The organism is Mycolicibacterium llatzerense (assembly GCF_000878195.1).
In the GTDB taxonomy this organism is placed as follows: Bacteria; Actinomycetota; Actinomycetes; order Mycobacteriales; family Mycobacteriaceae; genus Mycobacterium; species Mycobacterium llatzerense.
On sequence record NZ_JXST01000024.1, the window covers coordinates 57,095 to 104,332 of the forward strand.

The 47,238-nt window shown below is 66.6% G+C and carries 43 protein-coding genes and 1 pseudogene; 22 read left to right on the forward strand and 22 right to left on the reverse strand.

Annotated features, from left to right (window positions below; genetic code table 11):
* Positions 1 to 18 precede the first annotated feature (18 nt).
* Complete coding sequence (gene pafA, locus TL10_RS17565) at positions 19 to 1,377, reverse strand: Pup--protein ligase (RefSeq protein WP_110789119.1); 1,359 nt, start codon at positions 1,375 to 1,377, stop codon at positions 19 to 21.
* A gap of 134 nt (positions 1,378 to 1,511) precedes the next feature.
* A complete protein-coding gene (locus tag TL10_RS17570; RefSeq protein ID WP_043393199.1) occupies positions 1,512 to 1,718 on the reverse strand; it encodes a hypothetical protein in 207 nt (68 codons plus the stop codon).
* 172 nt (positions 1,719 to 1,890) lie between these two features.
* Here TL10_RS17570 and TL10_RS17575 point away from each other — a divergent pair, with 172 nt between their 5' ends.
* Positions 1,891 to 2,583, forward strand: coding sequence for a cupin domain-containing protein (locus tag TL10_RS17575; protein WP_110789120.1), 693 nt, complete (start codon positions 1,891 to 1,893; stop codon positions 2,581 to 2,583).
* Positions 2,584 to 2,601: 18 nt separating this feature from the next.
* On the opposite strand, the gene TL10_RS17580 is transcribed toward TL10_RS17575, so the two are convergent.
* Positions 2,602 to 2,871 carry a metal-sensitive transcriptional regulator gene (locus TL10_RS17580; RefSeq protein ID WP_043393193.1) on the reverse strand — a complete coding sequence of 90 codons (270 nt, stop codon included), beginning with the start codon at positions 2,869 to 2,871 and terminating at the stop codon, positions 2,602 to 2,604.
* A gap of 55 nt (positions 2,872 to 2,926) precedes the next feature.
* Positions 2,927 to 4,108 (reverse strand): NAD(P)/FAD-dependent oxidoreductase, encoded by a 1,182-nt coding sequence (locus tag TL10_RS17585; RefSeq protein ID WP_043986611.1) that lies wholly within the window; start codon positions 4,106 to 4,108, stop codon positions 2,927 to 2,929.
* 445 nt (positions 4,109 to 4,553) lie between these two features.
* Between TL10_RS17585 and TL10_RS17590 the strand changes: the two genes are divergently transcribed.
* A complete protein-coding gene (locus TL10_RS17590; RefSeq protein ID WP_043986612.1) occupies positions 4,554 to 4,985 on the forward strand; it encodes an MmpS family transport accessory protein in 432 nt (143 codons plus the stop codon).
* Positions 4,982 to 7,825: an MMPL/RND family transporter gene (locus tag TL10_RS17595; protein ID WP_043986613.1), complete on the forward strand. Its 2,844-nt coding sequence runs from the start codon at positions 4,982 to 4,984 to the stop codon at positions 7,823 to 7,825. The genes TL10_RS17590 and TL10_RS17595 overlap by 4 nt, the downstream gene beginning before the upstream one ends.
* Here TL10_RS17595 and TL10_RS17600 read toward each other — a convergent pair whose 3' ends face one another.
* Positions 7,826 to 9,361 carry a PucR family transcriptional regulator gene (locus TL10_RS17600; protein ID WP_081936623.1) on the reverse strand — a complete coding sequence of 512 codons (1,536 nt, stop codon included), beginning with the start codon at positions 9,359 to 9,361 and terminating at the stop codon, positions 7,826 to 7,828. It abuts the gene before it with no gap.
* 139 nt (positions 9,362 to 9,500) lie between these two features.
* Here TL10_RS17600 and TL10_RS17605 point away from each other — a divergent pair, with 139 nt between their 5' ends.
* From TL10_RS17605 to TL10_RS17620, 4 genes are all read left to right on the forward strand, one after another.
* A complete protein-coding gene (locus TL10_RS17605; RefSeq protein WP_043393183.1) occupies positions 9,501 to 10,931 on the forward strand; it encodes a gamma-aminobutyraldehyde dehydrogenase in 1,431 nt (476 codons plus the stop codon).
* Between the two features lie 64 nt (positions 10,932 to 10,995).
* Complete coding sequence (locus TL10_RS17610; RefSeq protein WP_043986614.1) at positions 10,996 to 12,939, forward strand: primary-amine oxidase; 1,944 nt, start codon at positions 10,996 to 10,998, stop codon at positions 12,937 to 12,939.
* A gap of 3 nt (positions 12,940 to 12,942) precedes the next feature.
* Positions 12,943 to 13,794 carry a universal stress protein gene (locus tag TL10_RS17615; RefSeq protein WP_043986615.1) on the forward strand — a complete coding sequence of 284 codons (852 nt, stop codon included), beginning with the start codon at positions 12,943 to 12,945 and terminating at the stop codon, positions 13,792 to 13,794.
* Positions 13,787 to 15,328, forward strand: a complete 1,542-nt coding sequence (locus TL10_RS17620; RefSeq protein ID WP_043986616.1) for an APC family permease — start codon at positions 13,787 to 13,789, stop codon at positions 15,326 to 15,328. The genes TL10_RS17615 and TL10_RS17620 overlap by 8 nt, the downstream gene beginning before the upstream one ends.
* 238 nt (positions 15,329 to 15,566) lie before the next feature.
* On the opposite strand, the gene TL10_RS17625 is transcribed toward TL10_RS17620, so the two are convergent.
* Positions 15,567 to 17,588, reverse strand: coding sequence for a fatty acid desaturase (locus TL10_RS17625; RefSeq protein ID WP_043986617.1), 2,022 nt, complete (start codon positions 17,586 to 17,588; stop codon positions 15,567 to 15,569).
* Between the two features lie 120 nt (positions 17,589 to 17,708).
* Between TL10_RS17625 and TL10_RS17630 the strand changes: the two genes are divergently transcribed.
* Complete coding sequence (locus TL10_RS17630) at positions 17,709 to 18,725, forward strand: AraC family transcriptional regulator (protein ID WP_043986618.1); 1,017 nt, start codon at positions 17,709 to 17,711, stop codon at positions 18,723 to 18,725.
* An 18-nt stretch (positions 18,726 to 18,743) separates the two neighbouring features.
* Here TL10_RS17630 and TL10_RS17635 read toward each other — a convergent pair whose 3' ends face one another.
* Together TL10_RS17635 and TL10_RS17640 are read right to left on the reverse strand one after the other, a co-directional pair.
* Positions 18,744 to 19,928, reverse strand: a complete 1,185-nt coding sequence (locus TL10_RS17635; RefSeq protein WP_043986619.1) for a serine hydrolase domain-containing protein — start codon at positions 19,926 to 19,928, stop codon at positions 18,744 to 18,746.
* A gap of 47 nt (positions 19,929 to 19,975) precedes the next feature.
* Positions 19,976 to 21,706, reverse strand: coding sequence for a biotin carboxylase (locus TL10_RS17640; RefSeq protein WP_234711473.1), 1,731 nt, complete (start codon positions 21,704 to 21,706; stop codon positions 19,976 to 19,978).
* A gap of 180 nt (positions 21,707 to 21,886) precedes the next feature.
* Between TL10_RS17640 and gabT the strand changes: the two genes are divergently transcribed.
* The 3 genes from gabT to TL10_RS17655 are packed head-to-tail and all read left to right on the forward strand — an operon-like array spanning position 21,887 to position 27,309.
* Positions 21,887 to 23,227: a 4-aminobutyrate--2-oxoglutarate transaminase gene (gene gabT, locus TL10_RS17645; protein WP_043986620.1), complete on the forward strand. Its 1,341-nt coding sequence runs from the start codon at positions 21,887 to 21,889 to the stop codon at positions 23,225 to 23,227.
* Complete coding sequence (locus tag TL10_RS17650; RefSeq protein ID WP_043986621.1) at positions 23,224 to 24,678, forward strand: NAD-dependent succinate-semialdehyde dehydrogenase; 1,455 nt, start codon at positions 23,224 to 23,226, stop codon at positions 24,676 to 24,678. The genes gabT and TL10_RS17650 overlap by 4 nt, the downstream gene beginning before the upstream one ends.
* Positions 24,679 to 24,726: 48 nt before the next feature.
* Entirely contained in the window at positions 24,727 to 27,309 is a 2,583-nt protein-coding gene (locus tag TL10_RS17655; RefSeq protein ID WP_052506450.1) for an NAD-glutamate dehydrogenase domain-containing protein, read from the forward strand.
* Here TL10_RS17655 and TL10_RS17660 read toward each other — a convergent pair.
* The 3 genes from TL10_RS17660 to TL10_RS17670 form a co-directional block, all read right to left on the reverse strand.
* Positions 27,296 to 27,733 carry a VOC family protein gene (locus TL10_RS17660; protein WP_043986622.1) on the reverse strand — a complete coding sequence of 146 codons (438 nt, stop codon included), beginning with the start codon at positions 27,731 to 27,733 and terminating at the stop codon, positions 27,296 to 27,298. The two genes, TL10_RS17655 and TL10_RS17660, sit on opposite strands and share 14 nt — an antisense overlap.
* Positions 27,734 to 27,825: 92 nt before the next feature.
* Complete coding sequence (locus TL10_RS17665; protein WP_043986624.1) at positions 27,826 to 28,851, reverse strand: agmatine deiminase family protein; 1,026 nt, start codon at positions 28,849 to 28,851, stop codon at positions 27,826 to 27,828.
* Positions 28,848 to 29,831 (reverse strand): nitrilase-related carbon-nitrogen hydrolase, encoded by a 984-nt coding sequence (locus tag TL10_RS17670; RefSeq protein ID WP_043986625.1) that lies wholly within the window; start codon positions 29,829 to 29,831, stop codon positions 28,848 to 28,850. Before TL10_RS17670 ends, TL10_RS17665 begins: the two co-directional genes overlap by 4 nt.
* Positions 29,832 to 29,914: 83 nt before the next feature.
* On the opposite strand from TL10_RS17670, the gene TL10_RS17675 reads away from it, so the two are divergent.
* The gene (locus TL10_RS17675; RefSeq protein WP_043393153.1) at positions 29,915 to 30,523 is read left to right on the forward strand and encodes a TetR/AcrR family transcriptional regulator C-terminal domain-containing protein; all 609 of its coding nucleotides are present in this window, start codon (positions 29,915 to 29,917) and stop codon (positions 30,521 to 30,523) included.
* On the opposite strand, the gene prcA is transcribed toward TL10_RS17675, so the two are convergent.
* From prcA to dop, 4 genes are all read right to left on the reverse strand, one after another.
* Entirely contained in the window at positions 30,524 to 31,279 is a 756-nt protein-coding gene (prcA, locus tag TL10_RS17680) for a proteasome subunit alpha (protein ID WP_043986627.1), read from the reverse strand.
* Complete coding sequence (prcB, locus tag TL10_RS17685) at positions 31,279 to 32,151, reverse strand: proteasome subunit beta (RefSeq protein ID WP_043986629.1); 873 nt, start codon at positions 32,149 to 32,151, stop codon at positions 31,279 to 31,281. Before prcB ends, prcA begins: the two co-directional genes overlap by 1 nt.
* Complete coding sequence (locus TL10_RS17690) at positions 32,148 to 32,342, reverse strand: ubiquitin-like protein Pup (protein WP_043393146.1); 195 nt, start codon at positions 32,340 to 32,342, stop codon at positions 32,148 to 32,150. Before TL10_RS17690 ends, prcB begins: the two co-directional genes overlap by 4 nt.
* 74 nt (positions 32,343 to 32,416) lie before the next feature.
* The gene (gene dop, locus TL10_RS17695) at positions 32,417 to 33,925 is read right to left on the reverse strand and encodes a depupylase/deamidase Dop (protein WP_043393143.1); all 1,509 of its coding nucleotides are present in this window, start codon (positions 33,923 to 33,925) and stop codon (positions 32,417 to 32,419) included.
* A gap of 42 nt (positions 33,926 to 33,967) precedes the next feature.
* Between dop and TL10_RS17700 the strand changes: the two genes are divergently transcribed.
* On the forward strand, positions 33,968 to 35,152 hold the full coding sequence (locus TL10_RS17700; protein ID WP_043393141.1) for a hypothetical protein: 1,185 nt from the start codon (positions 33,968 to 33,970) through the stop codon (positions 35,150 to 35,152).
* Between the two features lie 55 nt (positions 35,153 to 35,207).
* On the opposite strand, the gene arc is transcribed toward TL10_RS17700, so the two are convergent.
* Positions 35,208 to 37,046, reverse strand: coding sequence for a proteasome ATPase (gene arc / locus TL10_RS17705; protein WP_390892783.1), 1,839 nt, complete (start codon positions 37,044 to 37,046; stop codon positions 35,208 to 35,210).
* A 167-nt stretch (positions 37,047 to 37,213) separates the two neighbouring features.
* Between arc and TL10_RS17710 the strand changes: the two genes are divergently transcribed.
* From TL10_RS17710 to TL10_RS17720, 3 genes are read left to right on the forward strand one after another with little or no spacing between them, the layout of a single operon-like run.
* On the forward strand, positions 37,214 to 37,720 hold the full coding sequence (locus tag TL10_RS17710; protein WP_043393137.1) for an MTB12 family secreted protein: 507 nt from the start codon (positions 37,214 to 37,216) through the stop codon (positions 37,718 to 37,720).
* Positions 37,721 to 37,736: 16 nt separating this feature from the next.
* The gene (gene lppK / locus TL10_RS17715; protein WP_043393135.1) at positions 37,737 to 38,264 is read left to right on the forward strand and encodes a lipoprotein LppK; all 528 of its coding nucleotides are present in this window, start codon (positions 37,737 to 37,739) and stop codon (positions 38,262 to 38,264) included.
* 7 nt (positions 38,265 to 38,271) lie between these two features.
* On the forward strand, positions 38,272 to 38,562 hold the full coding sequence (locus tag TL10_RS17720; protein WP_043393887.1) for a DUF503 domain-containing protein: 291 nt from the start codon (positions 38,272 to 38,274) through the stop codon (positions 38,560 to 38,562).
* On the opposite strand, the gene TL10_RS17725 is transcribed toward TL10_RS17720, so the two are convergent.
* Positions 38,559 to 39,386, reverse strand: coding sequence for a tRNA (adenine-N1)-methyltransferase (locus TL10_RS17725; RefSeq protein WP_043986630.1), 828 nt, complete (start codon positions 39,384 to 39,386; stop codon positions 38,559 to 38,561). The genes TL10_RS17720 and TL10_RS17725 overlap by 4 nt on opposite strands.
* Before the next feature lie 120 nt (positions 39,387 to 39,506).
* On the opposite strand from TL10_RS17725, the gene TL10_RS17730 reads away from it, so the two are divergent.
* Both TL10_RS17730 and TL10_RS17735 read left to right on the forward strand, forming a co-directional pair.
* Positions 39,507 to 40,340, forward strand: coding sequence for a RecB family exonuclease (locus TL10_RS17730; RefSeq protein WP_043986631.1), 834 nt, complete (start codon positions 39,507 to 39,509; stop codon positions 40,338 to 40,340).
* Positions 40,337 to 41,128, forward strand: a complete 792-nt coding sequence (locus TL10_RS17735; protein ID WP_043400984.1) for a thioesterase family protein — start codon at positions 40,337 to 40,339, stop codon at positions 41,126 to 41,128. Before TL10_RS17730 ends, TL10_RS17735 begins: the two co-directional genes overlap by 4 nt.
* A gap of 50 nt (positions 41,129 to 41,178) precedes the next feature.
* Here the strand turns inward: TL10_RS17735 and TL10_RS17740 are convergent, their stop codons facing one another.
* Positions 41,179 to 41,973, reverse strand: a complete 795-nt coding sequence (locus TL10_RS17740; protein ID WP_234711474.1) for an LLM class flavin-dependent oxidoreductase — start codon at positions 41,971 to 41,973, stop codon at positions 41,179 to 41,181.
* Between the two features lie 226 nt (positions 41,974 to 42,199).
* Between TL10_RS17740 and TL10_RS17745 the strand changes: the two genes are divergently transcribed.
* The 3 genes from TL10_RS17745 to TL10_RS17755 are packed head-to-tail and all read left to right on the forward strand — an operon-like array spanning position 42,200 to position 43,685.
* Positions 42,200 to 42,526 (forward strand): ArsR/SmtB family transcription factor, encoded by a 327-nt coding sequence (locus TL10_RS17745; RefSeq protein ID WP_043400991.1) that lies wholly within the window; start codon positions 42,200 to 42,202, stop codon positions 42,524 to 42,526.
* Positions 42,513 to 43,040 carry an SRPBCC family protein gene (locus TL10_RS17750; protein WP_043986634.1) on the forward strand — a complete coding sequence of 176 codons (528 nt, stop codon included), beginning with the start codon at positions 42,513 to 42,515 and terminating at the stop codon, positions 43,038 to 43,040. The genes TL10_RS17745 and TL10_RS17750 overlap by 14 nt, the downstream gene beginning before the upstream one ends.
* Before the next feature lie 9 nt (positions 43,041 to 43,049).
* A complete protein-coding gene (locus TL10_RS17755) occupies positions 43,050 to 43,685 on the forward strand; it encodes a flavodoxin family protein (protein ID WP_043986635.1) in 636 nt (211 codons plus the stop codon).
* Here TL10_RS17755 and TL10_RS17760 read toward each other — a convergent pair.
* The 4 genes from TL10_RS17760 to TL10_RS17775 form a co-directional block, all read right to left on the reverse strand.
* A complete protein-coding gene (locus tag TL10_RS17760) occupies positions 43,669 to 45,042 on the reverse strand; it encodes an FAD-containing oxidoreductase (RefSeq protein ID WP_043986636.1) in 1,374 nt (457 codons plus the stop codon). The genes TL10_RS17755 and TL10_RS17760 overlap by 17 nt on opposite strands.
* Positions 45,032 to 45,532 (reverse strand): DUF4126 family protein, encoded by a 501-nt coding sequence (locus TL10_RS17765; protein ID WP_043401051.1) that lies wholly within the window; start codon positions 45,530 to 45,532, stop codon positions 45,032 to 45,034. Before TL10_RS17765 ends, TL10_RS17760 begins: the two co-directional genes overlap by 11 nt.
* A 61-nt stretch (positions 45,533 to 45,593) precedes the next feature.
* Positions 45,594 to 46,439, reverse strand: a complete 846-nt coding sequence (gene hisG, locus TL10_RS17770; RefSeq protein WP_043401054.1) for an ATP phosphoribosyltransferase — start codon at positions 46,437 to 46,439, stop codon at positions 45,594 to 45,596.
* A 26-nt stretch (positions 46,440 to 46,465) separates the two neighbouring features.
* On the reverse strand, positions 46,466 to 46,747 hold the full coding sequence (locus TL10_RS17775) for a phosphoribosyl-ATP diphosphatase (RefSeq protein WP_043401046.1): 282 nt from the start codon (positions 46,745 to 46,747) through the stop codon (positions 46,466 to 46,468).
* 161 nt (positions 46,748 to 46,908) lie between these two features.
* On the opposite strand from TL10_RS17775, the pseudogene TL10_RS17780 reads away from it, so the two are divergent.
* Positions 46,909 to 47,238, forward strand: a pseudogene (locus tag TL10_RS17780) (HNH endonuclease signature motif containing protein); the annotation flags it as partial.

Sequence of the window (47,238 nt, forward strand, 5' to 3'; positions counted from 1 at the left end):
CCGCGACGGACGCGACCGTCACATGCTGGCGATCAGCCGGTTCACCCGCTCGTCGACCGACCGGAATGGGTCCTTGCACAGCACGGTGCGCTGCGCCTGGTCGTTGAGCTTGAGGTGCACCCAGTCGACGGTGAAGTCGCGCCCGGCTTCCTGTGCGGCCGTGATGAATTCGCCGCGCAGCTTGGCCCTGGTGGTCTGCGGCGGCGTGTTGACTGCCGCGTCGATCTCCTCGTCGGTGGTGATCCGGGCGGCCAATCCCTTGCGCTGCAACAGGTCGAACACGCCGCGACCACGCTTGATGTCGTGGTACGCCAGATCCAGCTGGGCGATCTTGGGGTCGGACAGCTCCATGCTGTAGCGATCCTGGTAGCGCTGGAACAGCTTCCGCTTGATCACCCAGTCGATCTCGGTGTCGACCTTGGCGAAGTCCTGGCTCTCGACGGCGTCGAGCTGCCGGCCCCACAGGTCGACGACCTGCTCGAGCTGCACGTTGGGCTCGCGGGTCTGCAGGTAATCGATGGCGCGCGAGTGGTATTCGCGCTGAATGTCCAGCGCCGAGGCCTGCCGTCCGCCAGCCAGCCGCACGGCGCGGCGCCCGGTCAGGTCGTGGCTGACCTCGCGGATGGCCCGAATCGGGTTGTCCAGCGAGAAGTCCCGGAACGGGACGCCTGCTTCGATCATCTCCAGCACCAGCGAGGCGCTGCCCACCTTCAGCATGGTGGTGGCCTCGCACATGTTGGAGTCGCCGACGATGACGTGCAGCCGGCGGTACTTTTCGGCGTCGGCGTGCGGCTCGTCGCGGGTGTTGATGATCGGGCGCGAGCGCGTCGTGGCGCTGGAGACGCCCTCCCAGATGTGCTCGGCCCGCTGGCTCAGACAGAAGGTCGCGGCCTTCGGGGTCTGCAGGACCTTGCCGGCGCCGCAGATCAGCTGGCGCGTGACCAGGAACGGCAGCAGCACGTCGGAGATCCGGGAGAACTCGCCGGCCCGCACGATCAGGTAGTTCTCGTGGCAACCGTAGGAGTTGCCGGCCGAATCGGTGTTGTTCTTGAACAGGTAGATGTCGCCGCCGATGCCTTCGTCGGCCAGCCGCTGCTCGGCGTCGACCAGCAGGTCTTCCAGCACGCGCTCACCGGCGCGGTCGTGGGTGACCAGCTGCGCCAGGTTGTCGCATTCGGCCGTCGCGTACTCGGGGTGGCTACCCACATCGAGGTACAGGCGTGCGCCGTTCCGGAGAAAGACGTTGGAACTGCGGCCCCAGGACACCACTCGCCGGAACAGATACCGCGCTACCTCGTCCGGGCTGAGCCGGCGGTGACCATGAAACGTGCAGGTCACGCCAAACTCGGTCTCGATTCCCATGATCCGTCGCTGCACATAATCGAGCTTACGGGTTGGCGTTGGGTATGGGTGGGCAACAGGCCGGGTAGCCATCCACGTCGGACAGCCAGAAATGGCTCCGGCCGCCACCCACGGTGGGTGGCGGCCGGAGCCGGGCCAACTCGGCACGATCAGAACGGGACGTCCAAGCTGCCCGCGGTCTGATTGGCCTCGTCGTGGTTGGAGAAGTGCTCGCCCAGCACGTACGACGAATGCGGATCGGTCCCGTTGGGCACCAGCGGGTCGGTGTTCGCACTGGCGATCGGTGCCAGCAGGAGCGCGCCGGCGATGCCGGCCGCGGCCAGTCCGGGAGCGATGAACTTGATCGGGTTCTTCATGATCGGCGCCTTCTGTCAGAGTGCTCGTCCGTTTTCGGACTGACTCAATCGTCGACTCTGAGCAGGCAAAAGTCGCTACCGCAGGCACCCATTCCGGATTGCAGCTAGCCGGTAGACACACCTGGGGGTCAGCGCTGACGACAGCGAGACCGCCGCGGACCACGCTGACCACATGATGATCAATCGACGCACGATGCTCGGCGGAGCCGGCGCAGTCGGCGTGGCGGCGATCGCCGGCGCAGGTGCCGACCACGCGTTCTCATCCCCCTTGCCCCGCAACAACACCCAGGAGACAGCCGTGAACCCAGAAGCCGGCCGTTTCGGCAATCCCCGCATCCCTGCCGAACTGAACACCGCGCAGCCACACATGTTCCACCTCGGCGCACTACAGAAGACGCAGTTCGACGGCGGAACGCTACGCCAAGCGTACGAAGGCAATTGGCCGATACTGATGGGGCAGGAAGCCAGCGTCGTGATGGTGACGCTCGAACCCGGTGGGATCCGCGAGCCACACTGGCATCCCAGCGCCTGGGAGATAAACGTCATCACGCGCGGCGTCGCGACCTGGACACAGCTCGACCCGCTCGGGCATTCCGAACACTTCGAGGCCAACGTGGGCGATGTGGTGTTCGCCCCGCAAGGCTCGTTGCACTACTTCGAGAACAAGGGCACCCAAGAACTCGATCTGCTCATCGTCTTCAACGCGAGCACCGAAGAGGGCAAGGACGACATCGGGATCGGTGCGTCCATCAGCAAGCTGCCGCCCGATGTGCTCAGCGTGGTGTTCGGTGTGCCCGCGGACACTTTCACCAAGTTCAAGCAGATCGATCAGTCGCTCACCATCATCAAGCGGCCGACCGCCTGACCCCGCTGGACAGTGCAGCTAGGCCAACGAAAGGAACAGCTTCTCCAGCTCGGCCTCGGTCATCGGCGCACGACCATCCTCGGCGTTCCCGGCCAGGCATTCGCGCAGGCCGGTGGCGACGATCTTGAACCCGGCGCGGTCCAGCGCCTTCGATACCGCCGCCAGTTGCGTGACGATGTCCTTGCACTCGCGGCCCTGCTCGATCATCGAGATGACTCCGGCCAACTGCCCCTGTGCCCGACGCAACCGGGCCAGGACGGCGGCCATGGCCTCTTCATCACCGACCATGTCGCACCTACCTTTCGTTAGTTTTCCGGCCCGCTCCGCTATACCCCACAGGGTATCAGCGGCCGGACGGCACGGCGGCGCGCTCCCACAGCGCCCGCCAGTCGTCTTCCTCGGCCTGCTTGTCGCGGTGCAGCAGTTCGGACGGCTCGGTCAGATGGATCGCCGGATGCGGCGTCGCAAAGAAGTTGCCCTTACCCTGAGCCGAGACGTGCCCACCGACGTCGATGTAGCAGTAACCCTCACCCGACAGCGCGGCACCGTCGTCGACCCGGCCGAGGTAGTGCAGGGCATTGCGGGCAGCGGCCTTTGCCCCGTTCTTGGCGAAGATCGCCGCCTTGGGCACCGTCCGACCGGACTCCGCGTTCACCGCGGCGGTGTCACCGATGGCGAAGATGCCCGGGAACCCGGTGGCCATATCGGTGTCGACGGCGATCCAGCCCGCGCCGTCGAGCGTCACGGCCGGCTCGTGCGGCGGGACGAACACCAGCAGGTCGAACTCGGCACTGGCGCCGTCGGCAAAGTGGATCACCTTCTCCTCGGCATCGATGCGCTCGACCGTATGCTCGCCGTGGAAAGCAATGTTGTTGGCGCCCAACATCTCCACCAGTTCCAGCCCGGCGTACGGCCCCGCCGACGGCATGGGCTGCTTTTCCGGGGTGTACACCGTGATGTCGGTCGACTCACGATGGCCGTTGTCACGCAACAGGTCTGCGGCCAGCAGCGCACCCTCGTAGGGTGCGACGGGACAGCGGTACGGCAACGACGTGACCAGGAAGACGAGCCTGCCACCGGAGAATTGCTCCAGCGCGGTGTGCGCGGCAGCCGCGGCGTCAGCGCTGTAGTAGTGCACGGCCGATCCGGCGTCGACGGCGTCCCGCAGACCCGGAACCTTGTCGATGACATTGCGGGCACCGGTGGCGATGATCAATGCATCGAAGGCGATGTCGGTGCCGTCGGTCAACTTGACCATGCGCGCCGAATGATCCACGTCGGCAACGGTTCCGGTGACGGTGTTGACGCCGCGCAGGGCGGAAACCGTGGGCTCGATGGGCACGGTGCCTTCCGCGCGCCAACCGCGCAGCACCCACGGCAGGGTGAAGCCGAGGAAGTGCGAGAAGTCCTCGTCGACGATGGTGACGTCGAGATCATCGAGGGCGACACCGGATTCAGCGAGTTCCTTGACCACGGACAGGCCACCGATACCGGCGCCGAGGATGACCAACTTGCTGTTCTTCATGCTGCTACCTCCAGAACTTCATCCGGGACGGTCGATCGGATTTGGGGTGCCCTTCACACCACTGATCGGCGGGCACCGCGGCCTTGACCGCATCCACGTGCATCCCGCAGCCCGACCAGGTGGTCTTGCCGCACACCGAACAACGCTTGGGTTGACACATCTTCGAACCTTTCAGTAGACGCGCGGATGCTCGACCTGGGTGAACACGTTGCACTCCTTGGTCATTCGATTCGACCGGGCTGATCTCTATCGTTTATAGCATACCCCTAGGGGTATTTGCCAACGCCCTTGTGTGTCATATCACCACGTCTTGAATACCCTAGGGGGTATGGTACGCTGGCGACGTTGGGCATACCCCATGGGGTATCCATGGAGCTGATCGCGATGCGGTCGACACGCTGCCCCGTTCACGCGATAACCAGCACACCGGTGAAGGGAAACAACGATGCCAACCGTCCTGGCCAGAATCTGGGTGCCCACCGTGGCCGTGGTGGCCGTCGCGCTCGGCGCGGTCGCGGTCACCCAACTGCGTGGCGCTTTCGGCTCCGAGCCGGTCTTCACCGCAACCGGCAGTGGCGCCGAACCACTCGAGGCCACGCACGTCAAGCACGTGGTCTATGAGGTTTTCGGCCCCAGCGACACCGCGGGCAGCGTCAACTTCCTCGATCAGAACGCCCAGCCGGTGCAGGCGAGCTTCACGAGCCTGCCGTGGACCGTCACGATCAGCACGACCGCGCCGGCCACGATCGCGAGCGTGGTGGCGCAGGGTGACGGCGACCGACTCGGCTGCCGCATCACCGTCGACGGCGAGACCCACCAGGAGCAGTCCTCGACCGGACGCCACGCCCAAACCTCATGTCTGGTGAAGAACGCATGAGCGGCCACAACACCAGCACCCCGCCGGCATACATGCGGTTCATTCGCAGGTTCGCCTGGCCGATCATCATCGGCTGGCTGCTGCTCACGGTCGGCCTGAATGTGCTTGTGCCGCAGATCGAATCGGTGGCCCGAGACCACGCGGTGACGATGTCGCCGCAGGATGCGCCGGCGTTGATCGCCGCCAAGAAGATCGGCGCGACGTACCGCGAATCGGATTCTGACAGCATCGCGATGATCGTCCTGGAGGGCGACGAGAAACTCGGCGCCGAGGCCCACCGCTATTACGACGGCCTGGTGCAGGCGCTGCAGGCGGACCCCGCGCACGTCCAGCACGTCCAGGACGTGTGGGGCGACCCGCTCACCGCGGCGGGTGTGCAGAGCCGCGACGGCAAGGCCGCCTATGTCCAGCTGAATCTCGCCGGCGACCAGGGCAGCACGCTGGGCAACGAGTCGGTCGATCGCGTGCGGGAAATCGTTGATCGCCAGGCGCCTCCCCCGGGCCTGAAGGTCTACGTCACCGGGCCCGCGCCGCTGACCACCGACATGAACGAAGCCGCCGACAAGAGCATGCTCGTGATGATGGGGGTGACGGGCGTCGTCATCATCATCATGCTGGCTCTGGCCTACCGTTCCGCCGCCACCGTGGTGCTCGTGCTGGTCATGGTCGGCTTCGAGATGGGCACCGCCAGGGGCCTGATCGCGCTGCTCGGAAACCACAACCTGCTGGACTTCTCGACGTTCGTGGTGGCCATGCTGTCCTCGCTGGCCATCGCCGCGGGAACCGACTACGCCATATTCCTGGTGGGTCGCTACCACGAGGCACGCCAGGCCGGGCAGGACCCGGAAGCGGCCTACTACACCATGTTTCGCGGCACGGCCCACATCATCCTGGGCTCGGGGCTGACCATCGCCGGAGCCACGCTGTGCCTGCACCTGGCCCGGCTGTCGTACTTCAAGGCATTGGGCATTCCGTCCGCGCTCGGGCTGCTCGTGGTCGTCGCGGGCGCGATGACCGCCGCGCCGGCCGTGGTGGCGGTCGCCACCCGCCGCGGCCTGCTCGAACCGAAGCGGAAGGCCAAGACGAAGGGCTGGCGGCGCATCGGAACCGCCACGGTCCGGTGGCCGGCGCCGATCTTCGTGGCGTCTCTCCTGGTCGCCCTCGTCGGACTCATGTTCATGCCAACCATGAAACTGAGCTTCAACGATCGCTTCTACATCCCCGATGACTTACCGTCGAATGTGGGATACCAAGCCGCCGAACGCCATTTCAGCGCTGCCACAATGAATCCCGACATCCTGATGGTCGAGACCGATCACGACATGCGTAACAGCGCAGACATGATCATCCTGGACAAGCTGGCCAAGGACATCTTCAAGCTGCCGGGAATTGCCATGGTGCAGAGCATCACCCGGCCGTTCGGCGGCCCGACCGAGCACACGTCCATCCCCTTCCAGGTCAGTGCCCAATCGATTCCGATCCAGCAGAACCTGCAGATCATGAAGGACCGCATGGGCGACATCCTGAAGATGAGTGACGATCTCGGTGGTCTGATCGGACCGATGAAGCGGCTGCAGGCGCTGGTGGAGCAGATGAGTGGCACCACTGCGCACCTGGCGACGGACGTGCACCAGATGCACACGACGCTGAACGAACTCCGTGACCATCTGGCGGATTTCGACGATTTCGCCAGGCCGCTGCGCAACTACTTCTACTGGGAGCAGCACTGCACCGACATCCCGGTCTGCGCGGCAACCAGATCGGTCTTCGACGCGATCGACAACGTGGACACGTTCAGTTCGGACATGACCGCACTCGGCACCGACATGAACAGCACCGTGGCGCTGCTGCCCAAAATGAAGGCGCAGTTCGCGCCGATGATCACGACGGTGGAGTCCATGCGCGGCACCCTGCTCACGCTGCACAGCAGCTTCTCCGGACTGATCACCCAGATGTCCGCCATGACCGACACCGCCAGTGCCATGGGCCAGGCCTTCGACGCGTCGCGCAGCGGCGACTACTTCTACCTGCCACCAGAAGCGTTCGCCAATCCGGACTTCCAGCGAGGCCTGAAGCTCTTCCTCTCGCCGGACGGCAAGGCCGCACGCTTCATCATCACCCATGCCGCCGACCCGGCCACCCCGGACGGGATCGACGCGGTCCTGCCGACGCTCGACGCGGCACATCAATCGGTGAAGGGGTCGTCGCTCACCGACGCCAAGTTCTACCTCGCCGGTACCGCCGCGATCTATCGCGACATCCAGTCGGGGTCGCAGTACGACCTGTTGATCGTCGGGACCGCCGCGCTGACCCTGATCTTCGTCGTCATGCTGCTCATCACCCGGGCACTGGTCGCGTCGCTGGTGATCGTCGGCACCGTGCTGCTGTCACTGGGCGCCGCGTTCGGACTCTCGGTGCTGGTTTGGCAGGACCTGTTGGGTCTCGAATTGAACTGGATCGCACCCGTTTTCGGGCTGATCATCCTGCTGGCGGTGGGCTCCGACTACAACCTGCTGCTGGTGTCCCGGTTCCAGGAGGAAATCGGCGCGGGACTGAAAACCGGCATCATCCGCTCGATGGGTGAGACCGGAAGTGTCGTGACGACCGCCGGCTTGGTGTTCGCCTTCACCATGATGTCCATGGCAGCCAGCGATCTGAGCTCGATCGGTCAGGCCGGCACCACCATCGGACTCGGATTGCTGTTCGACACGTTGATCGTCCGGTCGTTGATGACGCCGTCGATCGCAGCGCTGCTGGGCCGGTGGTTCTGGTGGCCGCTGCGGCCCCAACGCAGGGCGGTGGCGCCAACCGAGCAGCACTCCCCCGCACCGGTGGGCTGATCAGTCGCCCGGCGTCCGCGCCAAGATCGCGAGCAGCAGCTCGGCGCGGACCCGGGCGATCGCCAGATCGCAACCGAGCAACGCCTCGGCGGTTTCGATGCGCTTGCGCATCGTGTGCCGGTGCACCCCGACCGCCGCGGCCGCGGATTCCCAGTGGCCGTTGGCTTCCAGGTATGCGCGCAGTGACGTGAGCAACCCCGTGCCGAACTCGGCGTCGTGGTCGAGGACGGGGGTCAGCACGGCCGCTCCGAGCGCAACCAGCACCTCCCGGCTCTCCCCGAACGCCAGCAGTGCACTGCCGGCCAGCGCGGAGAATTCGAGCGGAGGCCGACCACATTCCGCGACGGAGGCCGCCAGCCGGGCGTTGTCGACGGCCTCGGCCAGCTTGGCCAGCGGCTGGATCCCGCTGAGCCCCATCCGGATCGTCCGGCGCAGCGCTGGATTGATGCCGGCCACCAGTGCCGCGGCAATCTCGTCGGCTTCCGCTCCCGGCAACAGCACCGCCAGCCACTTGTCGGCGCAATGCACGAATGCCGACTGACCTGCCTGGTCCAGCCGATCCAGGATCGCCGCACTCACCTTCTTCAGCAGGTGCGCGGTGTCGGCTTCGGCGCTGGAGTCGGCGTCGGCCTGGACGGCCAGCACCCTGATCCGGCCCCGGTGGTCGGCGGCCTGAGCCAGTTGCGCCCAGGCCGGCTCCAGGTTGAATTCACCGGTGAGGATCAGGCCCAGCGCCTGCTCATTGAGTCGCTGCTGCGCCTCCTTCAATCGCACCGGTTTCTCGAAATCCAATGCGAGCAGGGAGTTTGCGTGGCCCAACAGCACCTGGTCGACCGGGCTCAACGCCGTTTCGCTGACCACGCCGAGCACGCCGTGTGAGCGGCCACCGACCCGGATGGACTGCTGGGCGACGGTGACGCCTTCAGCGAGCACCGAGACGGCCGACGCGACACCGGGCTCGATGGCATCGCGCACCAGGTTGACGGTGGTGACGTTGAGATTGCGCGGGTGGGACGCGATCACCGTGCCGGCCGGATCCAGCACCACGACACTGGCCCGCAGCGCCCGGCCCAGTTCGGCGGCGACCTCTTGCGGGCCGCCGCTCACGACCGCTCGCGTGATCCGCGGCTGTGCCCGCGACGCCCGCAGCACCGCGTCGTACTGCAGCGCCGCGATCCGCGAACTGACCCGCTGTACGACCGCCGCGAAAGGTGTCCGCAACGGAATCTCCAGCAGCGGCAGACCCAGCTCCTCGGCGGCGGACACCAGCTCGTCGGGCACCTCGTTGAAGGTCAGCCCGATACCGAATCCGACGCCGGCAACGCCACTTTCGTGCAGGAGTTGCAGATAGCGCCGCCGGTCGGCAGAACCCGGCGGCAAACCGATGCCGGTGGTCAGCACCAGCTCGCCACCGGACAGCCACTTCGCCGGGTCAGCCAATTCGGTGGTCAGCACCAAGCTGATCTCGCGGCCGACACCGCCGGCGCCCCCGCGCAGCCGGATCCGCAGATCAGCTTGGTCCAGCACCCATCGCACCGGAACCGTCACCGGCATGAATGTACAGAATGTCGAAAAACTCCGCCGAAAATCCCCTGATTGTCCGATGCTGAGGGGTGTGTCCTGGCGCACACTTGGGCAGCCAGTTGTCTGACCAACTTCACACGAGGACGGCGCGATGTCGATCGAAACACTGCAGAACTACATTGACGGGCAATTTGTGGCGTCGTCATCGCCGGAAACAATCGACCTGATCAGCCCGGTCGACGAATCCGTGGTGGGACGTTCGCCGGTCTCCAACCGTGCCGACGTAGATGCAGCGGTCACAGCCGCCGAACGTGCCTTCCAGACCTGGGGACGCAGCACTCCCGGTGACCGCCAGGCCGCGCTGCTCAAGCTCGCCGACGCCATCGAGGCGCACGCCGACGAGATCGTCGAGGCCCAGTGCCGCAACACCGGCCAGCCCAAGGCCGTCGTGCGCGCCGAAGAAGCCATCGCCGGCGCGAACCAGCTCCGCTTCTTCGCGGGCGCCGCCCGCATGGTGCACGGCCTGTCCGCCGGCGAGTACCTGGAGGGCTACACGTCGTACGTCCGCCGCGAACCGATCGGCGTCGTCGGCCAGGTGGCGCCCTGGAACTACCCGTTCCTGATGGCCATCTGGAAGATCGGCCCCGCGCTGGCGACGGGCAACACCGTCGTCCTCAAGCCCAGCGACACCACCCCGGAGAGCACCCTGGTGCTGGCGCGGCTGAGCCAGGGCATCCTGCCCGACGGCGTATTGAACGTCATCCTGGGCACCGGTGAGACCGGCGCGGCACTGGTGGAACACCCTGTGCCCGGCCTGGTTTCGATCACCGGCTCGGTGCGGGCGGGCATCGCCGTCGCGGAGTCGGCAGCCAAGCAGCTCAAGCGCAGCCACCTGGAACTGGGCGGCAAGGCACCGGTGGTGGTCTTCCCCGACGTCGACATCGCCAAGGCTGCGGCCGGCATCGCCGAGGGCGGCTGTTTCAACGCCGGCCAGGACTGCACCGCGGCGACCCGCGTGATCGTGCACGAGTCCATCCACGACGAGTTCGTCGCCGCGCTCGCGGCGGCCGCACAGAACCTGCGTCCCGGCCTGCCTGACGACCCCGACGCGTTCTACGGGCCGATGAACAACATCAACCACTTCAACACCGTGATCAAGAAGCTCGAGAGCCTGCCGCCGCACGCCACCGTCGTCACCGGCGGAAAGCAATGGGGCGACAAGGGTTTCTACATCGAGCCAACGATCATCAGCGGCGTCCACCAGGACGACGCGATCATCCAGGAAGAAACCTTCGCGCCCGTCATCACCGTCCAGCCGTTCTCGACCGACGAAGAGGCCATCGAACTCGCCAACGGCGTGCGTTTCGCGCTGGCGTCCAGCGTGTGGACCAAGGATCACGCGACCGCCGAGAAGTTCACCCGCGCACTCGATTTCGGGTGTGTGTGGATCAACTGCCACATCATGCTGGCCGCCGAGATGCCGCACGGTGGTTTCAAGCAGTCCGGCTACGGCAAGGACCTGTCGATCTACGGCGTCGAGGATTACACCCGGATCAAGCACGTCATGAGTGCCCACGACTGATCCGTCCGCCTCTTTCGTTCCCCCCGCCGACTCGAACCCCACCCTGCCGACAGGAGCCGCACCGATGCCCGACACCTTCCATCCCCTCGACCCGCTGACCGCAGCCGAATTCGCCAAGGTCGCCGAAATTCTCGCGGCCGCGCACGGCGTCGGGGACGGCTGGCGGTACACCTCCATCGAGATGATCGAACCGGCCAAGGCTGAGGTGGCCGCATTCGACGCCACCGGGGCAGCCCCGGACCGGCGCGCGCTGGCGACGGTGCTCGATACCTCGAACAACCACACCTACAAGAGCGTGGTGTCGTTGACCGCCGGGTCGGTGCTGTCGTGGGACCACATCCCCGGCGTGCAGCCGAACTTCACCGTCGACGAGTGGGAAGAGGCCGACGAGGTGCTGCGCAAGCACCCGGAAGTCATTGCGGCTCTGGCCAAGCGCGGCATCACGGACATGGAACTGGTGTTCATGGACACCTGGACCTACGGCGAGGTGGTGATGCCGGACAAGTACAAGGACCGCCGCCTGGGCTGGACCGACACCTGGGTGCGGGCCGCCGACGGCGCCAACCCCTACGCAGGCCCGGTCAACGGATTCCACTGTGTTATCGACATGAACACCATGGAACTGCTGGAGATCGAGGACACCTTCACCGTCGACCGGCCGGAAATGATGGGTGAGTATGTGCCGCAGCACATTCCCGAGCGCATCCGCAAGGCGAGCACCCGGGAACCGTTGCAACCCCTGAACATCACTCAGCCCGAGGGCGTTTCGTTCACGCTCGAAGGCAATCTGCTGAAGTGGCAGAACTGGTCGCTGCGCGTCGGATTCAACTACCGCGAGGGCATGACGCTGCACGCGGTGAGCTACAACGACAACGGCAACGTGCGGTCGGTGGCCAACCGGATGTCGTTCGCCGAGATGATGGTCCCCTACCGCGATCACTGCGTCGACCATTACCGCCGAACGGCTTTCGACATCGGCGAGTGGGGCATCGGCTTCATGACCACCTCGCTGGAGCTGGGCTGTGACTGTCTCGGCGAGATCCGGTACCTGGACGCCGTGCTGCACAACAGCAAGGGCGAGCCGTACACGATCAAGAACGCCATCTGTATCCACGAAGAAGACAACGCCGTGCTGTGGAAGCACGTCGACCACCACGCCGGCGCCGAAGTGCGCCGCATGCGCCGGCTCACGGTGTCGTTCCACGTCACCGTCGCCAACTACGAGTACCTCACCTACTGGCGCTTCTACCAGGACGGCAACATCGAATGTGAGGTCCGCGCAACGGGAATCATGGTGGTGAGCAACTTCCCGGAAGGGCAGGCCCACCCGCACGGCACGCTGGTCGACAACCGCACCTACGCGCCCTACCACCAGCACTTCCTGGTCGCCCGACTCGACCTCGACGTCGACGGCACCGAGAACACGGTGTACGCCAGCGAGACCGAGATCGAACCCATGGGGCCGGACAATCCGTACGGACTGTCGCTGCGGCAGCGCAACACCCCGCTGCGCACCGAGGCCGAGGGCAAGCAGGACATGAACTTCCAGACCCAGCGGGCTTGGAAGGTCGTCAACGACAACGTCCGCAACGGCATCGGCACCGCACCGGCCTACAAGCTCGTGCCCGGCGGCGCGTTCCCGGCCATGTTCGATCCGAACTCGCCGATCCTGGCGCGTTGCCGGGCCATCGAGCACACCGTGTGGGTGACTCCCAACTCTCCCGATGAGCGTTGGCCCGCAGGCGAATTCGTCACACAGAGCAAGGTAGACACCGGCCTGCCGATGTGGACCGAGGCGAACCGCTCGATCGAGAACACCGACGTCGTGCTGTGGTACGTGTTCGGCATCCACCACATCACGCGGCCGGAGGACTGGCCGATCATGCCGGCGGACATCGTCAGCTTCTGGCTCAAGCCGGTCGGCTTCTTCGACCGCAACCCCTCGATCGGTGTGGCACCGACGCCGCCCAAGGCCTGCCACATGTCCTCCGACTGCGAAGAAGGTTAGGCCGTGAGCAATCCACGAATCGCGGTCGCGTATCTCGCCACACCGGGCGGTGACGACGCCGTCGCCGTCGGCGAGCAGATCGCCCGCACCCTCGGCGCACAGCTCGACCTGTGCATGGTGCTGCCCAGCGACCGTTCGCCACTGGCCACCACACCCGGCGGCATCCTGCAGCGCGAAGCCGAAAGCTGGCTCGCCGCAGCCGCGGCCGGAGTCCAGAACGACCTCACGGTGACCACGCATCTGAGCTTCGACGAATCCAGCACCGCGGGCCTGATCGCGGCGGCGGAAGCCGTGGGCGCCGAGGCCCTGGTGGTCGGCGGCGCCGGCGGCGGAATCGCCGGCTCCCTGTCCCTGGGCTCGGTGGTCAACGATCTGGTTCACGCGTCGCCGATTCCGGTGGTCATCGCACCCCGCGGCGCGCGGCTGAAGCGCAACGATCGGATTCGCGAAGTCACCTGTGCCGTCGGCACCCGCCCGGGAGCCAAGCTGCTCTTGGACGCCGCGCTGCGACTCTGCCGGGACACCGAGACACCGCTGCGCCTGGTCTCGCTGGTCGCCGTCGACGACGCCGACGATCTGGAGCTGGCACAGCAGCACGCACAGAAAGCCCTCGACCAAGCGAAAGCCTTCCTGCCGGAAGGTATTCCGGTGAGCTCACGCGTGGCCACCGGCGCCGGCGTCGAGGACGCCGTCAACAAACTCGGCTGGCACGACGGCGACGTCATCATGGTCGGGTCCAGTCGGCTCGCGCAGCCCCGCCGACTCTTCCTGGGATCCACGGCCGCAAAAATGCTGCGCGTCCTGCAGGTCCCCATGATCGTGGTACCGAAAGATGAAGGGGCTGATAATGACTGAAAGACTGGCCGACACCGACCTGGCCCGCGTCGAGCGGGAAGAAGGTCTGGTCGCCAAGGGCCTCGCTGAAGGCAGGATCGGCACCATCACCGGAGCGATTCTCGGTATTTCCACCGTGGCGCCCGGCTACACCCTCACGGCCAGCATCGGGCTGATCGTCGCGGCGGTCGGCCTGAAGATGCCGGCCATCCTGATCGCCGGTTTCATCCCGATGTTCCTGACCGCCTACGCGTACCGCGAGCTGAACTCTCGGGCACCCGACTGCGGCGCCTCGTTCACCTGGTCCACCAAGGCTTTTGGCCCCTATGTCGGCTGGATGTGCGGCTGGGGCATGGTGATCGCAACCATCATCGTGCTGTCCAACCTCGCCTCGATCGGCGTCCAGTTCGGCTACGAGTTCCTGGGCAAGGTGCTCCACAACGAAAAGCTCGCCACACTCTCGGCCGACAACGTCTGGATCAACATCGGGTCCACCGTCGCGCTGCTGGCCATCGCCACCTACATCTCCTGCCGCGGCATCACCACCAGCGAGAAGGTGCAGTATGTGCTGGTCGGCTTCCAGATGATCGTGCTGGTCACGTTCTCGATCGTCGCGATCGTGCGGTCGAGTGGGACCGAAGGACACCTGAGCTTCGACATCGATTGGTTCGACCCGTTCACCGGACTGACGATGAGCGCCTTCGTGATCGGCCTGATCGGCTCCATCTTCGCGTTCTGGGGCTGGGATACCTGCCTGACCCTGGGCGAGGAATGCAAGGACCCCACCAAGGTGCCCGGTCGCGCCGGATTGCTCTGTGTCCTGTCGATTCTGCTGACGTACCTGCTGGTGGCGGTCGCCGTGATGATGTACGCCGGTATCGGCGACACGGGCCTGGGTCTGGGCAACAAGGACAACGCGGCGAACGTCTTCGGCGCACTGGCCTACCCGGTGCTGGGCGATTGGGGCGGGCCACTGCTCCTGCTGGCGGTATTCGCCTCATCGATCGCCAGCCTGCAGACCACCGTGCTGCCCGCCGCCCGCACCATGCTGGCGATGGGCACCTACGGCGCCTTCCCCAAGCGGTTCGCCAGCGTCAGCCCGCGGACGCTGTCGCCGGTGTACAGCACCGTCGTCGCCGGCGTGGTCACCGCCGCCTTCTACACCGTCGTGACGCTGCTGTCCGAGCGCACGTTGCTGGATACCATTGCCGCCCTTGGCATCATGATCTGCTGGTACTACGGCATCACGGCATTCGCGTGCGTCTGGTTCTTCCGCAAGGAGCTTTTCCTCAACGCGCACAACGTCATCTACAAGCTGGTGTTCCCGCTGCTCGGCGGCATCATGCTGCTCTCGGTGTTCGTCAAATCTGTGTTGGTCAGCATGGATCCGACGGCCAGTGGCAGCGGCGCGGAGATCGGCGGCATCGGCCTGGTGTTCTATCTGGGCTTCGGCATCCTGATCTTCGGCGCCGTCCTGATGCTCGCCATGCGCGCCACCCAGCCGGCGTTCTTCCGCGGCGAGACCCTGACGATGGACACTCCCCCGCTGCCCTGAGCGGGGGTCGACTCGCCCCGTCATGCTTCGGCATGGCGGGGCGTGTTTCGTTGTGAGCGGCAATTGCCTTGTGCCCGTTGACTCGGAAACCTGGGCGCGAAAGACCGAGTAGCCATCTGCCTGGTTACCGAGTCAACGCGACAGCCGGCGCCCCACCAATCGATGGCAGCCACACATTGCTGATGGCAAGTCCCGTTGTGGAACTTGCCATCAGCAGGATGCGCTCGTTCTTGCGCCGTCAGGCGTCGTAGTCGACCGACACCGTCGGACTGGTGGGGTGCGACTGGCAGGTGAGGATGTAGCCGGCGTCGAGGTCACTGCGCCCGAGGGCGAAGTTCTGGTCCATTTCGACTGTGCCAGTGAGCAATTTGGCCCGGCAGGTACCGCACGCGCCGCCCATGCATGAGTAGGGCGCGCTACTGCCGGTTTGCAGTGCGCCTTCCAGGATCGTGTCGCCGCCGTCGACGTCGACGGTCTGTTGCTTGCCGGACAGCCGGAAGGTGACGGTGGCCGCCTGGTAGTCGCGCGCCGGCGCGTCGGCACGATCGAAGCCGGTGAACAACTCCAGATGGATCTGCTCGGGGTCCACGCCACGCTCGATGAGTGTCTCGCGCACACCGGTGGACATCGCGGCGGGACCACACAGGAACCACTCGTCCACGGTCTCGGGGTGCAGGTCCGTCGTGAGCCAGCGGGTCAGGCGTTCCGCATCGATGCGACCCGACAGTTCCGGGATGTGCATCGGCTCACTCGACAGCACGTGGCGGATTTCGAGGCGGTCGGCGTAGCGGGATTCGAGGCGGTCGAGTTCGGCGCGGAACATCGTCGACTCGGTGGTGCGGTTGCCGTAGATGAGGGTGAAGCGGCTCTCGGTTTCGAGCTCCATGACGGTCGCCAGGATCGACAGCACCGGCGTGATGCCGCTACCGGCTACCAGGCCCACATAGTGCTTGCGGTGCAACGGATGCAGCGCCGAACTGAAGCTGCCGGCCGGGGTCATCACTTCGAGGACGTCGCCGGCCTTGAGCTGATCGGCGACAAAGCCCGAGAACGTGCCTCCGGGAATGTGTTTCACCGCGATCCGCAGCTGTGCCCGGGTGGCCGGCGCGCAGATCGAGTAGCTGCGACGCACCCCTTCACCACCCAGGTCGGTGCGTACCGAGACGTGCTGCCCCGGCTCGAAGCGGAACTGATCCTGCAGCGCCTCGGGAACGGCGAAGGTCACCAGCGTGCTGTCGGCGGTGATCGGGTCGACCGCGGCCACCGGAATCCGGTGGAACACCGCGTGCGGAGCGCTGGAGCGATCCGGCATCCGCACCGGCAACGCTCGTCCGAGATTGCCGTTCAGTTGCTTCCACTGCCGGAACTCGTCGGAGTTGAGCTCCTGCCCGAACACCGTGGAAATCGCGGCGCCCCGGTCCAGGTACGCCTCCTCGTTGCGACGCCAGGTCTTGGTGTACCGGTAGAACGGCACCGACGGATGCAGGTGGTGCACCAGGTGGTAGTTCTGCGACAACATCAGCGGGGTGTAGAGCCACTCCATGCCGACGCGGGTTCGGGTCGCCCGGTAGCGGTCACTGCGCTGGGTGTCCTCCAGACCGTGGTGCGGCATCCAGTCGAACCACCACGCCAAGACCACCACCGCGATCCGCTGCGGGATGATGAAGACGACGGCCAGCGTCCAGAAGTGGCCCGACATGATCGCGACGAGCAGCCCGGTCACCGAAATGGTCACGCACGCCAGGGTTTCGGCGATCTCGGCCTTGGGGCGGCTACGGATCTTGCCGATCAGGTAGTTGCCGTACCAAATGTCGAGCACTGCCCACCGGAACGGCAGCTGCCACGCCGGCCCATGGGAGGCGAAGGTATCGGGATCGTTCTCGTCATCGTTCGAATGCCGGTGGTGCTCAATGTGAATGAAGCCGAACGACGGAAACGAGATCAACGGCTGGACGAACGGCACCGCCAACCGTCCGATCAACCCGTTGACCCAGCGCGCAGAACTGATGGCGTAGTGGACCGCGTCGTGGACGACGGTGAACATCGTGAACGTCACCACCGCGTTGACCACGATCGGAACCCATGTCGGGACCGCGCCGGAAATGTAGCCGACGGTCGACGCCGCGAAGGCGACTGCTCCCGCGAGAAACAGCGCCACCGTCGGCCACGCCAGCTTGGGCACCTGCTCGCCCGGATCCGGCAGCGCCTGACGCGCACCGGCTTGGCTGTCCGCCCGATCAACCACTTCGACTGGCGACATTCGACACTCCGTCTGTTCCGGCAACCAACGTCGGTTGCGTCTGGAGAAAACGCTACGGAGGCGGCCTTCGCGATTGAATGTTCCAACGGGACGACGATTTGGTATTTTCGGACAGTGGGAATGACCCCGGTCTGGGCGGTGCCGCGGGGCACCGAAGGCGTCCGCATCATGGTGCAGGGCGCTATTGCTCATGGCATGACCGCGGCCGAATGCCTGACGGGCAGCGGGTTGTCCGAGACCGATCTGGACGACGAGAACGCCGAAATCTGGGCCCACCAGGAATTCGACGTCATCCGCAATCTCATTGCGGGACTCGGCGATAGGCCAGGTGTCGGCATCGAGGTGGGACTGCACTCCACGCTGGGCCGGGCCGGCTTGCTCGGCTTCCTGATCCTGGCCAGCCCCACCCTGAGGAAGGGCGTTGAGCTGATCTTGCCCTACCTGGCGCTGTCCCCCACCCACCTGCGATTCTCGGTCGAGACCGACGACGAGTACGGGTACCTCGTGGGCGATGACAGCGAATTGCCCACAGATGTGCGGTCATTCATCGTCGAACGGGACCTGGCCGGATTCGTCGCGGCGACACAGGGCGCCCATCTGGCACTGACCCCCACGCGGGCGGAGACGACCCTCGACGCCGATCGCGCCGCGAAGCTCGCCGAGCTATGGCAGCTTCCCACGTCCGACGTACGTTCCGGTCAGTCCACGAACCGACTCGCCGTCCGCCATGAGGTGCTCGACATGCCGTCGCCACTCGCCGATGCGAACACGGCACGCAAGATCGAGCAGCAATGTCGGGAACTGCTCGAACGCAGGCTGTCTCGCGTCGGGATCGCAGGGCAGGTCCGCAGCCGGCTGCTGCACAACCCCGGCGAACTACCGGCGATGCAGACCGTCGCCGACGAATTGCACGTCGACCCACGCACCCTGCGCCGTCGGCTCGCCGCCGAGGGCACGTCGTATCGCGCGTTGCTCGACGAGGTCCGCTGGCACCTGGCCGTCGAGCTGCTCCAGCAGGATCTGTCGGTGGAGGAGATTTCCCGACGCCTGGGATACGCCGAAACAGCCAACTTCACCCACGCTTTCAAGCGCTGGGAAGGCACCGCGCCGAGCTACTTCCGCAGACCGCGGTCGTAGCTCGGCGTCATACCCGCGTCACAGCAGCTCGGCGGACACCGCATCGAACGCACGTAGCGTGGAGAACAGCATGTGCGCGTGCTGCGGCAGCGGCCAGCTCGACAGCTTGGCGGCCACCACTCCGGCCGGGCGATTGACGTAGATCATCTGACCGTGGATACCCAGGCACAGCAGCACGTCGTTGCCGGGATACGGGAACCAGACCTGGTTGCGGTACATGCCGCCGGGCATCCGGTTGTCGCCCGGACTGTAGGCGAACGCTTCGCGCGAATCCGGCCCTCCCACAAGGGTATCGGCGATCCAGGCGGCGGGTAGCACCTGCTCGCCCAGCAGCGAGACACCGTCGCTCAGGTACAGCGTGCCGAAGCGGACCAGATCGGTCAGGCTGGCGCTGATGCCGCCGTCGAACATGCCACTGCCCATCGAGTCGATGCCGATGTTCGCGTCGTGAGCGGCGCCGAGGCGGCTCCACACCAACTGCGACATGAGCTCCGACATCCGGGTGCCGGCCGCGGCCTCGCACACCCAGCCCAGCACATCGGTTTCGCAGGAACGGTATTCGAACGGTCCACCGTGCGGCACCTTCTGCCGCAGCGTGAGCAGGAAGTCGTACATGGTGGCCGGGACGTCCGGATACGTCCGCGGTGACCAGCCGATCGCCTGTTCCAGCACCCGCACCTCAGCGGCCGGGTCCAGGTAGTCCTCGGAGAACGCGATGCCCGAGCGCATGTCCAGCAGGTGCCGGACCGTCGCCCCGTAGTAGCCGGAGTTGGCCAGCGCCGGAACGTAATCGGACGCGAGTGCGTCGACGTTGAGCGCTCCGGAACCGACCAGCGCACCGGCCACCGCGGCGATCAGCGTCTTGCTCACCGACATCAGCAGGTGCGCCGTGTCGGGCTGCATGCCGCCGTAGTACTGCTCGGCCAGCACCCGGCCGCGATGGGTGACGATCCAGCCGTCGGTGGCGGTCGACGCCATGACCTGCCCGACCGTCGATGGCGTGCCGTCGGGCAGCGTCATCGCAACAGCAGCCACATCGGAGTGAGCCGGCGGCAGCGTTGCGACCGGTCCCGCACCACGGGAAATGGTTGCGGTGGGCAGTAATTCAGCGACATGCTGGAACGACCAGTGCAGGTGCGGGGCGGACTGCCAGTTCGCCAGTGAAATCGCCGACGGCGTGCGGCCCGGGTCTGCACCAAGCACGGCCGCTCCTGTCGCACGACGCCGAGTGAGCCGGCGCGATGGCTTCATCATAGTGACTTCACGCTCCCGCCCACGACAGCCGGCGACGCGGACTGCGCCAACGGAACCCCGCGGTACAGCGCCCGGATCGAGTCGATCAGGTGGCGAGCACGGATGGTCAGCGCGGTGCCGCCCTGCGCGGCATCCCACTGCAGCCGACCCTTCGTGACCAGCACGCCCAGATCGGCACCCTTCCACCGGTAGTCACCGGCCGGGTAGATCCGCAGGAAGAAGGCCTCGGACTCGTCCTGCAACTGATGCCAGTCCAGGGCGGCGCGGCGGAACACCAACGCGCCGTTGGCATCAAGTGCGTAGTGCCCGGTCGCCGGCGTGCCGACCAGCTGCTCGACCGTATCGCTGGTCTCCTTGATCACCATCTGGCTCCACACGTCGGCCGACGCCAATTGCTCCCAGCGCTCGTTGATCTCGTCGACGTCGAGGTCGAATTCGACGTCCAGGTACTCCAACAGGTGGAACAGGAACAGCGGCACGTCGGCGTAGGCACCGGCCGTCACGTTGGTGATCGACGTCGCCCCGCTGATCCGGGGATTGAGCTCACCCAGATACACCTCGCCGTCATCGGTGTCGACCAGGACGTCGACCTCGAAGTAGCCGCGGTAGCCCTCGGCGGCCAGCCGGTCACCGAGCCGGCGCACCAATTGGGTTGCCGCGGCGCGACGTTCGGGCGTCAGCACGTCGGAGTACATCTCGTTGCCGCACCAACCGCCGCGATACGGGGTCAGCTCGGCGTAGCCGGTGAGCTCGCTCATGAACGGGCCGACGACGGTGCCGCACCGGGTCAGCACCGCCTCGACGGCGACAGGCCGGTTGTTGATCCGGCGCATCACCTTGATGTCCTCGCCCACGATGTGCTGGGCGTGCTTGCGCCAGTCGGCTTCCGACGAGATGAAGAACGTGGTCTTGCCGGAGTCACCGTAGGGCGTCTGGACGACGAGTTCATTGCCCAGTGCGGCCTTTTCGGCCGCCGCGGTGAGCTGCTCGTAGTCGTCGACGTTGGTCAGCACGTTGGGGACACTCGGCGCGCCGGCCTCGTTGCCCAGCCGGGTGGTGACGAGCTTGGAGTCCAGGTGCTCGCGCAGCGCGGCCGGCGGCAGGATCAGGTCGTAGCCGAGTTCGGCACAGATGGCCTCGGTCTCGGCGTCGAAGAACACCATGGCCACCTTGGGCCGCACCCCCGGCGCCAGGCCACGCTGCATGTGCGCCCGCACCTCGGGATTGCGCAGCAGCCAGTTGTTGATGGCCTCGCCGCTCTCGAACTCGCGGTACGGCTTGTGCTGGGGGGTGAACACATGCGGGTGGGAACCGTCCCAGCCGTCGTAGTAGGTGACGAACGAGAACCGGCGCACCCACCGGTCCAGGCCGAGCAGGTTAAACGGGGTGGCGCCGACGAAGTAGATGGGCACGTCATTGGTGCGGAAGAAGTGGCGGACCTCCGACATGTTCCGCAGGTGCCGCGAGTGGTGCGGCTGTGCGGTGGTCGACGGCGACGACGCGAATGCGGCGTCCATCCCGACGCTGACCTCGGGCGCCGGCGTCGGCACGACGGGAGCCGGCTTGGCAACGCGAGTGGCCGCCCGCTTCACCGGCGCCTTGGCCGGGGTCTTGACGGGCGCCTTGGCCGGAGCCTTGATCGGGGTCTTGACCGGCGCCTTCGCCGATGTCGTGGCCTTCGCGGCGCGGCCGCCGCGGGCTGTGGTGCGGCGAGTTGGTTCGGTCACGGTTCACCCCTGGTCGAGTCGGTTTGGCGGTGTTCACAGTGTGGTTTCGGAGGCGTCGCCGCACACACGACAAAATGGCGCGTGAGGCGTCCTTCAAATCGACATCATGGACATAGTCATTCGCACTCGAACGGAACAGAATCGGCAGTACACAAGCCGTTCGATCACCAGGAGCAACCGATGACCGACATCACCTATCGCCTGGCGCAGAAGCGCAATATCGTGACCGCTCTGCCCGGTCCGCGGTCGGCCGAGATGTCGACGCGGCGACAGGCCGCCGTCGCGGCCGGCGTCAGCTCGTCGGCACCGGTCTACGCCGCGGACGCCGACGGTGGCGTCATCGTCGACATCGACGGAAACTCGCTCATCGACCTGGGCTCGGGCATCGCCGTCACCAGCGTCGGCGCATCGCATCCCGGTGTCGCGGCAGCGGTGGCCCAGCAGGCCGCCCGCTTCACCCACACCTGTTTCATGATCACCCCCTACGAGGGCTACGTGGAACTCGCCGAGCGGCTCAACGCCATGACCCCCGGCGATCACGAGAAGCGCACCGCATTCTTCAACTCGGGCTCCGAAGCCGTGGAGAACGCCGTCAAGGTGGCACGGCTCGCCACCGGCCGGCAGGCCGTCGTCGCCTTCGACCACGCCTACCACGGCCGCACCAACATGACGATGGCGCTGACCGCCAAGGCCATGCCCTACAAGACGCAGTTCGGCCCGTTCGCACCCGAGATCTACCGGATGCCTGCGTCCTACCCGTACCGCGACGGACTGACCGGTGAAGCCGCCGCCAAGGCCGCCATCAGCCGCATCGAGACCCAGATCGGCGCCGCCTCGCTGGCCGCCGTGATCATCGAGCCCGTGCAGGGCGAGGGTGGCTTCATCGTGCCCGCACCGGGATTTCTTGCCACGCTTGTTGATTGGTGCAAGACCAACGGCGTGGTGTTCATCGCCGACGAGGTGCAGACGGGCTTCGCCCGCACCGGAGCATGGTTCGCCTCCGAGCACGACGGCATCGTCCCCGACATCATCACCATGGCCAAGGGCATCGCCGGCGGCATGCCGCTGGCCGCCATCACCGGCCGCGCCGACCTGCTCGACGCCGTCCACCCCGGCGGCCTGGGCGGCACCTACGGCGGCAACCCCGTCGCCTGCGCCGCGGCACTCGCCACGCTCGACGCCATGGCCGAGATGGACCTGCCCGCCCGGGCCCGCGCCATCGAAGCATCCGTACTGCCGAAGCTGGAGGCCCTCAAGGACACCGGAGTCATCGGCGACGTCCGTGGCCGCGGCGCCATGCTGGCCATCGAGATCGTCAAACCGGGAACCAACGATCCGGATCCGGTGCTCACGAAAGCCATTGCGGCAGAGGCGTTCAAGCGCGGCGTCATCATCCTGACCTGCGGCTCGTACGGCAACATCATCCGTTTGCTCCCACCCCTGGTGATCAGCGACGAACTGCTCGACGAGGGCATCGCCGAACTGGGCGCCATCGTGCGCGAAATGGCGGCAGCCCGATGATCGACCGCACCACGCTTCTCGAGTCCATGCCCACCGAGCTGTGGCTCGGCGGCCTGCAGGTGCCCGCGTCGACCGGCGTACGCTTCGCCGTGCACGACCCGGCCACGGACGCCGTCCTCATCGAGGTCGCCGACGCCTCACCCGCCGACGGGGCTCGCGCCCTCGACGAAGCGGTTGCCGCACAAGCATCGTGGGCCGCCACCCCGGCCCGCGAACGTGCCGAAATCCTTCGGCGCGCTTGGGAACTGGTCATGGAGCGCCGCGACGACTTCGCCCTGACCATGACGCTGGAAATGGGCAAGCCCTTGGCGGAGAGCCAGGGTGAGGTGAACTACGGCGGCGAGTTCCTGCGCTGGTTCGCCGAAGAAGCGGTCCGGATCAACGGCCGCTACACCCAGTCCCCCACCGGCAACGGCCGCATCCTGGTGACCAAGCAGCCTGTCGGCCCCACCCTGGCGATCACGCCGTGGAACTTCCCGCTGGCCATGGGCACCCGCAAGATCGGGCCGGCGCTGGCAGCCGGTTGCACCATGATCGTCAAGCCCGCGGCCGAGACCCCGCTGACCATGCTGCTGCTGGGCCAGGTGTTCGCCGACGCCGGCCTGCCCGAAGGTGTGCTGTCCATCCTGCCGACCACCGATGCCGCCGGGCTGACGGGCCCGCTGCTGTCGGACCCGCGCCTGCGCAAGCTGACCTTCACCGGCTCCACCGGTGTCGGACGAAAGCTGTTGGCGCAGTCCGCCGATCGGGTGCTGCGCACCTCGATGGAACTCGGCGGCAATGCCCCGTTCGTGGTGTTCGACGACGCCGACCTGGATGCCGCGGTCGACGGCGCCATGGCCGCCAAGATGCGCAACATGGGTGAGGCGTGCACTGCCGCCAACCGCATCCACGTCGACAACGCGGTGCGCGCCGAGTTCACCGAAAAGCTCGCCGCCCGCATGGCGGCTCTCGCCACCGGCCCGGGCGACCAGGCCGGCAGCCAGGTCGGTCCGCTGATCACCGCCAAGCAGCGGGCGACGGTCGACGAACTGGTGCAGGACGCCGTCAGCAAGGGCGCCACGGTGGCCACCGGCGGCAAACCTGTTGAAGGCGAAGGCTTCTTCTACCCGCCGACCGTGCTCGCCGACGTGTCCGCCGACGCCCGCCTGCTGCGCGAGGAGATCTTCGGACCGGTCGCCGCGATCATCGGATTCGACGGCGAGCAGGCCGGCATCGACGCCGCCAACGACACCGAATACGGCCTCGCGGCCTACGTCTACACACAGGGCCTGGATCGGGCACTGCGGGTCGCCGACGCGGTCGAGGCCGGCATGGTGGGCGTCAACCGCGGCGTCATCTCCGATGTCGCCGCGCCGTTCGGCGGCATCAAGGAATCTGGCATCGGCCGCGAGGCCGGCAGTGAGGGCATCGAGGAATACCTCGAGACCAAGTACATCGCGCTGCAATAACTTTCCGTCTCTCCCTCCTCCAAGTAAATAGACCGGAGTAGTCCTCCCATGCAGAATTCCTCTGCCCGGGTGTCTTTCGACGCCGACGGGCTCATCAACCACGCCCAAATCCAGTGGCCCGGGCAGCCGCCGCTGCTGGCCGACGTCTGCGCGACGTTCGAGCGGTTCGGCCTGCGCGTCGCCTCCTACCACCACGCCGATGATGCCGCGCACTACTACGAGTTCGGCGATCTGTCGCTGCCCGATTCGACCCTCGCCCTCATCGCGGACGCCTTCGAGGCAGCCATCGCGGGGCGCTGGAACGTCGACCGGTACGCGATGCTCATCGCGGCGGCCGGCATCGACTGGCGCCGGGCCGTACTGATTCGCGCCGCGTGCCGGTTCGTCCGGCAGACGGGGCTGGGATTCTCCGAGGACTACATCATCGAATCCCTCGTCGCGGCACCGGATTTCGTCAACGCGCTGCTGGCACTGTTCGACGCCCGGTTCAACCCGGACACCACCGCCGATATCGACCAGGCTGATCGCGAGGTGGCGCGCCTGGTGGATGCCGCGACGTCACTGGACGACGACCGGATCCAGCGGGCGCTGCACGCGTTCGTCGCGGCGACGTTGCGCACCAACTGGTTCCAGGTGGGCCCCGACGGCGCCCCCAAGGACTACGTGTCGTTCAAGATCGACTCGTCGCGGCTGTCCATCACCGGACCCGTTGTCCCCTATCGGGAAATCTTCGTGCACTCCGACACCGTCGAGGGCGTGCACCTGCGCAGTGGCGCGATCGCCCGCGGCGGGCTGCGCTGGTCGAACCGCGCCGAGGACTTCCGCACCGAGGTGCTCGGCTTGATGAAGACGCAGGCCGTGAAGAACGCCCCGATCGTGCCGACCGGCGCCAAGGGTGCCTTCGTCTTGCGGTCGACTACGGCCGATCCCACTTCCGTTGATCCTGCAGCGGGCTACCGCACCTTCATCCGCGGCCTGCTCGATGTCACCGACAACATCGTCGACGGCACGGTACGCCACCCGGACCGCACCGTGTGCCCCGACGGCGACGACGCCTACCTCGTCGTGGCCGCCGACAAGGGCACCGCCACATTCTCCGATCTGGCCAATTCCGTTGCCGCTGAATACGGCTTCTGGCTGGGCGACGCCTTCGCCTCGGGCGGATCGGCCGGATACGACCACAAGGCCATGGGCATCACCGCCCGCGGCGCGTGGTTGTCGGTGCGCCGGCACTTCGCCGAAGCCGGCCACGACATCGACGTCGACCCGTTCACCGTCGCCGGCATCGGCGACATGTCGGGTGACGTGTTCGGCAACGGAATGCTGTTGTCCCGCAACATCAAGCTGGTGGCCGCGTTCGATCACCGGGATATCTTCCTCGACCCGAACCCCGACCCGGAGACCTCGTTCGTCGAGCGCGAACGCCTCTTCGCCCTCCCCCGGTCGAGCTGGCAGGATTACGACCCGGCGCTGATCTCGGCCGGCGGTGGGGTGTGGCCCCGTACCGCCAAGTCGATTCCACTGTCGGAGCAGGCCAGGACGAGCCTCGGCATCAAGGCCGCCGAATGCACACCCGACGAACTGATCAACGCGGTCCTGCGCGCGCCGGTCGACCTGCTGTGGAACGGTGGCGTCGGCACCTACGTCCGCGCGGACGACGAGACCGATGCCGACGCCCAGGACAAGGCCAACGACCGGGTGCGCGTCACCGCATCGCAGTTGCGCTGCAAGGTGATCGGCGAGGGCGGCAACCTCGGCCTGACCCAGCAGGCGCGTATCGCGTTCGCGCTGAACGGCGGCCGGGTCAATGCCGACTTCATCGACAACGCCGCCGGCGTCGCCACCTCGGACCTCGAGGTCAACCTCAAGATCGCGCTGGACTCCGGCAACATCGCCACCGCACAACGCAATACGCTGCTCGCCGGTGCCACCGACGACGTGGCCGCGCGGGTGCTGGCCGACAACGCCGACCAGATCCTGGCGATCAGCATGGCCGCCGCCGAGGCCGGCTCACTGCTGGACCGGCACGTCAGGCTCATCAGCAACCTGAAAGCCGAGGCCGGCGTCGACCCCGACGTCGAAGGGCTGCCGTCGAAGCAGGAACTGGATCGCCGCCGCCTCGTCGGACTCGGGCTCACCCGCCCCGAAATCGCCGTGCTGCTGGCGCAATCCAAGAACCTGGTCTCGCAGGAGCTGTTGGCCTCCGATGTCCCGGATCACGAGATGTTCGTCGGCCGCCTGGAGCAGTACTTCCCGGCCACCATTGCCGCGCAGGCACAGACAGAGATCGCGAACCACCCGCTGCGGCGCGAGATCGTCGCGACCTCGGTGGCCGGTGAGCTGATCAACCGCGTCGGCCCGGGCACCATCTACCGCATGCAGGAACGCCTGTCGGTGAGCACGTCCGATGTGGCCATGGCCTACGCGACGGTGCGTGACATCCTCGATCTCGACGCCCTGTGGTCCGAGGTGCTGATCGGCAAAACCGATGAGAGCGGGCGCATTCAGGCGCTGCTGGAGATCCGGGAACTGCTCGAGCACCTGACGTCGTGGGTGGTGCGTAACGGCGCGGGCAACCGCGACCGGGTGAGCGCGGCCGTGAGCCGGTTGATGGCGGTCAGCTCTTCTTGAGCTCCTCGGCGAGCATCACGATGATGCCGCTGGGCCCACGGACGTAGGTGAGCTTGTAGACGTCCTCGTAGGTCGCCACCCCACGCAGTGGGTGGCATCCGTGCCGTGCGGCGATCTCGAGGGCCGCGTCGATGTCATCGACCGAGAACGCGACGCGGTGCATCCCAATGTCGTTGGGGCGGGTGGGTTCCGACTGGTTCGCCTCGGGATGGATGTACTCGAAGAGCTCGACACGGCCATGACCGTCCGGCGTCTCGAGCATGGCCACGTTCGCGTGGTTGCCATCGAGGCCGACGACGGTATCGGTCCACTCGCCGCTGACCGTGGTGCGGCCGACGACCGTGAGGCCGAGGTCGGTGAAAAATGCGATCGTCGCGTCAAGATCGCGCACGGCGATGCCGACATTCTCGAGTTTGATGGCCATACCGTGGATGCTACCCAGCAGGGCCCTGCTCAAACCCGCTCCAGCGGATCGCTGCTACCCGTAGAGCTTGCAGCCAAATGGCTGAGATCAGATCACCGCGGAGACGGCTGGTGCTGCGTGATGCAGTGGATGCCGCCGCCCCGCTCGAACAGCGGCCGGGCATCGACGCTGACCACCCGGCGGCCGGGGTACTGCTCAGCCAGGATCGCCGCGGCATCGGCGTCGCGCGGGTCGCCGAAGGCGCACGCGATGACGCCGCCGTTGACCACCAGGTGGTTGATGTAGCTGTAGTCGACGTAGCCCTCGGCATCGGTCAACAGGTCCGGTGCCGGGAGTTCGACGATCTCCCACGGCCGGCCCGCGGCATCGCGAGTGTCGGCGAGAGCTTCACGAATCTCCTTGCACACCAAATGGTCCGGATGTGCGTCGGACCGCTGCGCATGCAGCAGGAGGCGTCCGGGTGACGTGATGGCCGCGACGATGTCGACGTGTCCACGGGTGCCGAAGCGCTCCGAATCGCGGGTCAGGCCGCGCGGCAGCCACACAGCGTGCGTGGCACCGAGGGTGCGGGCCAGCTCGGCCTCGATGTCCACCTTGGTGGCGCCGGGATTGCGGCCGGGGTCCAGCTGGACGGTCTCGGTGACCAGCACCGTGCCCTGCCCGTCGACCTGGATACCGCCGCCTTCGTTGACCAGCTCCGAACTCACCACCGGGACGCCGGCCCAACCGGCAACCGCGGCACCGATTTTCGCGTCCCGATCCCAGCGCGCCCAGTCCTGGGCACCCCAGCCGTTGAACACCCAGTCGACCGCGGCCACCGAACCGTCGTCGGCATGCACGAACGTCGGGCCGATGTCGCGCATCCAGGCGTCGTTCAGCGGCGCCTCGACGATCTCGACCGCGGCGGACAGGTAGCGGCGCGCCACCACCATTTCGGCGGGGTCCACCACCACGGTCACCGGTTCGAACTCCAGCACCGCGTGTGCCACCGCCGCCCACGTCGAGCGGGCCTCGTGGTGTTCGGTTTCGTTGTCCCCCAACGAATAACCTTCCGACGGGAACGCCATCCACACTCGGTCCTGCGGCGCACTCTCCGCCGGCATCACGTAGTTCGTCATTTCACCACCGCGGTGGCTTCATGGCCGGCGCCGTACGGGCGCTGCGCGTCGACAGGTGCGGTCAGCGCGCCGTAGCTCTCCGGACGCCGGGTCAGCAGGAACGGGAACAGCTCGAGCCAGTCGCGGCGTTGGTCGAGGTCCAGATCGGCGACCAGCACCGCCTCCTCGTCACGCGGGGCCTGCACCAGCACCCGGCCGTACGGATCGGAGATGAACGACGAGCCGTAGAAGGTCACGGCGCCCTCATCACCAATTCGGTTGGGCACCACCATGAACAGGCCGCTGTTGATGCCGTTGGCGACGATGACCTGTTGCCACAGCGGCTGGGTGTCGAAGGCGGGAAAGACCGGCTCGGAGCCGATGGCCGTCGGGTAGACGACGATCTCGGCGCCGCCCAATGAGTAGTTGCGGGCCACCTCGGGGAACCATTCGTCCCAGCAGGTCGGCATGCCCAGCTTGGCACCGAGCCCCGCCGGCTCGTAGACCGGATACGGGTTGCCCTCGGCGGGGCCGGCGCGGAAGTAGGTGTCCTCGTAGTAGCCCGCCGAGATCGGGATGTGCATCTTGCGGGTCCGGCCCGCCAACTCGCCCGACGGGGCCACCAGGATGGCTGTATTGAAGCCCAAACCGTCTGCGGCCGGCGCCTTTTCGTACAGCGATGCGTGCACGAAGATGCCGTTGGCCCGGGCCGCCTCGGCGGCCAGTGCGAACGTCGGGCCCTCGAGGAGGTCTTCGGCGGTATCGCCCGGGTTCGGGCCGGCCGGGGTGTCGGCGGGGTACCGCAGCAGGGTGATCTCCGGCAGACAGACCAGCGCGGCACCCTCACCGGCCGCCCGATCGATGCCGTCGCGCAAGACCTTGGCGAGCTCGTCGGCGTCGGGGCGCCACCGGTGCTGCACCAGACCGACGCGCACCGGCGGTCGCGTCGACTCCGTGCTGCGAGACAGCGATTCGGGCGCGGTGGCGGTCAGGGTGATCATCAGCTGGACTCCTAAAACGAATACGATTCGTTTAATTGTGGCCCGAGGTACCCGTGCTTGTAAAGAGGTAGTAGAAAGATTCCATGGGCCGCCCCTCCAAACCGCTGCTATCCACGGATCGCATCACCGGTGCAGCAATGGATTTGGTCAACAAGACCGGCGGCTTCACCGTCCCCGAACTCGCTCGGGCGCTGAAGGTCAGTCCGTCATCGCTCTACAACCACGTCGCCGGCCGCGAACAGATCGTCGAGCTGCTGCGCGAACGGGCGATGTCCGAGGTCGCGCTGCCCGCCGACGACCCACACCGCCCGTGGACCGACGTCGTCGCCGACATCATGCGGTCCTACCGGCAGAGCTACGCCCGCTACCCGCGGCTCATCCCCCTGCTGACCTCGCACGCGGTGAACAGCGACCACGCCCTCACCATGTACAACGTGTTGGCGGTCGCGTTCGGCCGCGCCGGATTCGACCCCGCGGACACCCTGCGCGCCATCACGCTGATCGATTCGTTCGTCCTGGGTTCGGCGCTCGACGTCGCCGCACCCGACGAACCGTGGCAGGCCGGCGCCGAAGTCGGCCCAGAGTTCGCGGCGGCACTCGCCACCGGCAGCTCCAAGCCCGAACGCGCCGACGACGCCTTCGAATTCGGCATCGCGGTACTGCTGCGCGGACTGGCGGGGGTCCCGTCCTAGTTACTCGGCGGCGTCGCCTTCAGGCTCGGCTTTGGCCTCGTCCTTGGACTCGGCTTCCGCCTCGGGCTTCGGCAGGACCGCATCCAGCGCGGCACCGGTGATCCGGCGGAACGCGCGACGCGGCCTCTTGGCGTCGAGAATGGCCACCTCGAGCGTGGCTGCACCCAACACCCGGTCGCCGGCACCGGCGTGCAGTGCATCGATGGCGATCTTCGCCGCGTCGGCCAGGCTCGCGTTCTCCTCATAGGAGTCGTTGAGCGCGGCGATGATCGGCTCGGTGGTACCGCCCATCACGACGAAATGCGGCTCGTCCGCGATGGACCCGTCATAGGTGATCCGGTACAGCTCAGGAGCTTTCGTCTCACCGTGATGCGCGACCTCGGCCACACACAGCTCGACCTCGTAGGGCTTGGCCTGCTCGGTGAAGATCGTGCCGAGCGTCTGCGCGTAGACGTTGGCCAGCTGGCGGCCGGTGACGTCGCGCCGGTCGTAGGCGTAACCCCGCGTATCGGCGAACTGGATACCACCGCGGCGCAGGTTGTCGAACTCGTTGAACCGGCCGACCGCGGCGAAGCCGACCCGGTCGTACAGTTCGCTGACCTTCTGCAACGACCGCGACGGGTTCTCGGCGACGAACAGCACGCCACCGTCGTACGCCAGCACGACGACGCTGCGGCCCCGCGAAATACCCTTGCGCGCAAGCTCGGAACGTTCCCGCATCGCCTGTTCGGGCGAGATGAAATACGGAAAGCTCATCAGCCATTACCTCTCGCGCGCGTCCGGTTCGCGATGACTTCCCGGGCCAGCGCGGCGATCCGCTCCTCGGTGACCTCTTCGGCGCCGTCGGCACCGATCAGCACCGCTGTCGGGTAGATACCGCGCGTCAGATCAGGTCCGCCGGTGGCCGAATCGTCGTCGGCAGCGTCGTACAGCGACTCGATGGCGACCTTCAGCGCCGAATCAGCATCGGTCACATGCGAATACAGTTTCTTGATCGACGACTTGGCGAACAGCGAGCCCGAGCCCACCGACTGGTAGCCCTCGTCTTCGATGTTCCAGCCGCCGGCGGCATCGAACGAGACGATGCGTCCGGCATTGCCCGGATCGGAGTCGTCCAGGTCGTAGCCGACCAGCAGCGGCAGCGCGACGAAGCCCTGCATCGCGGCGGCGAGGTTGCCGCGGACCATGATGGCCAGCCGGTTGACCTTGCCGCGGAACGTCAGCGGCACGCCTTCGAGCTTTTCGTAGTGCTCCAACTCGACCGCGTACAGCCGCGCGAACTCCACCGCGATGGCCGCGGTGCCGGCGATACCGGTCGCGGTGTAGTCGTCGGCGATGTGCACCTTCTGCACGTCGCGGCTGGCGATCATGTTGCCCTGGGTGGCCCGCCGGTCACCCGCGATCAACACGCCACCGGGGAACTTGATCGCGACGATCGTCGTGCCGTGGGGCAGGTCGGCACCGCTCGACCGAGCAGCATCACCCGCTGAAGCCCAATTGCTCCTCACGTCCGCGGCCGGCAGCAGGTGCGGTGCCTGCCGGCCGAGAAAGTCCGAAAACGAGGACAGATTCAGGTGGGGTGAGGTGACATCCAGTCGATCAGAGAAAGGCCCGAACGCTGGGGTCACTGGCCGCCCTTTTGGACGTACGCGCGCACGAAGTCCTCAGCGTTCTCTTCCAGCACGTCATCGATCTCATCGAGCAGGTCGTCAGTTTCCTCGGCGAGCTTCTCGCGACGTTCCTGACCTGCGCCAGACGGGCCGGAGAGGTCGTCGTCCTCGCCGCCGCCACCGCCACGCTTGGTCTGTTCCTGAGCCATCGACGCCTCCTGATTGCTCGATATCTAACTTCACCCTACCGGTCCGCACCCGGGTTCCCCGGGAACACAAGCAGTTACGTGGTCAGCTGTTCCACCAACTCGACCGCACTGTCCACCGAATCGAGCAACGCACCGACGTGGGCCTTGCTTCCCCGCAGCGGTTCCAGCGTCGGGATCCGCACCAGCGACTCGCCGCCGAGGTCGAAGATCACCGAGTCCCAACTGGCCGCGGCGATGTCGGCACCGAACCGGCGCAGGCACTCGCCACGGAAGTAGGCGCGGGTGTCGGTGGGCGGGTTCTCCACCGCGTCGAGCACCTGCTGCTCGGTGACCAGCCGCTTCATCGAGCCGCGCGCCACCAGCCGGTTGTACAGACCCTTGTCCAACCGCACGTCGGAGTACTGCAGGTCCACCAGGTGCAGGCGCGGCGCGTTCCAGGTCAGGTTCTCCCGCTGCCGGAAGCCCTCCAGCAGGCGCAGCTTGGCCGGCCAGTCCAGCAGCTCCGCGCATTCCATCGGATCGCGCTCCAGCAGATCGAGGATGTGCGCCCAGGTCTCGATGACGTGGTCGGCGCGCGGGTCGGGGTCGCGGCGCTCCTGCAGCTTGGCCACCCGCTCCAGGTAGATGCGTTGCAGCGCAAGGGCAGTCAGTTCGCGGCCGTCGGCCAGGGCCACGGTCGCGCGCAGCGACGGGTCCCGGCTGATGACGTGCACCGCGTGCACCGGCCGGGCCAGCGCCAGATCGGACAACTCGATGCCCTCGGCCTGCCCGAACTCGATCAGATCGAGGACCAGTGACGTGGTGCCCACCTTGAGATACGTCGACGTCTCGGCCAGGTTGGCGTCACCGATGATGACGTGCAGCCGGCGGTACTTGTCGGCGTCGGCGTGCGGCTCGTCGCGGGTGTTGATGATGCCGCGCTTGAGCGTCGTCTCGAGTCCGACCTCGACCTCGATGTAGTCGGCGCGTTGCGTCAGCTGGAAGCCCGGCTCGTCCCCGGACTGCCCGATACCGACCCGGCCAGAGCCGGTGACAACCTGGCGGGACACGAAGAACGGCGTCAGTCCGGCGATCACCGAGTTGAACGGCGTCTGCCGGCTCATCAGGTAGTTCTCGTGCGTGCCGTACGACGCGCCCTTGCCGTCGACGTTGTTCTTGTACAGCTGCAGCCTGGCCGCGCCGGGCACGCTGGCCACATACCGAGCCGCGGCCTCCATCACCCGCTCGCCGGCCTTGTCCCAGATGACCGCGTCCATCGGGTCGGTGACCTCGGGCGCGGAGTACTCCGGGTGGGCGTGGTCGACGTACAACCGGGCGCCGTTGGTGAGGATCATGTTGGCTGCGCCGATCTCGTCGGCGTCGACGATCGGTGCCGGCCCGGTGGTGCGGCTCAGGTCGAAGCCGCGGGCGTCGCGCAGCGGGGACTCGACCTCGTAGTCCCACCGGGTGCGCTTGGCCCGCTGGATGCCGCTGGCCGCCGCGTACGCGAGCACCGCCTGCGTGGACGTGAGGATCGGGTTCGCGGTCGGATCAGACGGCGAGGAAATGCCGTATTCGACCTCTGTTCCGATGATCCGTTGCATGGCGCCAAGACTAGACGGCCTCGATACGCGACGATTGGCCCCATGACCACATCTGGGCAAGCGAAGCGACGGGACAAGCCATCGCGAGCCGACCGGGTCGCCGCCGAGACCTGGTTTCTGCGCCGAGGCCTGCCGGCAGTGCTGCGTCCGGGTGTTCTGGTGCGACGGCTGTGGCAACGCTCCGCGCCGGCATTGGCCGGGTTCGCGGTGTTCATGATCAACTCGATCATCGTGGTGGCGGTCACCGGCCAGCACACCATCAACATCGACGGGCAGCCCACGCGAACCGACTGGTTCATCCTGGCGCTGGTGCTGTTGGTGGCACCGGTCGCGATGCTCGTGGGGTGGCGAGTGTCGCTCATCTCGTCGTGGCGCAACCGGGCCGCAGCGGCCGCGGTCTCGGTGGCGGTGTGCCTGGCCGGCGCGGTGTTCGGCGGCCCCGGCCCGCGAGTCGGCGGCAATCTGGTCTATGTCGCGCTGATCATCGTCGTCATCCTGGCCTGCACCGCGACCGGTATCGGATCGATCCTCGGCTGGGCCCTCGACGTGACGGCGCACAGCCTTTCGCTGATGGGCACCCTCTTCGTGCGGGCGCTGCCGGTCATGCTGCTCACCGTGCTGGTGTTCTTCAACACCTACGTCTGGCTGATGGCCGCGATCGTCAGCCGGGCCCGGTTGTGGGGCGCGCTGGGCTTCCTGGCGCTCATCGCGGTGGCGTTCGTCATCGCATCGACGGTGGACCGCGTCCGCCCGATCCTGACCGCCGCGACGCCCGACACACCCGAGGCCCAGCTCGAGGTCCTGGCGGACACCCCATTCGCTGACATGGCCGCCGTCAGCCAGCGAGTTCCCTTGTCCCGCATCGAGCGGGTCAACGTGGTGTTCGTCCTGGCGATGTCTCAGGTGCTGCAGTTGCTGATCGTCGCCCTGGTGACCGCGTTCATCTTCCTGGTGCTCGGGCTGATCCTGATCGACCCGAAACTGCTCGCCGAATGGACCCGCAACAACGGCGCTCCCGACGGCACCGTCTTCGGCATGACGCTGCCGATACCGGAGTCGCTGATCCAGACGACGTTGTTCCTGGGCGCGCTGACGTTCATGTACATCACGGCGCGTACGACGACCGATGCCTCATACCGGGCCGAGTTTGTCGACCCTCAGGTCGACAGTCTGCGACGCCGGCTGGATGCCCGCGACCGGTACCTCGCCGACCGCAAACGAGTGTGAGGGCTGTGCAGGCAATTCCGAAGTCTTGCGTGCACAGCCCTCACACTCGTCGCGACTACAGGTACTGACCCAGGTTGCTCTCGGTATCGATGGCACGGCTCGCAGACGAGCTCTTGCCGGTGACCAGCGTGCGGATGTAGACGATCCGCTCGCCCTTCTTGCCCGAGATCCGTGCCCAGTCATCGGGATTGGTGGTGTTGGGCAGGTCTTCGTTCTCGGCGAACTCGTCGACGATCGAATCCAGCAGATGCTGCACCCGCAGGCCGTGCGAACCTGTTTCCAACACCGACTTGATGGCGTACTTCTTGGCCCGGTCCACGACGTTCTGGATCATGGCGCCCGAGTTGAAGTCCTTGAAGTACATGACCTCCTTGTCGCCGTTGGCGTAGGTCACTTCCAGGAAGCGGTTGTCGTCGATCTCGGCGTACATCCGGTCCACGATCTTCTCGATCATCGCCTTGATGGTGTGCGCCCGATCGCCGTTGAACTCGCCCAGGTCGTCGGCGTGCACCGGCAGGTTCTCCGTGAGGTACTTGCTGAAGATGTCCTGTGCCGCTTCGGCGTCTGGCCGCTCGATCTTGATCTTCACGTCCAGGCGGCCGGGCCGTAGGATCGCGGGGTCGATCATGTCCTCGCGGTTGGAGGCGCCGATGACGATGACGTTCTCCAGGCCCTCGACACCGTCGATCTCCGAAAGCAGCTGCGGCACAACCGTCGTCTCCACATCGGAGCTGACGCCAGTGCCACGGGTGCGGAAGATCGAGTCCATCTCGTCGAAGAACACGATCACCGGGGTGCCTTCGGACGCCTTCTCACGGGCGCGCTGGAAGATCAGCCGGATGTGCCGCTCGGTCTCGCCGACGAACTTGTTGAGCAGCTCGGGGCCCTTGATGTTCAGGAAGTAGCTCTTGGCCTCGCGGGCGTCGTCACCACGGATTTCGGCCATCTTCTTGGCCAGCGAGTTGGCGACGGCCTTGGCGATCAGCGTCTTGCCGCAACCAGGAGGGCCGTAGAGCAGGACGCCCTTCGGCGGCCGCAGCGAGTACTCCTTGTACAGATCCTTGTGCAGGAACGGCAGCTCCACCGCGTCGCGGATCAGCTCGATCTGTCGCGTCAGGCCGCCGATGTCCTCGTAGCTCACGTCGGGCACCTCTTCGAGAACCAGGTCCTCGACCTCGGCCTTGGGAATCCGTTCGAAGGCGTACCCGGCCTTGCTGTCGACCAGCAGCGAGTCACCCGGCCGCAGCTTGCGCGCCCGCTCGTCGGCCAGGTCGTCGACACCCTCGAGCACCTCGGCAACCTCGGGATCGAGGAACTCCAGCGCGACCAACGGCTCGGCAAGCCAGACGATGCGCTCCTCGTCGGCATGGCCGACCACCAGGGCACGCTTTCCGTCGTTCAGGATTTCGCGCAATGTGCTGATCTCGCCGACCGCCTCGAACGAGCCGGCCTCGACCACCGTCAGCGCCTCGTTGAGACGGACGGTCTGGCCCTGCTTGAGTTCGGACACCTCGATGTTCGGCGACACCGACAACCGCATCTTGCGCCCGGAGGTGAAGACATCGACGGTGTCGTCGTCGTGAGCGAGCAGCAAGACGCCGTAGCCGCTGGGCGGCTGCCCAAGTCGATCGACCTCCTCGCGGAGCGCCAGCAACTGCTGTCGCGCCTCTTTGAGGGTGTCCATCAGCTTGCCGTTGCGAGTCGTCAGCGAATCGATTCGGGCTTCGAGCTGCTGCACATCGCGCGGTCCGCGGTGCGCCGCGGCCGCGTTCGTGAGCTGCTCGCGCAACGCCGCCGTTTCACTGCGAAGCCGCGCCAACTCGGCCGCATCAGTGCTGGACATGGGGTTCTGACGAGGTATGCCCGGGTTGCCGAAGGCGTCCGGGCGATCCATTTCAGACATCTTGCGCTCCTTTCCCGCACCGGAAGTTGGTGCGGCGGATACCTCAACGCTACCGGCCATCCGTCATTCATGGGCGTTCAAGGAATCGCGACACACGGGTGTTGCTCTGACCGCGCTGTTAACCTCATACCCAAGTCGGGCTCATCGAAAGGACCGCAGTGATCGTCAAATCCCTCGTCACCGGCATGGCAGCCGCCGCCCTCGTAGGTGCAGCAGCCGTCGGTACGACTGTGGCGTCTCAGCCGGCCGGCCTGACCGCTGGCACGTCACCGGCCGTCGCGCCGGTCGTCCGCCAGGTGCCGCTGCCCCAGGCCCCCGCGCCGGGCCTGCAGGCGTCGCTGGTGTCCACGCTCAGCGGTCTGACGGCCGCCGGGAGCTTCGCCGGGTCCAAGGGCAGCTACATCCAGGGCGGCGTCGGCCGACTCGAGGCCATCACCGCCGACCGGGCGTACAGCAACGCCGTCAAGCAGGGCGTGTTCCCCATGAGCTTCGCCGTTGCCGACATCGATGACCTCGGCGACGGCACCGCGACGGCCAACGTCACAGCCACCGCCGCCACCGGAGCCACTGCAGCCCAGCCGCTGACCTTCGTCGCCGGCCCCAGCCCGACCGGCTGGCAGCTGTCCAAGGGGTCTGCCATGGCCCTGCTGTCGTCGGTGAAGTAGGCACCAGGAACAACCGGTGAAGTCAACCCGAGGGACCCTGATCGCCGTCGTCGTGGCGGCGATCGGGTTGGCCGGGTGCAGTGAACACGTCGAGCCGCCGGCCGACCCGATGCCCCGTTCGCTGCTGACCACCGACGCCAAGACGCCGGCGGCCGCGCCGCTGCCGCCGCCCGATGCGCTCACCGCGGTGCTGTACAAGATCGCCGACCCGGCGGTGCCCTCGGCACAAAAGATCGGGCTGATCCAATACGGCACCGCCGAGGATCAGGCCGGGCTGGACAGCTTCACCAAAGCGCTGCGCGACAACGGCTTCAATCCGATGAACGTGACGGCCACCGAGCTGCTGTGGTCAGCCGGCCAGCCGGGCGACATCATCGCCACCATCACGATCAGTTCCGTCGCCGCACCGGACAACAAATTCACGTTCCCCATGGAGTTCAGTCCCATCCGGGATACGTGGCAGCTGAATCGGCAAACCGCCACCCTGCTGCTGAAGGTCGGCCAACCGGGTGGGCCGGGCGGCGCGACCACCCCGGGTCGCTGAGCTGTCGATGTGGGTCGGGTGGTTGGAGTTCGACCTGTTGCTCGGCGATGTGCACTCGCTGAAAGAGAAGCGCTCGGTGGTCCGGCCGATCATCGCCGAACTTCGGAAGTTGTCCGTCTCTGTCGCTGAAAGCGGCAATCAGGATCTGCACCGTCGGGCATCGATCGGCGTTGCCGTGGTGGCGTCCCACCGCAGTTTCGTCGTCGACGTGCTCGACGCCGCCGAACGCCAGGTGGCGGCCCGACCGGAGATCGAGTTGTTGTCCGTGCGGCGAGGTCTGGTCAGCAGCGAGGACTAGATGTTGCGCTTGCGGCGCAGCGGCTGCGGCGTCACGGCGCCCGGCGCCAGCCGGCGGGCACTGATCAGGAACGCGGTGTGTCCACGCATCGAATGCTGCGGACGCACCGCGAGGCCGACGACGTCCCAACCGCGCTGCAGCGACTCCCACGACCGCGGCTCGGTCCAGCACTGCTGCTCGCGCAGCGCCTCGACCGTCTTCGACAACTGGGTGACGGTCGCGACGTAGACGATCAGCACGCCACCCGGGACCAGCGCCTTCGAGACCGTCTCCAGCACGTCCCACGGCGCGAGCATGTCGAGCACCACACGGTCGACCTCGCCGCCGTCGTAGTCGTTGAGGTCGGCGATGACCAGGTTCCAGTTCTCGGGCCGCTCGCCGAAGAAGGTCTCGACGTTGCGCACCGCATGCACGGCGTGGTCGTCGCGGACCTCGTAGGAGGTCACGGAACCGCCCGGTCCGACGGCCCGCAGCAGCGAACACGTCAGCGCCCCGGAGCCGGCGCCGGCCTCCAAAACCCTTGCGCCGGGGAAGATGTCGCCCTCGTGCACGATCTGCGCGGCGTCCTTCGGGTAGATGACCTGCGCGCCGCGCGGCATCGAGAGGACGTAGTCGATCAGCAGCGGACGCAGTACCAGGAAGGGGTCGCCGTTGGTGGATTTCACCACGCTGCCCTCGGGCTGGTCGATCACCGAATCGTGGGCGACGATGCCGCGATGGGTGTGGAACTCCCCACCCGTGGCCAGCACCATCGTGTAGTGCCGGCCTTTGGCGTCGGTCAGTTGGACGCGGTCGCCGACGGTGAAGGGTCCGGTGATTCTCACCGGGCCAGCCTGCCAGCCGACCCGTCCCGGCGGACGGCCGGGGTTCGGCAACTTTGTCGTCGCCCCCGCCTAAGCTGCTGATATGAGTGCCGCCAGCGAGGAGCCAAAGGCGGACCGCGCATGACCGCTGCCGCCCCTGTCCGACGGCCCGCGCTGTCGCCGTCGCGGGCCGGTGACTTCAAACAGTGCCCTCTGCTCTACCGGTTCCGGGCCATCGACCGGCTGCCCGAGCCGTCGTCGACCGCCCAGTTGCGCGGATCGGTGGTGCATGCCGCGCTGGAGCAGCTGTACGCACTGCCCGCCATCGACCGCGTGCCGGAGACCGCCCTGTCCCTGGTCATACCGGCCTGGGATGCCGTGGTGACGGAGAAGCCCGAGCTGGCCGAGGAGATCGCGCCCGAGTTGCGGGAGACGTTGCTCAAGGAAGCGCGGGCCCTGCTGGCCGGGTACTACCGGCTGGAGGACCCGACGCGGTTCGACCCGCAGAGCTGCGAACAACGCGTCGAGGTCGAGTTGTCCGACGGCACGCTGCTGCGCGGATTCGTCGACCGGATCGACGTGGCGCCGACCGGCGAGCTGCGGGTCGTCGACTACAAGACCGGCAAGGCGCCGCCGGAGGCGCGGGCGCTGGCCGAGTTCAAGGCCATGTTCCAGATGAAGTTCTACGCGGTGGCCCTGCTCCGCATCCGGGGCGTGGTGCCGGCGCGGCTGCGGCTGCTGTATCTGGCGGACAGCCAGGTGCTGGACTACAGCCCCGATCTGGCCGAGCTGGAGAGGTTCGAGAAGACACTGATGGCCATCTGGCAGGCCATTCAAAAGTCCGGCGAGACCGGTGACTTCCGGCCCAACCCGTCCAAGCTATGTTCCTGGTGCACACACCAAGAACTGTGCCCCGCGTTCGGTGGCACTCCCCCGCCCTATCCGGGCTGGCCAGACAGTTTCGGAATTGCATGATCGACTGCTACTACCGTCGGCTCGACGCCGACGGCGATTTTCAACGCTTCGAATCGACCGAGGGCACCGGCAGTAACTGGGATTCGAGCATTCAGCACGGTTCGCCGCCGCTGGCACTGTTGACCAAGACCATCGAAGAGCTGGCCGCCGGTAGCGGGATGCAGGTGGGCCGGCTGACCCTCGACATTCTGGGTGCGATTCCCGTTGCGCCCGTTGCGGTTCGCGCGTGGGTATCGCGGCCCGGTTCGCGCATCTGCATGATGACCGCGGAGATGACGGCCACCCAGCGGGACGGTTCCGAACGTGCGGTGGCTCGGATGTCGGCGTGGCTGTTGGCCACCAGTGACACCCGGGACGCCGCATTCGATCGCTATCCGCCGATGACCCGGCTCGCCGACACCGGCGTCCGACATTCCTGGCAGGGCCGGCCCGGCTATCTGGAGACCGTCACCTGGGTGCCGCAACCCGACGACGCCAACGCCTCGGTGGTCTGGATGCAGCCCCTGATTTCGTTGGTCGACGACGAGGAACTGACCGACCTGCAGCGGCTAGCGATGGTCGTCGACTCGGCCAATGGCGTTGGCGCGACGCTGGATCCGGATGAGTTCATGTTCATGAACACCGACACCACGGTGCACCTGCACCGCGCTCCCGTCGGCTCCGAGTTCTGCCTGCGCGCCCGCGGCTCGATCGGCCCCGACGGCCTCGGTTCGACCACGGCCGAGCTGTTCGACGAACAGGGCTTCATCGGGACGTCAGCGCAGACGCTGTTGGTGCAGCGGCGCTGAATCGGTTGCCGGCCAGGACGTCGTTCGCGCGAGAAACACGTAACAACTCGTCAGCTCGGGCGGCCGGCCGTGATCACTCGCAGTACCTGATCGGTGCCGTCACCCGGCCAAAAGGCGTGCATTGCCCAGGTCGCGCCGGCGCCGGCGAACTCGGCCGCATCGGTGCCCGGACGAGTCTTGACAGCGATATCGAAACCCTCACGGCTGCCGCGTAATTGGTCGATGGTGTCGGCGATCTGGGCCACCGTCGACGCGTCGCCGGTGAGCGGAAATATGCCGTCATGGCGGGCGGCACGTTCGATGGGCTTGCCGCTGTGACGCGCGGTGCCGAACCACAACGGGATGCGCACCTGCTGCGCCGAGTCGGGTAGCGCACGCACATTCTCGGCAACCAGCTGACCGCGATGCGTGACAGTTTCACCGACCCACAGGGAAGTCAATACTCCGACACCTTCATCGAGCAAACCCCCGAGTCGCCGTGCGTCGGCATCCTCGCCGAAGGCAGAGTATTCCCGGCCCCGATCGTCGCCGGTGCCCAAACCCACGGTCAGCCGCCCACGACTCAGCCGATCCAATGTCAGCGTTTCCCGTGCGAGTTTGACGATGCGACGGCGCGGTAGCGGTGTCACCATCGGCCCCAACCTGATTCGACTCGTGCTGGACGCAGCAGCCGCCAATGCGACCCACGGATCGGCGATTTCCCACTGGCCGCCGATCGGGCTCAGGACATGGTCCCAGAGGAATAGGCCGTCCCAGCCCGATTCCTCGGCTGCGATCGCGATATCGACGATGGCTTGAGGGTCGGCCAATTCGCCGAACGGCGGCAGGAAGATTGCGTGACGCACCACGACACCGTAACACCGAGCCCGCGTTCAGCCTGCCGCCGAGAGCCGGCTACCGACGGGAGGCGATAGGCCGAATGTGTTGCGCGGCCATGCATTCCATCGCTTCCCGTGCATCGATGCGCACAGCATTCATGGCCGCCGTTCGTCGATTCGACATTTGGCGGGAGCCAATCGGGCACCTTTATATCTACTTGCATCTATATAGATGTCTAGGCATACTGGCTTCATGGACGTCTTCGAAGCGGTCGCCGAACCGAACCGGCGTGCTCTGCTCGACGTACTCGCCGAGGGCGAGTGCACGGCCGGTGAACTGGTCGCCACCCTCCCGGGCCTGACCCAGCCCACGGTCTCCCGTCACCTCCGAGTGCTGCGCGAGGTGGGGCTGGTCGAGGTCCGGCCCGATGCCCAACGACGCATCTACGCGCTGCGCGCCGACGGCCTGGTCGAGATGGACCAGTGGATCGACCGCTACCGCCGCTACTGGACCAACCATCTGGACGCCCTTGAGCGTCATCTTGATTCGACATTCGAGGAGGAACATGGCAACCGATGAACTCGAGGGCGTCGTCACGATCGACGGCGACCGCGCAACGCTGACGTTCGAGCGTCGACTGCGGCACCCCGTCGAACGGGTATGGGCCGCAATCACCGAGCCCGCGCATCGCGACATCTGGATGGGCAAGACCGTCATCGACGGCCGCGAGGGCGGCTCGATCGAAACGGTCGCCTCCGGCCCGCCGGTGCCACCGGACATGAAGCGCATGACCGGGCGCATCCTGGTCTGGGATCCGCCGCACGTGTTCGAGCACGAATGGCGCCAGCAGATCGTCGAACCCGGCGTGGTCCGTTACGAACTCACCGCAGACGGCACCGGCACCCTGCTCCGGATGACCCATCGCGGCCTCGGAGTGCCCAACGCCAACGGATTCCGGCCCGGCACACAGGCTTTCCTCGACCGGCTGCAGGCGCTGCTCGACGGCACTCCCCTACCCAGCTGGCTGGAGCGCTACGCCGAGATCGCCGGCCACAGCCCTCTCTACATCCCACCCACAGTTCCACCCGCCTAGGAGAAATTGATGTCGGACAACACCTTTCACGATGCCCCGTCGGTGGTCGTCGCCTACCAGTCGGGGTTCGGCCACACCGCATTCCTGGCCGAGGCAGTGGCCGCCGGAGCTCGGTCCGCGGGCGCGGCCGTCACCCCGATCCGGTTGGGTGATGTGAGCGAACACGATTGGCAGGTACTCGACGCGGCCGACGCGATCATCTTCGGCACCGCCACCTACATGGGCAACGTGTCGGCGGCGTTTCAGACGTTCGCCGAGCAGACGGGCCGTCGCTGCCAACAGGGCACCTGGCGCGACAAAGTGGCGGCAGGCTTCACCAACTCTGGAAGCAAGAGCGGCGACAAGCTCAATGCGCTTGTCTCACTGGCGGTTTTCGCCGCTCAACATCACATGCACTGGGTCAATCTGGGTCTGGGTCCGGGCTGGAATCACTCCACGGCGAGCGAGGACGAACTGAACCGACTGGGCTTCTGGCTGGGTGCCGCCGCGGCGACCGACGTCGATGCAAATCCCGACGGGGTACACCCCTCTGACGTCGCGACCTGCGAGCACCTGGGCCGGCGGGTCGCCGAGGTCACTCGGCAGCTGGTCGCCGGACGCGCTGTCGCGCAGGCTGTTACGCAGCCCGTTACTGCAGGGGCCTAAGCCCCTCGAGCATCGTCGGCACCAACTCGGCAACGGTCGGGTGGATGTGCACGGTGTGCGTCATGGTGGTGTACGGGGCTTTGGCGGACATCAGGTCGAGGATGCAGTGCACCACTTCGTCGCCGCCGACGCCCAGGATGGCCGCGCCGAGAATCTGATTGGTCTCGGCGTCGACCACGACCTTCATGAAGCCCTGGGTCTCGCCTTTTTCGATCGCCCGGCCGACGCGGGTCATCGGACGCTTACCCACCAACGCCTTTCGCCCTGACGCCCGAACCTGGGCCTCGGTCATGCCGGCCCGACCCAGCGGCGGGTCGATGTACAGCGCGTAGGTGGGGATGCGGTCGCTGACCCGGCGCGGTTCGTTGTCCAGCAGGTTGGCCGCGACGATCTCGAAGTCGTTGTACGACGTGTGGGTGAACGCGCCCTTCCCGTTGCAGTCACCCATGGCCCAGATGTGGTCGGCGGTGGTGCGCAGCTGGTCGTCGACGGTGATGTACCCCCTGGAGTCGGTTGCCACCCCGGCCTTTTCGAGCCCCAGATCGTCGGTGTTGGGCACCCGGCCGACAGCGACCAGCAGGTGTGAGCCCGTGACGACGGCGCTGCCGGTGCTGACCGCCACCCCGTCACCGTCTTTGGCAACGCGAATGTCGCCGGCGCCCAAATGGATGGTGATACCCTCGCGCTCCAGGATGTCCTTGATGGCGACGCAGACGTCGTCGTCTTCGCGGGACGCCAGCCGTGGCCCGCGTTCGACCACAGTGACCTCGGCGCCGAACCGGCGGAACATCTGCGCGAACTCGAGCCCGATGTAGCTGCCGCCGATGATCACCAGATGCTCTGGCACGGTGTCGAGTTCGAGGATGCCGACGTTGGTGAGGTAGTCGACGTCGGCCAGACCGGGGATGTCCGGGACCGTCGCGCGGCCACCGGTGTTGAGGAAGATCTGCTTGCCCGTGATCCGTTGGTCACCGACCTGGAGCGTGTGGGGGTCGATGAATCGGGCGTGTCCGCGCAGCAGCGTGCAGCCGTCCATGCCTTCGAGCCAGCTTTCGACGCCGTCGCGGTCCGCGGTGACGATGCCGTCCTTGCGGCCCTTGACTTTTGCCATGTCGACGGTGACTTCGCCGGTACCTATACCGTATTCGGCACCGCGGCGGGCCAGGTGTGCGGCGTAGGCACTGGCGACCAATGTCTTGGTCGGGATACAGCCGTAGTTCACGCAGGTGCCGCCGACTAGCTTGCGCTCCACGACGGCAACGGTCTGGCCGGCGTCGACCAGCCTGCCTGCCAGGGGCGGTCCGGCCTGTCCCGCGCCGACGATGATGGCGTCGAACGCGGTGGCCTCAGACGACATAGGGACCGATCGCGCTCAGAGCGAAGGCCGCTACCGCGAAGCCGCCTCCGACCGCGAGGACATCCTCGGCGAGCGCCACCGGCAGGTCCTTTCCGCCGTTGCGCGCCACCAGGATTCGACGAGCATGGAAGCCCGCCAAGGTACCGATCACCGCGCCGATCATTCCGCCGCCCATGCCGATGAACGTGTGGTGCCAACCCGCGCCGATGACTGCGCCGGCGAACGCACCGGTGAGCAACCGGGCCCCGAACTGCGCAGGCACTGTCCGCGCCGGAGTCTTGGGCAGCTGATCGGTGATCAACTCGACCACCAACAGGATGGTCAGCACCGTCACGGTGATCGGGTGGCCGACCCATTCGGCCCAGGTACCTGCCAACGGCAACCAGCCGAGCTTGGCACCCCAGGCCACCACCGCAGGCGGAGTGAGGGCCCGCAGGCCCGCAACCACACCGATGAGTAAGGCGAACAACAGAACCAGCGCTTGCGTCACGTGACCCTCCAGTCGGAAGTGCAGGTTGTCGAACCTACGGGGACGCTAACACCGGCACGGGTCAGAAGCGACAGAACCGGATATCGGAAGCGAGGATTGCCTTGGCACCAATGGCCGTCAGCTCATCCATGATCGCGTTGACCTCCCGGCGCGGCACCAGGGCACGCACGGCCACCCAGTCGGCATCCGCCAACGGCGCGATGGTCGGCGATTCGAGACCCGGCGTGATCGCCGTCGCCTGCTCCAAAACGGTGCGGGGGCAGTCGTAGTCGAGCATCAGGTACTGCTGCCCGAAGACCACACCCTGGATACGAGCCGCGAGCTGGTCACGGGCCTGATCGGGCGCCGCGTCGGCACGCTCGATCAGCACGCCCTCCGAATCGCACAGCGATTCGCCGAAGGCCACCAGATTGTGCAGCGCCAAGGTCCGACCGGAGCCGACGACGTCAGCGATCGCGTCGGCCACTCCGAGCTGGATCGAGATCTCCACCGCGCCGTCGAGACGGATCACAGTGGCTTCAATCCCCTTGTCGGCCAGGTCTTTCCGCACCAGGTTCGGGTAAGCACTGGCGACGCGCTTGCCGGCGAGGTCGGCGACCGACCAGTCCCGCCCCGCGGGCGCGGCGTACCGGAACGTCGACGAGCCGAAGCCCAGCGCCAGCCGTTCACGGACAGGCGCCATCGACTCAGCGGCCAGGTCGCGGCCGGTGATGCCGAAGTCCAGCTGCCCGGACCCCACATAGATCGCAATGTCCTTGGGCCGCAGGAAGAAGAACTCGACCTTGTTCACCGGGTCGACGACCGTCAGGTCCTTGGGATCGGTACGGCGGCGGTATCCGGCCTCGGACAGGATGTGGGCGGCCGACTCGCTGAGCGCGCCCTTGTTCGGGACGGCGACGCGGAGCATGCCGTTGGTCTCGTTCGTCGCGGTGTTCACAGCTTGCCGTAAACGTCGTCGAGGGTCAGGCCGCGCTTGATCATCAGCACCTGCGTCCAGTACAGGAGCTGGCTGATCTCGCCGGCCAGCTCGTCGTCGCTCTCGTATTCGGCGGCGATCCACACTTCGCCGGCCTCTTCGATGATCTTCTTGCCCAGGTGATGCACCCCGGCGTCCAACGCTGCGACGGTGCCGCTGCCGGCCGGCCGGGTCTGCGCTCGCTCACTGAGCTCGGCGAATAGCGCATCGAAGGTCTTCACGGGCTGCAATTGTTTCACGCTGCGGACGCGGGCTGTGCATGTGGCTGCCTGGGGCGCTCCGGCGGCAGCACACCCAGTCTCGAAAAAACTTTGGTCACTTTGTTTGCGCTGGTCACAGTAGGTAACTAGCGTCACATTTCCCGCGGTTTCTTGTCGGTGCATCGAACTAGTGTTCGAGTATGGACATTGCCAGCACCACCGCCGTGGAGGAGGTCTACACCGACCTCGACACGGCACAGGCGCGGGTTGCGGCGGTGGACTACATGGCGTTGTCGGTGCCGGAGTTGTTGGCGGTGCAATCCCACCGTGAGCAGATGCGGTGCGCCGCCCAAGCCGTTGATCATGCCGTGGTGGCCGCATTGCAGGCCCAAACCACCGCGCAGGAGATCGGGGCGAAGAACTGGGCGGACGTGCTGCGCATCCGGGACCGGCTCAGTGCCGAGGAGGCTCGCCGCCGAGTGAGGCACGCTGAGTTGTTGGCCTCGCGGCGGTCGCTGACTGGCGAGGTG

What these genes read in the sequence shown, in the direction of transcription:
- TL10_RS17620 (WP_043986616.1), top strand. Translation starts at nt 13,787, where the DNA reads ATGACTGAAAGACTGGCCGACACCGACCTGGCCCGCGTCGAGCGGGAA.
- TL10_RS17665 (WP_043986624.1), bottom strand. Translation starts at nt 28,851, where the DNA reads ATGACGAACTACGTGATGCCGGCGGAGAGTGCGCCGCAGGACCGAGTG.
- TL10_RS17700 (WP_043393141.1), top strand. Translation starts at nt 33,968, where the DNA reads ATGACCACATCTGGGCAAGCGAAGCGACGGGACAAGCCATCGCGAGCC.
- TL10_RS17570 (WP_043393199.1), bottom strand. Translation starts at nt 1,718, where the DNA reads ATGAAGAACCCGATCAAGTTCATCGCTCCCGGACTGGCCGCGGCCGGC.
- TL10_RS17745 (WP_043400991.1), top strand. Translation starts at nt 42,200, where the DNA reads ATGGACGTCTTCGAAGCGGTCGCCGAACCGAACCGGCGTGCTCTGCTC.
- hisG (WP_043401054.1), bottom strand. Translation starts at nt 46,439, where the DNA reads ATGCTCCGCGTCGCCGTCCCGAACAAGGGCGCGCTCAGCGAGTCGGCC.
- TL10_RS17720 (WP_043393887.1), top strand. Translation starts at nt 38,272, where the DNA reads ATGTGGGTCGGGTGGTTGGAGTTCGACCTGTTGCTCGGCGATGTGCAC.
- dop (WP_043393143.1), bottom strand. Translation starts at nt 33,925, where the DNA reads ATGCAACGGATCATCGGAACAGAGGTCGAATACGGCATTTCCTCGCCG.
- TL10_RS17670 (WP_043986625.1), bottom strand. Translation starts at nt 29,831, where the DNA reads ATGATCACCCTGACCGCCACCGCGCCCGAATCGCTGTCTCGCAGCACG.
- TL10_RS17730 (WP_043986631.1), top strand. Translation starts at nt 39,507, where the DNA reads ATGACCGCTGCCGCCCCTGTCCGACGGCCCGCGCTGTCGCCGTCGCGG.
- TL10_RS17590 (WP_043986612.1), top strand. Translation starts at nt 4,554, where the DNA reads ATGCCAACCGTCCTGGCCAGAATCTGGGTGCCCACCGTGGCCGTGGTG.
- gabT (WP_043986620.1), top strand. Translation starts at nt 21,887, where the DNA reads ATGACCGACATCACCTATCGCCTGGCGCAGAAGCGCAATATCGTGACC.
- TL10_RS17655 (WP_052506450.1), top strand. Translation starts at nt 24,727, where the DNA reads ATGCAGAATTCCTCTGCCCGGGTGTCTTTCGACGCCGACGGGCTCATC.
- TL10_RS17660 (WP_043986622.1), bottom strand. Translation starts at nt 27,733, where the DNA reads ATGGCCATCAAACTCGAGAATGTCGGCATCGCCGTGCGCGATCTTGAC.
- TL10_RS17605 (WP_043393183.1), top strand. Translation starts at nt 9,501, where the DNA reads ATGTCGATCGAAACACTGCAGAACTACATTGACGGGCAATTTGTGGCG.
- TL10_RS17735 (WP_043400984.1), top strand. Translation starts at nt 40,337, where the DNA reads ATGATCGACTGCTACTACCGTCGGCTCGACGCCGACGGCGATTTTCAA.
- TL10_RS17575 (WP_110789120.1), top strand. Translation starts at nt 1,891, where the DNA reads ATGATGATCAATCGACGCACGATGCTCGGCGGAGCCGGCGCAGTCGGC.
- prcA (WP_043986627.1), bottom strand. Translation starts at nt 31,279, where the DNA reads ATGAGCTTTCCGTATTTCATCTCGCCCGAACAGGCGATGCGGGAACGT.
- TL10_RS17595 (WP_043986613.1), top strand. Translation starts at nt 4,982, where the DNA reads ATGAGCGGCCACAACACCAGCACCCCGCCGGCATACATGCGGTTCATT.
- TL10_RS17585 (WP_043986611.1), bottom strand. Translation starts at nt 4,108, where the DNA reads ATGAAGAACAGCAAGTTGGTCATCCTCGGCGCCGGTATCGGTGGCCTG.
- TL10_RS17650 (WP_043986621.1), top strand. Translation starts at nt 23,224, where the DNA reads ATGATCGACCGCACCACGCTTCTCGAGTCCATGCCCACCGAGCTGTGG.
- TL10_RS17630 (WP_043986618.1), top strand. Translation starts at nt 17,709, where the DNA reads ATGACCCCGGTCTGGGCGGTGCCGCGGGGCACCGAAGGCGTCCGCATC.
- TL10_RS17580 (WP_043393193.1), bottom strand. Translation starts at nt 2,871, where the DNA reads ATGGTCGGTGATGAAGAGGCCATGGCCGCCGTCCTGGCCCGGTTGCGT.
- TL10_RS17625 (WP_043986617.1), bottom strand. Translation starts at nt 17,588, where the DNA reads ATGTCGCCAGTCGAAGTGGTTGATCGGGCGGACAGCCAAGCCGGTGCG.
- TL10_RS17690 (WP_043393146.1), bottom strand. Translation starts at nt 32,342, where the DNA reads ATGGCTCAGGAACAGACCAAGCGTGGCGGTGGCGGCGGCGAGGACGAC.
- arc (WP_390892783.1), bottom strand. Translation starts at nt 37,046, where the DNA reads ATGGATCGCCCGGACGCCTTCGGCAACCCGGGCATACCTCGTCAGAAC.
- TL10_RS17610 (WP_043986614.1), top strand. Translation starts at nt 10,996, where the DNA reads ATGCCCGACACCTTCCATCCCCTCGACCCGCTGACCGCAGCCGAATTC.
- TL10_RS17760 (WP_043986636.1), bottom strand. Translation starts at nt 45,042, where the DNA reads ATGTCGTCTGAGGCCACCGCGTTCGACGCCATCATCGTCGGCGCGGGA.
- TL10_RS17675 (WP_043393153.1), top strand. Translation starts at nt 29,915, where the DNA reads ATGGGCCGCCCCTCCAAACCGCTGCTATCCACGGATCGCATCACCGGT.
- TL10_RS17755 (WP_043986635.1), top strand. Translation starts at nt 43,050, where the DNA reads ATGTCGGACAACACCTTTCACGATGCCCCGTCGGTGGTCGTCGCCTAC.
- TL10_RS17750 (WP_043986634.1), top strand. Translation starts at nt 42,513, where the DNA reads ATGGCAACCGATGAACTCGAGGGCGTCGTCACGATCGACGGCGACCGC.